50 protein-coding genes and 1 pseudogene (1 of these 51 cut by a window edge) are annotated in these 56,404 nt (G+C 62.3%); 18 read left to right on the forward strand and 33 right to left on the reverse strand.

What is annotated here, in order from left to right; genetic code table 11:
* From RHEC894_RS06460 to RHEC894_RS06475, 4 genes are all read left to right on the forward strand, one after another.
* Positions 1 to 1,303, forward strand: the 3' portion of a protein-coding gene (locus RHEC894_RS06460) for a Do family serine endopeptidase (RefSeq protein WP_085736668.1). It extends 299 nt beyond the left edge of the window; the window shows 1,303 of its 1,602 coding nt (coding positions 300-1,602); its start codon lies off the left edge, out of view; it ends in the stop codon at positions 1,301 to 1,303.
* Positions 1,304 to 1,378: 75 nt separating this feature from the next.
* Positions 1,379 to 2,125, forward strand: coding sequence for a response regulator transcription factor (locus tag RHEC894_RS06465; RefSeq protein ID WP_037077550.1), 747 nt, complete (start codon positions 1,379 to 1,381; stop codon positions 2,123 to 2,125).
* On the forward strand, positions 2,122 to 3,531 hold the full coding sequence (locus tag RHEC894_RS06470) for a HAMP domain-containing sensor histidine kinase (protein ID WP_085736669.1): 1,410 nt from the start codon (positions 2,122 to 2,124) through the stop codon (positions 3,529 to 3,531). The genes RHEC894_RS06465 and RHEC894_RS06470 overlap by 4 nt, the downstream gene beginning before the upstream one ends.
* A 112-nt stretch (positions 3,532 to 3,643) precedes the next feature.
* On the forward strand, positions 3,644 to 6,601 hold the full coding sequence (locus RHEC894_RS06475; RefSeq protein ID WP_085736670.1) for a bifunctional [glutamine synthetase] adenylyltransferase/[glutamine synthetase]-adenylyl-L-tyrosine phosphorylase: 2,958 nt from the start codon (positions 3,644 to 3,646) through the stop codon (positions 6,599 to 6,601).
* Positions 6,602 to 6,624: 23 nt separating this feature from the next.
* On the opposite strand, the gene RHEC894_RS06480 is transcribed toward RHEC894_RS06475, so the two are convergent.
* The 3 genes from RHEC894_RS06480 to RHEC894_RS33750 all read right to left on the reverse strand — a co-directional run bounded on the left by RHEC894_RS06480 (position 6,625) and on the right by RHEC894_RS33750 (position 13,067).
* Positions 6,625 to 8,934 carry an ATP-binding protein gene (locus RHEC894_RS06480; RefSeq protein ID WP_085736671.1) on the reverse strand — a complete coding sequence of 770 codons (2,310 nt, stop codon included), beginning with the start codon at positions 8,932 to 8,934 and terminating at the stop codon, positions 6,625 to 6,627.
* A 191-nt stretch (positions 8,935 to 9,125) separates the two neighbouring features.
* On the reverse strand, positions 9,126 to 11,774 hold the full coding sequence (gene pepN, locus RHEC894_RS06485) for an aminopeptidase N (RefSeq protein WP_085736672.1): 2,649 nt from the start codon (positions 11,772 to 11,774) through the stop codon (positions 9,126 to 9,128).
* 186 nt (positions 11,775 to 11,960) lie between these two features.
* Entirely contained in the window at positions 11,961 to 13,067 is a 1,107-nt protein-coding gene (locus RHEC894_RS33750; RefSeq protein ID WP_085738883.1) for a methyl-accepting chemotaxis protein, read from the reverse strand.
* 342 nt (positions 13,068 to 13,409) lie between these two features.
* On the opposite strand from RHEC894_RS33750, the gene RHEC894_RS06500 reads away from it, so the two are divergent.
* On the forward strand, positions 13,410 to 14,348 hold the full coding sequence (locus RHEC894_RS06500) for a DMT family transporter (protein WP_085736673.1): 939 nt from the start codon (positions 13,410 to 13,412) through the stop codon (positions 14,346 to 14,348).
* A 199-nt stretch (positions 14,349 to 14,547) separates the two neighbouring features.
* Complete coding sequence (locus RHEC894_RS06505) at positions 14,548 to 15,420, forward strand: hypothetical protein (protein ID WP_010069251.1); 873 nt, start codon at positions 14,548 to 14,550, stop codon at positions 15,418 to 15,420.
* Between the two features lie 30 nt (positions 15,421 to 15,450).
* On the opposite strand, the gene RHEC894_RS32880 is transcribed toward RHEC894_RS06505, so the two are convergent.
* From RHEC894_RS32880 to RHEC894_RS06530, 6 genes are all read right to left on the reverse strand, one after another.
* Positions 15,451 to 15,588 carry a hypothetical protein gene (locus tag RHEC894_RS32880; RefSeq protein WP_010069252.1) on the reverse strand — a complete coding sequence of 46 codons (138 nt, stop codon included), beginning with the start codon at positions 15,586 to 15,588 and terminating at the stop codon, positions 15,451 to 15,453.
* A gap of 44 nt (positions 15,589 to 15,632) precedes the next feature.
* On the reverse strand, positions 15,633 to 15,824 hold the full coding sequence (locus RHEC894_RS06510; RefSeq protein WP_010069253.1) for a hypothetical protein: 192 nt from the start codon (positions 15,822 to 15,824) through the stop codon (positions 15,633 to 15,635).
* Between the two features lie 131 nt (positions 15,825 to 15,955).
* A complete protein-coding gene (locus tag RHEC894_RS06515) occupies positions 15,956 to 16,855 on the reverse strand; it encodes a uracil-DNA glycosylase (protein WP_010069254.1) in 900 nt (299 codons plus the stop codon).
* A 68-nt stretch (positions 16,856 to 16,923) separates the two neighbouring features.
* Complete coding sequence (locus RHEC894_RS06520; protein ID WP_085736674.1) at positions 16,924 to 18,216, reverse strand: Hsp70 family protein; 1,293 nt, start codon at positions 18,214 to 18,216, stop codon at positions 16,924 to 16,926.
* A gap of 264 nt (positions 18,217 to 18,480) precedes the next feature.
* Positions 18,481 to 21,609, reverse strand: coding sequence for an efflux RND transporter permease subunit (locus tag RHEC894_RS06525; protein ID WP_085736675.1), 3,129 nt, complete (start codon positions 21,607 to 21,609; stop codon positions 18,481 to 18,483).
* A complete protein-coding gene (locus tag RHEC894_RS06530) occupies positions 21,606 to 22,895 on the reverse strand; it encodes an efflux RND transporter periplasmic adaptor subunit (RefSeq protein ID WP_085736676.1) in 1,290 nt (429 codons plus the stop codon). Before RHEC894_RS06530 ends, RHEC894_RS06525 begins: the two co-directional genes overlap by 4 nt.
* 291 nt (positions 22,896 to 23,186) lie before the next feature.
* Between RHEC894_RS06530 and RHEC894_RS06535 the strand changes: the two genes are divergently transcribed.
* Positions 23,187 to 24,068, forward strand: coding sequence for an aminoglycoside phosphotransferase family protein (locus tag RHEC894_RS06535; protein ID WP_085736677.1), 882 nt, complete (start codon positions 23,187 to 23,189; stop codon positions 24,066 to 24,068).
* A 66-nt stretch (positions 24,069 to 24,134) separates the two neighbouring features.
* Here the strand turns inward: RHEC894_RS06535 and RHEC894_RS06540 are convergent, their stop codons facing one another.
* Entirely contained in the window at positions 24,135 to 24,923 is a 789-nt protein-coding gene (locus RHEC894_RS06540; protein WP_010067450.1) for an SDR family oxidoreductase, read from the reverse strand.
* Positions 24,924 to 25,278: 355 nt separating this feature from the next.
* On the opposite strand from RHEC894_RS06540, the gene RHEC894_RS06545 reads away from it, so the two are divergent.
* Positions 25,279 to 26,943 carry an electron transfer flavoprotein-ubiquinone oxidoreductase gene (locus RHEC894_RS06545; protein ID WP_085736678.1) on the forward strand — a complete coding sequence of 555 codons (1,665 nt, stop codon included), beginning with the start codon at positions 25,279 to 25,281 and terminating at the stop codon, positions 26,941 to 26,943.
* A gap of 136 nt (positions 26,944 to 27,079) precedes the next feature.
* A complete protein-coding gene (locus RHEC894_RS06550; protein ID WP_085736679.1) occupies positions 27,080 to 27,694 on the forward strand; it encodes a L,D-transpeptidase in 615 nt (204 codons plus the stop codon).
* Positions 27,695 to 27,775: 81 nt separating this feature from the next.
* Here RHEC894_RS06550 and RHEC894_RS06555 read toward each other — a convergent pair whose 3' ends face one another.
* Positions 27,776 to 28,681, reverse strand: coding sequence for a DMT family transporter (locus RHEC894_RS06555; protein WP_085736680.1), 906 nt, complete (start codon positions 28,679 to 28,681; stop codon positions 27,776 to 27,778).
* A 144-nt stretch (positions 28,682 to 28,825) separates the two neighbouring features.
* Between RHEC894_RS06555 and RHEC894_RS06560 the strand changes: the two genes are divergently transcribed.
* Positions 28,826 to 29,299, forward strand: coding sequence for an Lrp/AsnC family transcriptional regulator (locus RHEC894_RS06560; RefSeq protein WP_041678850.1), 474 nt, complete (start codon positions 28,826 to 28,828; stop codon positions 29,297 to 29,299).
* Between the two features lie 83 nt (positions 29,300 to 29,382).
* On the opposite strand, the gene mgtE is transcribed toward RHEC894_RS06560, so the two are convergent.
* Together mgtE and RHEC894_RS06570 are read right to left on the reverse strand one after the other, a co-directional pair.
* The gene (gene mgtE / locus RHEC894_RS06565) at positions 29,383 to 30,756 is read right to left on the reverse strand and encodes a magnesium transporter (RefSeq protein WP_085736681.1); all 1,374 of its coding nucleotides are present in this window, start codon (positions 30,754 to 30,756) and stop codon (positions 29,383 to 29,385) included.
* Positions 30,757 to 31,020: 264 nt separating this feature from the next.
* Positions 31,021 to 32,247 carry an MFS transporter gene (locus tag RHEC894_RS06570; RefSeq protein WP_085736682.1) on the reverse strand — a complete coding sequence of 409 codons (1,227 nt, stop codon included), beginning with the start codon at positions 32,245 to 32,247 and terminating at the stop codon, positions 31,021 to 31,023.
* A 303-nt stretch (positions 32,248 to 32,550) separates the two neighbouring features.
* On the opposite strand from RHEC894_RS06570, the gene RHEC894_RS06575 reads away from it, so the two are divergent.
* Entirely contained in the window at positions 32,551 to 33,495 is a 945-nt protein-coding gene (locus RHEC894_RS06575) for a diacylglycerol kinase family protein (RefSeq protein ID WP_085736683.1), read from the forward strand.
* A 17-nt stretch (positions 33,496 to 33,512) separates the two neighbouring features.
* Here RHEC894_RS06575 and RHEC894_RS06580 read toward each other — a convergent pair whose 3' ends face one another.
* Positions 33,513 to 34,865 (reverse strand): glutamine synthetase family protein, encoded by a 1,353-nt coding sequence (locus RHEC894_RS06580; protein WP_085736684.1) that lies wholly within the window; start codon positions 34,863 to 34,865, stop codon positions 33,513 to 33,515.
* 83 nt (positions 34,866 to 34,948) lie between these two features.
* On the opposite strand from RHEC894_RS06580, the gene RHEC894_RS06585 reads away from it, so the two are divergent.
* Positions 34,949 to 36,316, forward strand: coding sequence for an aspartate aminotransferase family protein (locus tag RHEC894_RS06585; RefSeq protein ID WP_085736685.1), 1,368 nt, complete (start codon positions 34,949 to 34,951; stop codon positions 36,314 to 36,316).
* Between the two features lie 97 nt (positions 36,317 to 36,413).
* On the opposite strand, the gene RHEC894_RS33245 is transcribed toward RHEC894_RS06585, so the two are convergent.
* From RHEC894_RS33245 to RHEC894_RS06615, 6 genes are all read right to left on the reverse strand, one after another.
* Positions 36,414 to 36,686 carry a type II toxin-antitoxin system RelE/ParE family toxin gene (locus RHEC894_RS33245; RefSeq protein ID WP_085736686.1) on the reverse strand — a complete coding sequence of 91 codons (273 nt, stop codon included), beginning with the start codon at positions 36,684 to 36,686 and terminating at the stop codon, positions 36,414 to 36,416.
* Positions 36,687 to 36,719: 33 nt separating this feature from the next.
* Positions 36,720 to 36,971, reverse strand: a complete 252-nt coding sequence (locus RHEC894_RS06595) for a type II toxin-antitoxin system ParD family antitoxin (protein ID WP_010068142.1) — start codon at positions 36,969 to 36,971, stop codon at positions 36,720 to 36,722.
* Between the two features lie 99 nt (positions 36,972 to 37,070).
* Positions 37,071 to 38,555, reverse strand: a complete 1,485-nt coding sequence (locus RHEC894_RS06600) for a glycosyltransferase family 39 protein (protein ID WP_085736687.1) — start codon at positions 38,553 to 38,555, stop codon at positions 37,071 to 37,073.
* Positions 38,556 to 40,055, reverse strand: coding sequence for a glycosyltransferase family 39 protein (locus RHEC894_RS06605; protein WP_085736688.1), 1,500 nt, complete (start codon positions 40,053 to 40,055; stop codon positions 38,556 to 38,558).
* Positions 40,056 to 40,067: 12 nt separating this feature from the next.
* Positions 40,068 to 41,084, reverse strand: a complete 1,017-nt coding sequence (locus RHEC894_RS06610) for a glycosyltransferase family 2 protein (RefSeq protein WP_085736689.1) — start codon at positions 41,082 to 41,084, stop codon at positions 40,068 to 40,070.
* A 136-nt stretch (positions 41,085 to 41,220) separates the two neighbouring features.
* Positions 41,221 to 42,714: a glycosyltransferase family 39 protein gene (locus RHEC894_RS06615; RefSeq protein WP_085736690.1), complete on the reverse strand. Its 1,494-nt coding sequence runs from the start codon at positions 42,712 to 42,714 to the stop codon at positions 41,221 to 41,223.
* 184 nt (positions 42,715 to 42,898) lie between these two features.
* On the opposite strand from RHEC894_RS06615, the gene RHEC894_RS06620 reads away from it, so the two are divergent.
* A complete protein-coding gene (locus RHEC894_RS06620) occupies positions 42,899 to 43,861 on the forward strand; it encodes a lysylphosphatidylglycerol synthase domain-containing protein (protein ID WP_085736691.1) in 963 nt (320 codons plus the stop codon).
* Here RHEC894_RS06620 and RHEC894_RS06625 read toward each other — a convergent pair.
* From RHEC894_RS06625 to RHEC894_RS06640, 4 genes are read right to left on the reverse strand one after another with little or no spacing between them, the layout of a single operon-like run.
* A complete protein-coding gene (locus RHEC894_RS06625; protein WP_085736692.1) occupies positions 43,829 to 45,070 on the reverse strand; it encodes an RNA polymerase sigma factor in 1,242 nt (413 codons plus the stop codon). The two genes, RHEC894_RS06620 and RHEC894_RS06625, sit on opposite strands and share 33 nt — an antisense overlap.
* A gap of 9 nt (positions 45,071 to 45,079) precedes the next feature.
* Positions 45,080 to 45,439 (reverse strand): YciI family protein, encoded by a 360-nt coding sequence (locus tag RHEC894_RS06630; protein ID WP_085736693.1) that lies wholly within the window; start codon positions 45,437 to 45,439, stop codon positions 45,080 to 45,082.
* Between the two features lie 2 nt (positions 45,440 to 45,441).
* Positions 45,442 to 45,801 (reverse strand): YciI family protein, encoded by a 360-nt coding sequence (locus RHEC894_RS06635; protein WP_085736694.1) that lies wholly within the window; start codon positions 45,799 to 45,801, stop codon positions 45,442 to 45,444.
* 10 nt (positions 45,802 to 45,811) lie between these two features.
* Positions 45,812 to 46,168 (reverse strand): YciI family protein, encoded by a 357-nt coding sequence (locus RHEC894_RS06640; protein ID WP_085736695.1) that lies wholly within the window; start codon positions 46,166 to 46,168, stop codon positions 45,812 to 45,814.
* Between the two features lie 154 nt (positions 46,169 to 46,322).
* Here RHEC894_RS06640 and RHEC894_RS06645 point away from each other — a divergent pair, with 154 nt between their 5' ends.
* The gene (locus tag RHEC894_RS06645) at positions 46,323 to 46,538 is read left to right on the forward strand and encodes a hypothetical protein (protein WP_010067465.1); all 216 of its coding nucleotides are present in this window, start codon (positions 46,323 to 46,325) and stop codon (positions 46,536 to 46,538) included.
* Positions 46,539 to 46,547: 9 nt separating this feature from the next.
* Here RHEC894_RS06645 and RHEC894_RS06650 read toward each other — a convergent pair whose 3' ends face one another.
* The 3 genes from RHEC894_RS06650 to RHEC894_RS06660 form a co-directional block, all read right to left on the reverse strand.
* Positions 46,548 to 48,050 carry an AMP nucleosidase gene (locus tag RHEC894_RS06650; RefSeq protein ID WP_085736697.1) on the reverse strand — a complete coding sequence of 501 codons (1,503 nt, stop codon included), beginning with the start codon at positions 48,048 to 48,050 and terminating at the stop codon, positions 46,548 to 46,550.
* 85 nt (positions 48,051 to 48,135) lie between these two features.
* Entirely contained in the window at positions 48,136 to 48,315 is a 180-nt protein-coding gene (locus tag RHEC894_RS06655; RefSeq protein WP_085736698.1) for a hypothetical protein, read from the reverse strand.
* A 271-nt stretch (positions 48,316 to 48,586) separates the two neighbouring features.
* A complete protein-coding gene (locus RHEC894_RS06660) occupies positions 48,587 to 48,925 on the reverse strand; it encodes a DUF2147 domain-containing protein (protein ID WP_085736699.1) in 339 nt (112 codons plus the stop codon).
* A 442-nt stretch (positions 48,926 to 49,367) separates the two neighbouring features.
* Between RHEC894_RS06660 and RHEC894_RS06665 the strand changes: the two genes are divergently transcribed.
* Positions 49,368 to 49,634 carry a sel1 repeat family protein gene (locus tag RHEC894_RS06665; RefSeq protein WP_085736700.1) on the forward strand — a complete coding sequence of 89 codons (267 nt, stop codon included), beginning with the start codon at positions 49,368 to 49,370 and terminating at the stop codon, positions 49,632 to 49,634.
* Positions 49,635 to 49,835: 201 nt separating this feature from the next.
* Here RHEC894_RS06665 and RHEC894_RS06670 read toward each other — a convergent pair whose 3' ends face one another.
* From RHEC894_RS06670 to RHEC894_RS33885, 3 genes and pseudogenes are all read right to left on the reverse strand, one after another.
* Entirely contained in the window at positions 49,836 to 50,948 is a 1,113-nt protein-coding gene (locus RHEC894_RS06670; protein WP_085736701.1) for a pyridoxal phosphate-dependent aminotransferase, read from the reverse strand.
* Positions 50,949 to 51,113: 165 nt separating this feature from the next.
* A complete protein-coding gene (locus RHEC894_RS06675) occupies positions 51,114 to 51,515 on the reverse strand; it encodes a pilus assembly protein PilZ (RefSeq protein WP_085736702.1) in 402 nt (133 codons plus the stop codon).
* Between the two features lie 234 nt (positions 51,516 to 51,749).
* A pseudogene (locus RHEC894_RS33885) lies at positions 51,750 to 51,977 on the reverse strand (DUF2177 family protein); the annotation flags it as partial.
* Positions 51,978 to 52,102: 125 nt separating this feature from the next.
* Between RHEC894_RS33885 and RHEC894_RS06690 the strand changes: the two are divergent.
* Positions 52,103 to 52,549 (forward strand): host attachment family protein, encoded by a 447-nt coding sequence (locus RHEC894_RS06690; RefSeq protein WP_085736704.1) that lies wholly within the window; start codon positions 52,103 to 52,105, stop codon positions 52,547 to 52,549.
* Positions 52,550 to 52,642: 93 nt separating this feature from the next.
* On the opposite strand, the gene RHEC894_RS06695 is transcribed toward RHEC894_RS06690, so the two are convergent.
* Positions 52,643 to 52,975 carry a hypothetical protein gene (locus RHEC894_RS06695; protein WP_010067041.1) on the reverse strand — a complete coding sequence of 111 codons (333 nt, stop codon included), beginning with the start codon at positions 52,973 to 52,975 and terminating at the stop codon, positions 52,643 to 52,645.
* 355 nt (positions 52,976 to 53,330) lie between these two features.
* Here RHEC894_RS06695 and RHEC894_RS06705 point away from each other — a divergent pair, with 355 nt between their 5' ends.
* On the forward strand, positions 53,331 to 53,771 hold the full coding sequence (locus tag RHEC894_RS06705; RefSeq protein WP_085736706.1) for a glyoxalase superfamily protein: 441 nt from the start codon (positions 53,331 to 53,333) through the stop codon (positions 53,769 to 53,771).
* Positions 53,772 to 53,853: 82 nt separating this feature from the next.
* Positions 53,854 to 55,221: an MATE family efflux transporter gene (locus RHEC894_RS06710; RefSeq protein WP_085736707.1), complete on the forward strand. Its 1,368-nt coding sequence runs from the start codon at positions 53,854 to 53,856 to the stop codon at positions 55,219 to 55,221.
* Positions 55,222 to 55,303: 82 nt separating this feature from the next.
* Here the strand turns inward: RHEC894_RS06710 and RHEC894_RS32885 are convergent, their stop codons facing one another.
* Positions 55,304 to 55,465 carry a hypothetical protein gene (locus tag RHEC894_RS32885; protein ID WP_164517670.1) on the reverse strand — a complete coding sequence of 54 codons (162 nt, stop codon included), beginning with the start codon at positions 55,463 to 55,465 and terminating at the stop codon, positions 55,304 to 55,306.
* Positions 55,466 to 55,560: 95 nt separating this feature from the next.
* Positions 55,561 to 56,397 carry a helix-turn-helix domain-containing protein gene (locus tag RHEC894_RS06720; RefSeq protein ID WP_085736709.1) on the reverse strand — a complete coding sequence of 279 codons (837 nt, stop codon included), beginning with the start codon at positions 56,395 to 56,397 and terminating at the stop codon, positions 55,561 to 55,563.
* Positions 56,398 to 56,404: the final 7 nt, after the last annotated feature.

Raw genomic sequence — 56,404 nt, forward strand, 5'->3', positions numbered from 1 at the left:
TCCGCTGAAGCGCTTCTTCAAGCAGTTCGGCCAGGATCCGAATGACCAGCAGGGCCATCAGCGGCGCTTCGGCCAGAACGGCCCCGGTAGTCCGGGCGGCCCGAATGGCCCTGGCGGCAAGGGCCGTCTGCGCCCGGTCGCCCAAGGCTCCGGCTTTTTCATCTCCGAAGACGGTTACATCGTCACCAACAACCACGTCGTTTCCGATGGTCAGGCCTTCGTCGCTGTCATGAATGACGGCACCGAGCTCGATGCCAAACTGATCGGCAAGGATCCGCGCACCGATCTGGCTGTCCTGAAGGTCGACGGCAAGGGCAAGAAGTTCACCTACGTCAACTGGGCCGATGACAACAATGTCCGCGTCGGCGACTGGGTCGTCGCCGTCGGCAACCCCTTCGGTCTCGGCGGCACGGTCACCGCTGGCATCGTTTCGGCCCGCGGCCGTGACATCGGCTCCGGTCCCTATGACGATTACCTGCAGGTGGATGCCGCCGTGAACCGCGGCAACTCCGGTGGCCCCACCTTCAACCTCAACGGCGAAGTCGTCGGTATCAACACCGCGATCTTCTCGCCGTCCGGCGGCAGCGTCGGCATCGCCTTCGCCATTCCCGCCTCCACCGCCAAGGATGTCGTCGCCGATCTGATGAAGGACGGCCAGGTTTCCCGCGGCTGGCTGGGTGTCCAGATCCAGCCGGTGACCAAGGATATCGCCGAATCCATCGGCCTTTCCGAGCCGAGCGGCGCCCTCGTCGTCGCCCCGCAGGCGGGATCGCCCGGCGACAAGGCCGGCATGAAGGCCGGCGATGTCGTCACGGCGCTGAACGGCGAAACGATCAAGGATGCCCGTGATCTCAGCCGCCGCATCGGCGCGATGCAGCCGGGCAGCAAGGCCGAGCTCTCGGTCTGGCGCGCCGGCAAGGCCCAGTCGCTCACCGTCGAACTCGGCACGCTGCCGGCCGACCAGAAGGATGCGAATGCCGACGACAACAACAACCAGCCGCAGCAGCCCGAGACGCCGGCGTCCGAAAAGGCGCTTGCCGATCTCGGCCTGACGGTCGGTCCCTCCGACGACGGCAAGGGCCTGGCGATCACCGGCATCGACCCGGACTCCGACGCTGCCGACAAGGGCATCAAGGAAGGCGAGAAGATCACCTCGGTCAACAACCAGGAAGTCTCCACCGCCGCCGATATCGTCAAGGTGCTGAACCAGGCCAAGAAGGATGGCCGCACCCGCGCGCTGTTCCAGATCCAGTCCAGCGAAGGAAGCCGCTTCGTCGCACTTCCGATCAACAGCCAGGGCTGACCTTCGAGAAAACGGGAGCCGTGCGGAGGAAACTCCGCGCGGCTCGATTCTTCTGACCTTTCAAGGATGATCGCGATGAGCGCCGCCCCGCAGGAAGATGCTTTGAGCCTTGCCGAAACGCAGCCGGTGGGTAATGTCGGCCGCATGAAGATTCTCATCATCGAAGATGATCTCGAAGCCGCCGTCTACCTCACGAAAGCCTTTCGCGAGGCGGGCATCGTCGCCGATCACGCCAGCGACGGCGAGGCCGGCCTGTTCATGGGGTCGGAAAACACCTACGACGTCATCGTCATCGACCGCATGCTGCCGCGCCGGGACGGGCTCTCCGTCATCAGCGAACTGCGCCGCAAGGCCATCCATACCCCCGTTCTCATCCTCTCCGCCCTCGGTCAGGTCGATGACCGCGTCACCGGCCTGCGTGCAGGCGGCGACGACTACCTGCCGAAGCCTTATGCCTTCAGCGAGCTGCTGGCGCGCGTCGAGGTGCTCGGCCGCCGCAAGGGGACGCCGGATCAGGACGTCGTCTATCGTGTCGCCGATCTCGAACTCGACCGGCTCTCGCATGAGGTACGCCGTGGCGGCAAGGAAATCCTGCTGCAGCCGCGCGAATTCCGCCTGCTCGAATATCTGATGAAGAATGCCGGCCAGGTGGTGACCCGCACCATGCTGCTCGAAAACGTCTGGGATTATCACTTCGACCCGCAGACCAACGTCATCGACGTCCACGTCTCGCGGCTGCGCTCGAAGATCGAAAAAGACTACAGCCAGCCGCTTCTGAAGACCATTCGGGGCGCGGGGTACATGATCAAGGATGAGGGATGAGCCGCTTCAGGGTTCTCTTCAAGTCCACCGCAGTCCGCCTTTCGGCACTCTATATCCTGCTTTTCGCCATCTGCGCCGCGACCCTCGTCTTCTATGTGACGGCGATGTCGGAACGGCTGCTCACCGGCCAGATCCGCGACGCCGTCAAGCAGGAGGTGGAGCAGGTGCAGCGCGCTTATGACACCGGCGGCATGAACCTTCTGCTGCGCACGATGGAGCGGCGCGCCCGCCAGCCGGGTGCCAATCTCTATGTCATCGCCGGTCCCTCGGGCGATATCCTCGCCGGCAACGTCGCTTCGGTGCAGCCTGGCGTGTTCGAGGAAATCGGCTGGACCTCCGCGCCCTTTATCTATCAGCGTTATACCGACAGCGGCGTCGAGCGCCGCCACAAGGCGATCGCCAATATCTTCGTGCTCGACAACGGCTTGCGGATCCTGATCGGCCGCGACCTCGGCGATCCCGAGCGTTTCCGCCTGCTGGTGCGCCAGGCGCTGATGGTGGCCTTGGCGATCATGGGGCTCGGCGCCATCATCATCTGGTTCGCCATCGGCCGCAATGCGCTGAAACGCATCGACCGCATGTCGGATGCGAGCAAGAAGATCATGGCCGGCGATCTGTCGCAGCGCCTGCCGGTCGGTGGCTCCGGCGATGAATTCGACCGGCTGTCGATGTCGCTGAATACCATGCTGGAGCGCATCGAGAAACTCAACGAGGGCCTGCGGCAGGTCTCCGACAATATCGCTCACGATCTCAAGACGCCGCTGACGCGGCTACGCAACAAGGCGGCCGATGCGCTCGATCTCGGCGATGGCGAGACGCGGCGCACGGCGCTCGAAGGCATCATTTCCGAATCCGACCAGCTGATCCGCACCTTCAACGCGCTGCTGATGATTTCCCGCGTCGAGGCCGGATCGGTCGCCGCCGAGATGTCGCCGGTCGAGCTTTCGGCGATCGTCTCCGACAGCGCCGAGCTTTACGAGCCGGCGGCCGAGGACGCCGGGCTTGGCCTGAGCGCCAGCGTCGAACCCGGTGTCGAGGTGCAGGGCAATCGCGAGCTGATCGGCCAGGCGATCTTCAACCTGCTCGACAATGCCATCAAATATTCCTCCGATACGGAAGGGGCGGGCATCGTGTCGCTGAAGCTCGCCCGCCGCCCGGACGGTATCTGCCTGTCGGTGGCCGACCACGGGCCGGGTGTGCCGGCCGACCGGCGCGACGACGTGGTGAAGCGCTTCGTCCGCCTTGACGAAAGCCGTTCGAAGCCCGGCACGGGGCTCGGTCTTTCCCTGGTCGAGGCCGTCATGGAGCTGCATAACGGCCGGCTGGAACTCTCCGATACCGATCCCGACAAGCCCGAACAGCGCGGTTTGACGGTCAGCATGATTTTTCCGGCCAAGGCCGCCTGATCGCCTTCCGCGTATTGGCGGTTTTGCGCCAAGATCCTAGTTTAATGTCGATCGAGGACGCGAACTGCGATTCGACGTGGTTGCTCCTTCCGCCGAAAGCCAGGGAGAGCGCATGCTGACGAAATCGACGCATGGCCTGAAGGATGTGGCCGAAGGGCTGCTGCGGCCGCTGAGCCAGACGGAACTGAAGCTGGCGCTGACCGACCTTCAGGAGGCCGGCAAAAGCGAGCCGTCGGTGGCTGCGATGCTGAAGACGGAAGGCCCGCTGCGCGATTTCATCGCGGCGGCGCTGACGCTGTCGCCCTATCTGCGCGAAATCGTCAATCTCGACCCGGCCGTCCTCGCCGGCGCCATCGCGCAGCCGCTGGAACCGCAGATCGAGGCGCTGGTCGCCGAGGCGCGGGGCTGCTGGCGCCCGGATGGCGAGGGCGCCGCACCGGCGGAATCGGCTGTCATGACCAGGCTGCGCATCATCAAGCGCAAGGTCGCCTTCCTCGTTGCCGTCGCCGATCTCGCGCGCATCTTCGACGGGCGGGCGACGACGGCCTGGCTGAGCGAGCTTGCCGAAGCTTCGGTTGCAGCTGCGATCGATCATCTGCTGCTGTCGGCGCATGAGGGAGGAAAGCTCAAGCTGCGGGATCCGGCAGTTCCCAGCGACGGCTCGGGGCTGATCGTGCTCGGCATGGGCAAACTCGGCGCCTGCGAACTCAACTATTCCTCCGATATCGATCTCGTCGTGTTCTTCGACGAAGAGGCGGGCATTGTGCCCGATCCCGATGACGCGATCGAAATCTTCCCACGGATGATGCGCCGGCTGGTGCGCATCCTGCAGGAGCGCACCGCCGACGGCTACGTCTTCCGCACCGATCTCAGACTGCGCCCCGATCCCGGCTCGACGCCGCTGGCGATCCCGGTCGATGCGGCGATGATCTATTATGAGGGCAGGGGCCAGAATTGGGAGCGGGCCGCCTTCATCAAGGCGCGCGCCGTTGCCGGCGACTTGGCAGCGGGCGGCGCTTTCCTGCGCGGGCTTTCCCCTTTCGTCTTCCGCAAATATCTCGATTATGCGGCAATATCAGATATTCATTCGATCAAGCGGCAGATCCATGCGCATAAGGGCCATGGCGCCATTGCGGTCAAAGGCCATAACGTCAAGCTCGGCCGCGGCGGCATCCGCGAGATCGAATTCTTCGTCCAGACGCAGCAACTGATCGCCGGCGGCCGCATGCCGGCCCTGCGCGGCCGGGCGACGGAAGAAACGCTCGGTGAACTCACCAAGGCGAAATGGATCGACGCCGAGACCCGTGACGAACTGACGGAGTCCTACTGGTTCCTGCGCGATGTTGAGCATCGCATCCAGATGGTGCGCGACGAGCAGACCCACCTGCTGCCGGAGACGGATGCCGACCTGAAGCGCATCGCCTTCATGATGGGCTTTACCGATACGCCAAGCTTCGCCGAGCGGCTGGTCGGCGTGCTGAAGACGGTGGAGCGGCGTTATGCGCATCTCTTCGAACAGGAAAGCAAACTTTCCACCGATACCGGAAACCTCGTCTTCACCGGCCAGGGCGACGATCCGGATACGCTGGAGACGCTGAAGAGACTGGGTTTCACCCGGCCGTCCGACATTTCCCGCATCATCCGCACCTGGCATTATGGCCGCTACCGCGCAACGCAATCGGTCGAGGCGCGCGAAAGGCTGACGGAGCTGGCGCCGGAGCTTTTGCGGGTCTTCGGGGAAAGCAAACGCGCCGACGAGGCGCTGCTGCGTTTCGACAGTTTCATCTCGGGCCTTCCCGCCGGCATCCAGCTCTTTTCGCTGCTTGGCAGCAATCCGGCATTGCTGTCGCTGATCGTCAACATCATGTCCTCGGCACCCCGGCTTGCCGAGGTGATCGCCGCCCGGCCGCATGTCTTCGACGGCATGCTCGACCCCGGCCTGATGGCCGAGCTGCCGACCCGCGATTATCTCGGCGAACGGCTGAAAGGCTCGCTCGTCCAGGCGCGCCATTATGAGGAGGTGCTCGACCGGCTGCGCATCTTCGCCGCCGAGCAGCGTTTCCTGATCGGCATCCGCTTGCTGACCGGCGCAATCAACGGCCAGATGGCCGCACGCGCCTTCACCCATCTCGCCGATCTTATCATCGCAGCCGCGCTCGATGCAGTGGTGAGCGAGATGCGGGCTGCCCACGGCGACTATCCAGGCGGACGCATCGCGGTTGCCGGCATGGGCAAGCTCGGCAGCTTCGAGCTGACGGCGGGGTCCGACATCGACCTGATCCTGCTCTATGATTATGACGACGCAGCCTCCGAATCCGATGGGGCAAAACCGCTCGATGCGACGCGTTATTTCACCCGCATCACCCAGAGGCTGATTGCCGCTCTTTCGGCGCCGACCGCCGAAGGTGTGCTCTATGAGGTCGACATGCGGCTGCGCCCCTCCGGCAACAAGGGGCCGGTCGCCACCCGCATCAACGCTTTCGGCAAATATCAGCGCCAGGAGGCCTGGACCTGGGAGCATATGGCGCTGAGCCGCGCCCGACTGATTTCTGGTGATGACAGCCTGATCGCCGAGGCGGAGCATATCGTCCGGGAGGTGCTATCGGCCGATCGCGATATCGCCAAGGTGGCGCATGACGTCGCCGAAATGCGCGAACTGATCCACACCGAAAAGCCGCCCTCCGGCCCATGGGACCTGAAGCTGATCCCCGGCGGCGTCATCGACCTCGAATTCATCGCCCAGTACCTGGCGCTGATCGCCCCCACCCGGGGCGTCGGTATTGCCGTCAACGGGCTGAGCACCGGCGAAGCTCTGAAGGTGCTTGGCGACCGGCTGATGGTGGCGGCCGATCTCGACATATGCCTCGAGGCTTTCGCGCTTTATACCAGCCTGTCGCAACTAATCCGTCTCTCCATCGACGGCCTGTTCGATCCGAATGACGCGCCGGCTGGTCTCGCCGATCTCGTCTGCCGTGCCGGCGACTGCCCTGACATCAAGACGCTGGAAGCGGAGGTGAAGCGGCTTTCGAAAGCGGTCAGGAAGATCTTCCTGAAGGTCGTAACGGCCTGAGGCAGGATGAACGGCGACGTGTTTTAGACATCATCCGGAATGCGCAGCGAGATCACCGTGCCCACAGCTTCGCGCGAGCGGATCTTCATGCGGCCGCCATGCAGCGCGGTCAGTGAACGGGAGATGGCAAGCCCGAGGCCGGAGCCGCCCTTGCTCTTGGCATACTGGCTCTGCACCTGCTCGAAGGGCTGGCCGATCTTCGACAGCGCCGAGCGTGGAATGCCGATGCCGGTGTCGGCGATGGTGACGAGCACGGCGCCGTCGATGCGGCGGGTGCGCACCGCGATGCGGCCGCCATTGTCGGTGAACTTCACCGCATTGGAGAGCAGGTTCAAAAGCACCTGTTTCATCGCCCGGCGGTCGGCGGTCAGCGTCAGGCCGGATGAGATGCGCTGATCGATGACGATGTTCTTCTCGGCGGCCGGAATGGCGGTGAAGCGCAGGCTTTCCTCGATCAGCGGCACGAGATCGATGCGCTCGCAATGCAGCCTGAGATGGCCGGCCTCGATCTTCGACATGTCGAGAATGTCGTTGATGACGTTGAGCAGATGTTTGCCGCTGTCATGGATATCGCGGGCATATTCGTCGTATTTCAGCGAGCCGAGCGGCCCGAACATCTGGTTCTGCAGGATTTCCGAGAAGCCGAGGATGGCGTTGAGCGGCGTGCGCAGCTCATGCGACATGTTGGCGAGGAATTCCGATTTCGCCTTGTTGGCGGCCTCGGCGCGTTCCTTTTCCGCCTGGTAATTGGCGTTCGCCGTCGAAAGTTCGGATTTCTGAATCTCCAGCGTCTGGCGCGAGGCGGAGAGATCGCCGATCGTCGCCATCAGCCGGCGCTCGGATTCGCGCAGCCGCTCCTGATGGCGTTTCATCAGGGTGATGTCGGTTCCCACAGAGACCCTGCCGCCGTCGCGGGTGCGCCGCTCGTTGATCTGCAGCCAGCGCTCGTCGGCAAGCTGCACCTCGGTCGTGCGCGAATAGCCGGGGCCGTCGGCATCGGCGATCCGCCGCTCGATGACCGGGCGGGCAGCGGCGGCATGGACGATCGAGCGCTCGGTGCCGGGCACCAGCACGCTGTCCGGCAGACCGTAGGCCTGCTGGAAATGCGTGTTGCACATGACGAGCCGATCGTTCTTGTCCCAGAGCACAAAGGCTTCCGAGGTGCATTCGATGGCGTCGGCGAGCCGCTGGTCGGCTTCCGCATAGCGCTGAGCCAGCCGATGCTGTTCGGTCACGTCCATCGCGATGCCGATCAGATGCATGCGGCCGGAATTGCTGCGGATCACCTGGGCGCGGGCGCGCATCCAGACATAGTGGCCGCCGGCGTGACGCATCCGGAAGATCTGATCGACCTGGCCGGAATGGCCCTTGGCGATAGCGCGCGCGATCTCGTAAAGCCCGCCGTCATCGGGATGCATCAGCCGCGCGGCTTCGCCGAAGCCCATCGCCTTGTCGGAGCCCGGCAGGCCGAGCATGTCGTACATCGAGCGCGACCAGAAGAATTCGCGGTTGTCGAAATCGAAGTCCCAAAGGCCGCAGCGGCCGCGCGACAGCGCCGTCTCCACCCGCAGGTTCGATTCAAGGAAGATGTCGTCGGCATCGCGGGCGCGTTTGACCTGCGTGTAATAGGCATAGAGGATGACCAGCAGGATCGACGAGATGCCGGCAAACAGCGTGACGTTGAGCGCCATCTGCTCGCGCCAGAGCTGGCTGATCTCGTCGAGCGAGGTGGCGGCGATGATATAACCGCCGGCATTGCCCATCAGCGTGATTTCGGCGTAATGCGGCACACCGCCGATCGTCGTTTCGATGACGTCGGCGCGATCGCCGAAACGCCGGATCGCCGAGACCTCGGGGAAGAAGTCGCCGACATTGCTGCCGACATGCGAAAGCCCTGCGGTCGTCGCGGCAAAGACCTTGCCGTTTGCCTGCACGAGCATCACGAAGGCGCCGTTCTCCAGCCGGTCCTGCGGCAGGAACCGGGCGAGCCGGGCCTGCGCTTCGGCGGCATCGCCGCTGTCGAAGATCTCGGACGCATCGGCAAACACGGCTGAGGCGGTCGCTGCCGAAAGCGCGGTGGCATGGCGGGCCGAGGCTTCCAGGCGGGAATATTCGCTGACCATGCCGAAGAAATGCGACGCGGCGACGACGAAGAGGAAGGCGACGATCAGCGCCGGAATGGCGCGCTTCAAGAGCAGTTCGGCCTTCGGCAAATGACGGAGAATTGGTTCCGATGTCGCATGACCGGAAAGGCTGTCTCGCCAGGCTTTCAACCCGTCAAAATCGACACGCAGCCGTCCACCGGCCACGGTTGCCCGCCGCACGTCCATCATCTCTTCGCCTTGTCCCTCGTGTGATTCGCGCGCCGCTCGCTCGAACCTGACCTAGAGAATCACGGGTGATTCGCCTTGTCCAGAGGCAAAGGTAAAAATCCATTAACTATTTATAATTTCGCGCTTTTCGGGCGATTCGATCTGCTCGGCAACCGGCCGCCGAATTTTTCACGACGGCCGGCCGAAGCAAACTACCCTTTAAGCGTGCGCTCAACGATGTCGCGCACGTCGGTCGAAAGGCCGGAGGCCTGTTCGATCTCGGTCAGCGCCGAACGGGCGTGATCGGCCCGCACCGGTTCCAGCGAGCGCCAGGAGCGCATCGAGGTGAGTATGCGGGCGGCAAGCTGCGGGTTGCGCCCGTCGATATCGAGGATCTGATCGGCAAGGAAGCGATAGCCTTCGCCGTCGGCGCGGCCAAAGCCGGTCGGATTGGCAAAGGCGAAGGTCCCGACCAGCGACCGCATCCGGTTCGGATTGGTCCGCTTGAAAAGCGGATTCTGCATCAGCGCGCGGACCCGCTCCAGGGTTTTGCCGCCGGGAATGCCGGCCTGGATCGCAAACCACTTGTCGATGACGAGCGCATTTTCGGCGAAGCGGTCGCGGAAGGCGTCGAGCGCTTCGCTGGTCTCCGTGCTGTCCGGAAACCGATGGGCGAGGATCGTCAGTGCATGGCTGAGATCGGTCATGTTGTTGGCCGCATCGAAGGCGGCCTTGGCGCGGGCCGGCGTCTGCTCGGCATGCGAGAGGTAGGTCAGCGCCGTATTTCTCAGCGCCCTGAGGCCGGCGCTTTTCGCGTCCGGGCTGAAATCGCCCGGTGTCGTCATCGCGGCGTAAAGGCCGGCAAAGACATCCTTTCCCGCCTCGGCGATCTGTTTCAGGATCGCCTGCCGGCCGGCATGGATGGCATCGGGATCGTTGTTGCCGCCGAGTTCGCGGGCGATGTCGGATTCGCTCGGTAGCGCCAGCGCCTGAGCGCGGAAGGCCGGTTCGAGGCTCTCGTCGGCGGCCGCCGCAAGCAGCGTCTCGACGAACGTCGCTTCGCAGACGACAGGCTTGCCCTCGCGGGCGTCGCGGGCGGCTTTCAGCAGGTTCGGCAGCGCCAGATCGGTCAGCGCCTGCCAGCGGGCGAAATGATCGGTTTCATGGCGGGCAAGATGGGCGAGATCGGCCGGGCTCTGATCGAAATGCAGGTTGATCGGCGCCGAGAAGCTGCGGTTGATCGAAACGACCGGACGCGAGCCGATGCCATGGAACACCGCCGTCTGCGTGCGGCCGGTCAGATGCAGCACCTCGCCGGCATATTCCGCGCCCTCGACCGAGCTCGGCTCGAGTTTGCCGCCGTTTTCGCCGAAAAGCGCCAGGCTGAGCGGAATATGCATCGGCTCCTTGGTCGGCTGGCCGGGCGTTGCCGGGATCATCTGTTCGAGCGACAGGATAAAGCTGCCGGCGGCCGCATCATAGCTGCCCGATGCGGTGACCAGCGGCGTGCCGGCCTGATGGTACCAGAGCGAGAATTGCGTGAGGTCGCGCCCGCTCGCATCCTTGAAGCATGTGACGAAATCCTCGATCGTCACGGCCTGGCCGTCATGGCGATCGAAATAGAGATCCATGCCCTTCTTGAAGTCGTCCTTGCCGAGCAGCGTCGCGATCATGCGCGTGACTTCGCTGCCCTTCTCGTAGACAGTGCGCGTGTAGAAATTGTTGATCTCGCGATATGTCGTCGGCCGCACCGGATGGGCGAGCGGGCCGCCATCCTCCGGGAATTGCTCGGACTTCAGATGGCGCACATCGGCGATGCGCTTGACCGGGCGCGAGCGCTGATCGGAGGAAAATTCCTGGTCGCGATAGACCGTCAGGCCTTCCTTGAGGCACAACTGGAACCAGTCGCGGCAGGTGATGCGGTTGCCGGTCCAATTGTGAAAATATTCATGCGCGATGACCGCTTCGATATTGGCATAGTCGGCATCGGTCGCGAACTCGGGATCGGCAAGGACGTATCTGTCGTTGAAGACGTTGAGCCCTTTGTTCTCCATCGCCCCCATGTTGAAGTCGGAGACGGCGACGATCATGAAGATGTCGAGATCGTATTCGCGTCCGAACCGCTCTTCGTCCCACTTCATCGAGCGCTTCAGCGCGTCCATGGCATAGGCGGCGCGCGGCTCTTTGCCGTGCTCGACATAGATCTTCAGCACCACTTCGCGGTCGGACATGGTGGTGAACGTGTCTTCGACGACGCCGAGATCGCCGGCGACCAGCGCGAAGAGATAGCTCGGCTTCGGATGCGGGTCGAACCAGGCGGCGAAATGCTTGCCGGGGCCGTAGCCGGCGCCGCCGAGGAAGTTGCCGTTCGACAAAAGCAGCGGATTGGCGTCCTTGTCGGCGATGATGTTGACCGTGAACGGCGCAAGCACGTCGGGCCGGTCGGGGAAATAGGTGATGCGGCGGAAGCCCTCGGCCTCGCATTGCGTGCAGTAGATGCCGCCGGTGCGGTAAAGGCCCATCAGCTGGGTATTGGCCTCGGGATTGATGATCGTGGTGATCGTCAGCTCGAAGGGCGCGCTTTCCGGCAGGTCGCGCACCGTCAGGCTTTCCGGTGTCGCGTCATAACGCGAAGGATCCATTTCCACCTGATCGAACAGCAGGCCCGACAGCGTCAGCTCGTCGCCGTCGAGCACGATCGGTGCGGCGGGATCGGCGCCCGGGCGGCGATGAAAGATCAGCCGGGCCTCGACCTTTGTTTCCGTCGGGTCGAGTTCGAAGGTCAGGTCCACGCGTTCCAGCACGAAGTCGGTGGGACGGTAATCTGCCAGATGAATGACCTGGCCGGTATCTGTTCGCATGGTGTTTCCTGAAGACCGTTATTTGACAACCGCGGAATACAGAGGCGGGCGCACTCTGCCATAATTTGCCGGGCATGATTACATTAAAGTCTGAACTAAACTTAAAGCAAATTGCCCGCGGACACCAAGTTCGCGGGCAAAATATCGTATTGGAAGCAGATGAATGCGGCTGTCGCACGAAAGACGCTATTTCAGATTGAGCGTCGCCTTGATTGTCGCGTCGTTTTCCGTCTGCTGCACGACGACGCCGTACCAGCCGAGCCCGTCGTAATCCTCGTAGCCGAGGGTGCGTGCGAAGGCGACGATCGAGCCGTTATTGTCGTAGTAGCTGCCTTTCGCCCGGCCGGACGGGTTGGCAAGCGCGAAATGGGAAAACAGCAGGGCGGGGTTGGTGGTGGCGATCACCCGGCTCTTGCCGTCGAGCAGCATGACCGTCGTTTTTTCCGCCAGCTGCGGCGGCAGGTTCGCCTCTTTTTCGACGATCGCCTGGCCCTGGTTCTGCCAGTCGAAATAGACGCCGAGCGTGCCGATCAGCCGGCCGTCGAGCTTGCCTTGTTCGCGGACGCCTGTGGCATAGACGAGCGCCTGCCTGTTGTCATGGGTCGGGCTCGCCTTGACCTCGTCGACAATATAGGCGTCGCCGGAGGAGCAGGCGGACGCTGCGCGGAACCACGGATCGCCGGCAAGGCTTGTCCCCATGATCTTGCGCTGGAACTTGGGATTGGCGGAGGCGATCACCTTGCCCGTGAGATCGGTCATGACGAGATCGAGATAGACGGTGTAGAAACGGTTGATGGCGCCGAGACGCTCCGCCGCAAAGGCGACGCTTTCCCGATCCGGATTCTCAAGCGCCTGCCAGAGTGCCGGGTCCGTCGCCCACCAGCGCACATCGGCGGTGCGCTCGAAAAGATTGCGGACGATGAGCTGCACCAGCGTTTGCGCGAGATCCGTGAGGCGAACGCCCTCCATCTCCTCGACCAGGCAATCCGCCATGGCGCGGCTGAGGCCGATGCGGCCGAGCACGTTGCTTTCGAACCTGCCGGTGATGTCGGTCGCGATCTGCGCCAGCCGCTGTACCTCGTTGGCAACGACCGCAAAGCCCTTTCCGGTCTCGCCGGCTCTTGCCGCCTCGATCAGCGCATTGATCGCCAGCAGCTTGATCTGCTTGACGATATGGGTGTTGTCGGCGCTGAAGCGCTCGAGGTCGGTGCTGATGCCGTCGGTGACGACGCGCATCGAGCGCGGTGTCGCATTCTGCGACTGGGCAATGGTTTCTGCGCTAAGCGGCTTCATCAAATGATCCTGGGAGGGGGACGGCGGGCAATCGTTTGTCGGCGAAGAAAATTTCGAGATCAGCAAAAACGATGCGTGCCTATGGTTTTCAATTGGTTAACGCCACGCGCTCAGAGGTAAACATTTTAGGGCGAATGGCGAAAGAGAGGAAAAAATCGACGCGGCGGCGCCCATGCGGCACGATTGAGCCCGCTGCTGAAAGCGATTTTGCGATTCTTCCGCGCTGTGCGCGATTTTTCGCCAATCGGGATTTTCTTTCGCTACGATAGAGGCATCATCCTCTGCGTTCCCGAGTCGAACGCGTCTCCCCGTTGCTGGTAAGTCGATAGAAGAGCCAGGATCATGCACGCGGTTCTCAAAAACCCGATGAGGGGCATTGCGCTGAAAGTTTCGTCGGTCGTGGTCTTCCTGGCCATGCAGACCTTCATCAAGCTGGCCGGCTCGGACATCCCGCCGGGTCAGGTTACCTTCTGCAGGTCCTTCTTCGCGCTCTTTCCGATCATGGCCTATCTCGCCTATATCGGTCAGCTGCGCGCCGCCTTCTACACCGCCAATCCGGTCGGTCACCTCAAGCGCGGCACGATCGGCATCATGTCGATGGCTTTCGGTTTCTACGGCCTCCTGCATCTGCCGCTGCCGGAGGCGATCGCGCTCGGCTACGCCTTGCCGCTTGTCGCCGTCATCTTTGCCGCCGTCTTTCTCGGCGAGACCGTGCGCATCTATCGCTGGAGCGCCGTCCTGGTCGGCATTGCAGGCGTCGCCATCGTCTCCTGGCCGAAACTCACCCTGTTTCGCGATGGCGGCATGGAGGCCGAACAGGCCGTCGGGGCGCTCTCAGTGCTGCTCTCGGCCGTTCTCGGCGGCATGGCGATGATCCAGGTGCGCCGTCTCGTCGAGGAGGAGAAGACGGCGACGATCGTGCTTTACTTCTCACTCACCGCCTCGGTCTTCTCGCTGGCCTCCCTGCCTTTCGGCTGGCTCATCCTGCCATGGCCATCGGCCCTTTATCTGATCGCGGCCGGTTGTTGCGGCGGTGTCGCGCAGATCCTGCTGACGGAAAGTTATCGTCATGCCGACGTCTCCACCATCGCGCCGTTCGAATATACCTCGATCCTGCTCGGCAGCATCGTCGCCTATTTCGTCTTCGGCGACGTGCCGAGCGTCACCATGCTGATCGGCACGCTCATCGTCATTTCCGCCGGCATCTTCATCATCTATCGCGAGCATCAGCTGGGCATCGAGCAGAGAGAGGCGCGCAAGGCCACGACGCCGCAAGCCTGATGCCTGCAAGCTCATGAAACAAAAAGCGAAAATAATGGTCAATTCTTGGGATAGCGTCATTTCGCCGAATATGTTTGTTGAAGGTGAGAGAGTATCATTTATTCGAAGCTGTGCATGTCTGAATGGCCGCTGATACCGGGAGGGCTTCGGTATTGCTGCTCCGAACGCCGGCCTTTGAGCGGGGGTGAAGAAAAGCACAATGGCATTCACGGCGGAGCAATTGGCGGGGAACTGCTCCTTTCTGGTGAGCATCCGCTTTTTGGCTGGGCAGATGCGCGGTATGTTCGATGCCGGCCCGCGTCTGGCACGATTGCTTGCTTCGCATCAGCGCTGGCTTCTGACCCAGACCGCCTATGCCCTCAATCTGGAATATGATCCGCGCGACCCGACATCGGGTTTCACCGCCGTTCGGCTGACGGGCCGCATCACCGCCCACAAGGTGGCCAGCCGCAACACTGTGCTTGCCTTCATCGAAGAACTCTTTACCTACCGCTTCATTGTTCACACGCCGGGCGACGAGCGGCGGCGGCCACGGCATTTCGAGCCGGCCGATGTCAGCCATCAGGCGATGTTTGCCTGGATTCTCGCCAATCTCGGCGCGCTCGATCTGCTTGATGGTGGTCAAAGGGCCGCATTTTTCCAGGCGAATCCGACATTGATGCGGCTCGTTCAGCCGCGCATTGCGCGCCATTGCCTGGAAGATGCCGCCTGGCGGGAGCCGCCGGAACAGGTGGCGCTGTTCCTTTGGACGGAAGCCGGCGGCCTCGTCGTCGACAACTTCATCGCCCGGATGGATATAGAAAACCCCGAGCAGAAGAGGTATTCCGTCGGCCGCGTCGAAACCCGTGCGCTCGCGGCCGATTTCATGATGTCGCGCACCCACCTGCAGCGGCTCCTGGCAAAGGCGGCGCAACGCGGCTGCGTCGGCTGGGATGACGAACCGCGCAAAGCGCATCTCTGGATATCGCGGAACTTTGTCGAGGAATACTGCGCCTGGCAGGCAGTCAAATTCGCATATGTCGACGAAGCTTTCGAATGGGCGAAAGCTCAGATCGAGGAAATGCCCGGCTGATCTGATAGGGGCTGATCTGACGACTGCCGATCAGAGAACGCTTGCCGCAACGCCGGCATCCGCCGGCCCGAGCCGCTCGCGCTCATAGTCCCGCGCGGCGCAGATTGCGGAGCGGATATGCTCGAACGTGTCGACATTGCGCAGAAGCGATATCAGAATTGCAGTCATTTCAAGGGTACTCTTGACGCGAAGGGGCAGGCAAAACCTGCCGCTCAATATTGCTGGAAGTCCGAAAAAATCGCGTCGGGGCGCGCTGTGCGGCTGTTGATGCCGGTGCCGCGGGCGATCATTTGTTCGTTCGCGGCAAAGCCGAAACGGCTGTAGCCGTGGGTGGAACGAACCTGGTCGCCGGCGAGGCGAAGGGTTTCAAACCCGCTATGGATAGGACGAAAACGCTTGTTCATGGCCTTGGTTCCTGTGGTTCCTCCCAAGACACAGCTCATATTGCGATGCAGCATTGATTCCGCAATGCGTCATGGCGGGATGCAGTTATGCGTATAGCGCATAGATAATTTCATAAATTATTCAATTTTGGCTAATTTCTAAGCAAAGAGAGGGACTTAAGCTTCGCTTGAAAGGCGAGCAGGTCATTCCAGGCCAGCCGTTTGTTGACTGGTGCGGTCAATAGATCCTGCGGATGCAGACTGGCTATGGCAGGAATGACACAGTCCGCAACGGCAATCTCCTTCCAGCGGCCGCGCAGGCCGTGGATCGTGTCGTTTTCGCCGAAGAAGAAGCGGGCCGAAAAATTGCCGAGCAGCAGGATCGCCTTGGGTTCTGCCAGCGCGATCTGCCGTTCGATGAAGGGCCGGCAGATGTCCATTTCCGCGGCCGAGGGCGGGCGATTGCCAGGCGGCCGCCAGGGGATGACCTGCGTCAGCAGCACGCTCGAGCGTGTCAGCCCGATCGCCGCCAGCATCTTGTCGAACAACTGGCCGGATTTTCCCGAGAAGGGCACGCCTTCGCGATCGTCTTCGGCGCCTGGCGCCGAGCCGATCACCATGATCCCGCTGTCGGCATCGCCGCTGGCAAAGATGGTCGAGCGGGCGCTGTGCTTGAGATTGCAGCCGTTGAAGGCCTCGATCGCGGTCTTGAGCTCTGCCAGGGATCGCGCAGTTTCGGCGACGAAACGCGCCTGCTGTACCGCCTCGCCATCCGGGATTGCCGGTTGCGGGCCGGAAGCAGCGATCGCGGCCGGCGCCGGGCGCGCCGCTGCATTCGGGCGTGGCGTTGTCCGGCCTTGTCCGGAGCCGGTACCTTCCCCGGCGACGGAAGGCTGCGCCTGTGTCGGCGGGCGCCGGGCGGCCTTCATCGCCTCGAATTCGGCGAAGCGGTCGACCGCCTCTTCCTCCAGCAGCCATTCCACGCCGGCATCCGCATGGAAATGCAGAAGCGCTGCGAGTTCGGCGGGGGAAAGGTCGTTGGCGGAGATCATCCGACAGGTTTAGCGGAGAGACTGTGGCATGGAAAGGGCAGGCGACGGATTGCCCACCCTTGCCAGTGCTATTGCACAGTCCATTGCGCGATGTCGTCGCGTTCGCCGATCAGCGCCAAGCCGTGGGCGATCGACAGCAATTCGCCGCCGCTCTCGATCTTGTCGCTGTCGAAGCGTTCGGTGAAAATGCGCCGCACCGCCGGCACGAAGGAGGTGCCGCCGGTCAGGAACACCTTGTCGATGCCGGATGCATCGGTGTTGGTCTTTTCCAGCACGTCGTCGAGCGCGCCTTCGATACGGGCGAGATCATCGACGATCCAGCTTTCGAAATCGCTGCGCTTGATCGTGCGATGGCCGGCGCGGCCGAGCGGGGCGAAATCGAACGGAGCCTCTTCGGCGGAGGAAAGCGCCATCTTCGTCGCCGAGACCGCCTGGTAGAGCGGATAGCCCTCGTCATGGTCGATCAGGTCGACGAAGATTTCCAGCTTCTCCGGTTCCAGCGCCGTGCGCACCAGCTTCTTCAGATCCTCGAATTCCCGCGAGGTCTTGAAGATCGACAGCTGATTCCAGCGGCTGAAGCTCGCATAGTAGTTCGACGGCACCTCGAGGATCTTGTCGAAGCTCTTGAAATGGCTGCCCTTGCCGATCTGCGGCGCGACGATGTTGTCGATCATGCGCGCATCGAAATGGTCGCCGGCCACACCGACGCCCGAATGGCCGATCGGCGTTGCCGTCAGTTTGCCGGCCCTGGTCTCGAAGCGGATCAGCGAATAGTCCGTCGTACCGCCGCCGAAGTCGGCGACGAGCACGGTCGCATCGGACTTCAGATTCTGCGCGAAGTAGAAGGCGGCGGCAACCGGCTCGTAGACATAGTGAATTTCCGGAAAACCGAAGCGCGTCAGCGCCTCGTTGTAGCGCTGCACCGCCAGCACCGGGTCCGGACTGGCGCCGGCGAAATGCACCGGGCGGCCGGTGATGATGCGGCTGGTATCATCGGGCCAGCTCTCGCCTGCGTAATGGCGAAGGCGCCGGATGAAGATTTCCATCAGGTCTTCGAAGCTCTGCCGCTTGCCGAAGATGATCGTGCCCTGGAAAAGCGCGCTTGCGGCAAAGGTCTTGATCGATTGCAGGAAACGACAGTCGCCGGGATTGTCGATGAACTGCCGGATCGCCGCATGGCCCGCCTCCACCTTCAGCGCCGAAGCGCCGAGTTGCGCGTCCTTCATGAAGGAAAGCGCCGTGCGCATGCTGTCGGCCGTGCCTGCCGTACTCGTAAACGCCATCGAACGCGTGGCCCGCCCATCCGCCGTGGCGAGAACCGTATTTGTCGTGCCGAAGTCCAAACCCAGCGCCTGAGCCATGCCCGCACCTCTTCATGCCGATTGTTGTTGGAAACGGAGCGCTGCTCCGCAAGGGCGTGCGAACGCCCGGATCAAGGAGGGCGGGTGATGCCACAGAGGCGTGACACATTCAAGAGGAGCGAAAGTCGATGTGATTAGATGTGGAGCCTCACCGAGGACAACCTATTGAGGCTCCACATCTAGGCGCACTTCTTCTCCCTGGATGGAAGAAGAAGTGCGCCGCAAGAAGGGTCAATCGGCTGTGCCGAATTCAGAGGGCCGACATCATTCGGCAGCCATTGCCCTTGCTTCCTGCACCTGCACTTCCGGCTCCTCCTCGACCTTCTTTGTGCCGATCAGGCGGCCGAGGAAGTTTCCGAAACGGTCCATCTCGACGAAGATGACGGGGGTGATGAACAGCGTCAGCATCTGCGAGACGATCAGGCCGCCGACGACGGCGATGCCGAGCGGCTGGCGCAGTTCCGAGCTCGCTCCCGTGCCGAGGGCGATCGGCAGGGCACCGAGCAGGGCGCAGAAGGTCGTCATCATGATCGGCCGGAAGCGCCGCACGCAGGCCTCGTGGATCGCTGCCGTCGCCTTTTCGCCCGTCGTGCGCATGGTCTCCACCGCCACATCGATCATCATGATCGCGTTCTTCTTGACGATGCCGATCAGCATCAGCAGGCCGATAAGGGCGATGATCGACAGATCGAAGCCCATGATCTTTAGCGCCAGCAACGCACCGAAGGCCGCCGCCGGAAGGCCGGAGAGGATGGTGAGCGGGTGGATGAAGCTTTCATAGAGCACGCCGAGCACAACATAGATGGTCAGAATGGCCGCCAGGATCAGATAGGGCGTATTGCCCTGCGACTGCTGGAAGATCTCCGCCGTGCCGCCATAGGAGGTGAAGACGTCTGCCGGAACGCTGATGTCGTTCTTGATCTGATCGATCGCCGCCGTCGCATTGCTGAGCGAGACGCCTTCCGGCAGGTTGAAGGAAACCGTGGTCGACACCAGCTGACCGGTCTGGTTGATGGTCACCGGGCCGGTGGTGCGTTGCACATGCGCGAAGTTCGACAGCGGCACCAGGCTGCCATTGGAGGAGGCGACGCGAATCTCCGACAGTTTCTGGTCGTCCCAGGGTTTGCTGGTGTCGTATTCGACGATGACGTCGTAGCTGTCGCCGGTCGACTGGATTTCCGCCGCCGCATATCCGCTGAAGGATTCCTGCAGCGTCGTGCGCAGCGTATCGTTGTCGATGCCGTAAGCGGCTGCCCGCTCGGTATCGATGACGATATTGGCCTGCAGGGCGTTGTTCTGGGCATCCGAGGTCACATCGGTGAACAGATCGCGGTCGCCACGCATCGCCGCCTGGATCTTGCCGGCCCAGAGATTGGTCTGATCGGCGCTCAGCGCCTGCACCACCAGCTGATATTGGCTGGCGGTCTGGCGGCCGCCGAAGCGCAGGCTCTGGTTCGGCGTCACGAAGGCCTGCAATCCGGGGATCTTGTTGATTGCCGTGCGCAGCTCGCGCAGCGTCTGGTCAAGCGGCGGGCGCTCGTTCTTGTCCTTGAGTTCGACGAACATCGAGCCGTTGTTCTGCGGTTTGTTCGGGTTGCCGCCGATCGTCGACATCACGTGATTGACGGCCGGGTTGGCCTTGACGGCGGCTGCCGCCTGCTTCTGCAGCGCCCCCATGGCGGAATAGGAAATGTCCTGCCGCGCCTGGGTGCTGATCGTCAGGCGGCCGATATCCTCCTGCGGGAAGAAACTCGTCGGCAGCGTCATGAAGAAATAGACCGTCAGTGCCACCGAGCCGAGGAAAACCCCGAGGATCGTGACGCGATGGCGAAGGCACCAGCCGACCGACCTGTCATAGCCGTTGAGCGTCCTCTCGAAACCGGCATCGAAGAGGCGGATGAGAAGCGGCGGGCGGCTGTGGTTGTTTGACAGGCGCGAGCCGAGCATCGGCGTCACCGTCAGCGAGACGACGGCCGACGAGATGATGGCGATGGCGACCACCATGCCGAACTCGTTGAACACCCGGCCGACGACGCCGCCCATCAGAAGGATCGGGATGAACACCGCGATCAGCGAAACCGACATGGAAATGATGGTGTAGCTGACTTCGCCGGCACCCTTGATCGCCGCCTCCCGCACCGGCATGCCTTCCTCGACATGGCGCAGGATGTTCTCGAGCATGACGATCGCGTCGTCGACCACCAGCCCCACCGCGAGCGTCAGCCCGAGCAGCGAGATATTGTCGATGCTGTAGCCGAGCACATACATCATGCCGAAGGTCGAAATCAGCGACAGCGGAACGGCAAGCCCCGGAATGATCGTTGCCGTCGCATGGCCGGTGAAGAGGTAGATGACGAGAACGACGAGGCCGATCGTCAGAAACAGCGTGAACTTGACGTCGGCGATGGCGGCGCGAATCGGCTTTGCGGCATCGTTCATGACGACGGTGTTGACCGAGGGCGGAATTTCCGCGTGCAGCTGCGGCAGCTTGGCGTTGATCGCATCGACGACATCGACCGTGTTGGCATCCGGCTGACGCTGGATGGCAAGGATGATGCCGCGCTGGCCGTCATACCAACTGCCGGTATACTGGTTCTCGACGCTGTCCTGCACATCGGCGACGTCGCCAAGGTGGATCGGCGCGCCGTTCGGATTGGCAATAACAAGCGAGCGGAACTGTTCGGCGTTGGTGCGCTGCGTGTTCGCCGTGATGGTCATGCTCTGCGAATTGTTCTGCAGTGTTCCCACAGGCTGCTGGCTGTTGGCGGCAGAAAGCGCCTTGTTGACGGTATCGATGCCGATACCGCGGGTCAAAAGCTTGTTGGGATCGACCTCGACGCGCACGGCATAGGTCTGCGCACCATAGACACTGACCTGGGCAACGCCGGGAAGCGTCGACAGCGACGGCGAGATGATATCCTCGGCAATCTCGTCGAGCTTGCTGCGCGGCATGGTGTTGCTCTGCACGGAGAGCAGCATGACAGGCGCGTCGGCCGGGTTGGTCTTGCGGTAGCTCGGCGGCGTCGTCAGGTTGTCGGGCAATTGCCGGGTCGCATGCGAGATCGCCGCCTGGACGTCGGCTGCGGCCGCGTCGATATCGCGGTTGAGATCGAACTGCAGCACGATGCTGCTGCTGCCGAGCGAGCTCGATGCGCTGATTTCGCTGATCCCGGGAATGGTCTCGAACTGCTTGATCAGCGGTGTCGCGACCGAGGTCGCCATCGTCTGCGGCGAGGCGCCGCTCAGCTGCGCCGAAACGTTGATTGTCGGAAAATCGACCTGCGGCAGGGCTGCCACCGGCACGAGCCGGTAACCGGCGAGGCCGGCCAGAATGACGCCGATGGCAAGCAGCGTCGTCGCGACGGGGCGCTGGATACAGAAATTGGGGATCATTGCTGAGCTCCCACCGCGATCGTCTCGGATTGCTGCTGCCGAGGCTCTTCGGCGGAGGCGACATCAAGCGTCTTTTCGTCGAACTGCTCGTTGATCGCCTGCTGGTCGCTGAGCTGACCCTGGCCCTCGATGACGACATGGTCGCCGGCCTGGAGGCCCGATTCGATGGCGGTGAAGCCGCCATTGGCGCGGGCAACGGTGACCGACGTCAGATGCGATTTGCCGTCCTTGGCGACGAAGGCGAAGAAACCGTCCGGGCCGGGGCTGACGGCAACCGTCGGCACGACCACCTGCTGCTCGTCATTGTCGAAATGCACGACGATGTTGACCGACTGGCCGGGCCAGAGCGCGCCGGAGGCGTTTTCGAATTTCGCCTTGGCGAGGATGGTGCCCGAGGCCGTGTCGACCGTATTGTCGTAGAAGCTGATCTCGCCCTTGCGGACCTGCCCCTTGGTGGAAGCCGGCACCGTGCTGACTTCGACCGGGCCGGCTGCGAGCGCGATCTTCAGCTCACGCAGATAGCGTTCCTGCAGATGGAATTTCACATAGATCGGATCGTATTTGGCGATGGTGACGATCGCCGAGCCGGCATTGAGAAAGGCGCCCTTGCTGATCCCGATATCACCGAGCCTGCCATCGAAAGGTGCACGGATATCGGTGTTTTCGAGGATGATCTGATCGGAGGCAAGCGACGCCTTGTCGGCATCGACCGTGGCGGCGGCGGTATCGCGGGCGGCGACGGCCTGGTCGAGGCTCTGCTGAGTCCCGGCCTTCTGATCGAAGAGGTCCTGCGCGCGCGTCAATGCGGTCTCGGCTTCCGAAAGGGTTGCCGTGTCGCGCACGATCATCGCATTGTCCTTGTCGACGGCGGCCTTGGCCGTCCGGTCGTCGAGCTTGGCGATCAGGTCGCCGGCTTTGACGCTTGCCCCGTCCTTGGCACTGATGCTGACGATCAGCCCCTGTTCCTGCGCAGCAATGGTCGTATTTTCATCCGCATCCGCCCAGCCGGAAGCGGTCACATCCATCGGCAGCGTCGTTTTGACAGCCGCGACTGTTTTGACGACGGTCGGGCCGCCGCCGCCACGTTTGCGCCCGCCGCCCTGTTGCCCACCGCTCTGCGCTTGATCGGCCTGCGCTTGTTGCCTGCCGCCATTGCTGCCGGCCGGCTGCTTGATGAACTGCGAGAGGTACGGAATGCGGGAGGCATAGGGGATCAGATTCCCGAATTGCCAGACTCCGACGGCGGCAACGGCGATAATGCCGACGGTGATCCAAAATTTCTTCATGGGCGAGACCGGTTTTTGGGCAAGGTTGCGGGGGCAAGGTTACGAAATTTTATGCCCCGATAGAGCCGCTTATATTGCGGCGCAAAAAAGACATAATTCCGGAGTCGCGATCACTAAGTGGTTATAACGGCTTAAATTTTTGTAATGAATATTCCGTAATATTCAAACTATACTAATATAGACCCAGTGTAACCCGATGCCGCCTGACGGCGGAGGGGCAGGCGGCTCGCGACAGGCCGATATCCATCCGCAAGCCGCCGGGAAAACAGGGAAAAAGAGAGGCAGGTCGTCATGACCGAGTTGAACGCCAGCGAATTTCGCTCTCTCATCACAAGCGTGTTTCCGGAACTCACCGCCTCCGTCTTCAAGCTGGCGGCGAAAAGCTGGGATTCCCTTGCCGTCGACGTCGATGACACGCTGATCTTCAAGTTCCCCCGCCATCCAGCCGCGGAACGAGCGCTTGTCAAGGAAGCCGCCTTGCTCGACATCATTCGGCCGTCGCTGTCGATGTCGGTTCCCGACATGCACATTCACGACGGGCCGCCGATCTTCTCCAGCCATGCCAAGCTCGATGGCGAACATTTGATCGCCGAAGATTACCAGGCGCTTGGCGAAGGCGATCGTCAGCACCTTGCAGATGATCTGGCGCGTTTTTACGCCGAGCTGCATGTGCTGGATGCCGATCGTTTACGGTCGGCCGGCGCCGGGCCGATCCAGCCCTGGCAATCGCCGGAGGCGGTGCGAACAAAGGCTTTACCGCTGCTGCCGCCCGAGATCCGCCGCTTTGCCGAGGCCGTCATTGCCGATTTCGAGGCCTTGCCACCCGATCCCCACGGCAAGACATACGGCTTCTTCGACGGCCATGGCTGGAACATGGCCTTCGACCAAGCGCAGAGGAGGCTCAACGGCATTTACGATTTCGCCGATTCAGGTTTTGGCCCGTTGCACCAGGAATTCATCTACTCGAATTTCATCTCGCCGGATCTGACCGCCCGCATCGTATCGGCCTATGAAATGCTGACCGGACGCAAGCTCGACCGGCGGCGCATTGCGATCATGACGGGCTACCATCGTCTGTCCGAGCTCGCCGAAATCGCGGACGATCCGGCCCATGTCGGATCGATGGTTCAAAGTGCCGCGAGTTGGGCGGCTGTCGCGGCTCATGCCGGCTGACGCATCGGCCCGAAAAGCGGATCGATTTCCGGGCCGATGCGAGGATTGAAAAGTGTTGGAGCGCCGTCAGACGGATCGCGCCGCGCCGCCGTCGCAGCGGATTAGGGAGCCGGTGATATAGCTGGCCGGCTGGCTGCAGAGGAAAGCAGCCGTTGCGGCAAATTCTTCCACCCTGCCGTAGCGGCCGACGGGAATGCGCGCTTCCTTGTCCGTCCGGATCTCTTCGAGGCTCTTGCCCGTCCGCTTGGCCGCCGCCCCGTCGAGATCGTCGAGCCGTCCGGTTAGGATGCTGCCGGGCAAGAGCAGGTTGGTGGTAACGCCGAAGCCCGCCACTTCGGAGGCCAGCGTCTTGCTCCAGCCGGCAAGCGCCGGGCGCAGCGTATTCGACAGCGCCAGATTGGCGATCGGTTCGATGACGCCTGAGGAGGCGACCGTCAGGATGCGGCCCCAGCCCTGTGCCTTCATGCCGGGCAGCAGCGCATTGGTCAGCGTAATCACGCGGGCGACCATGGAGAGGAAATAGGTCTCTAGTTTTTCAGCCGTCATGTCCTCGGTCGTGCCGGGCGTCGGCCCGCCGGTATTGTTGACGAGGATATCGAGCCCGCCGAATTTCTCCTTGACCGCCGCCGTCGCCGTCTCGACGAAACGTTCATCCCCGAGATCGGCCCAGATCCAGTCAGCCCGGCCTTTGCCTTCGTTGTTGATCGCCTTGCAATTGGCCTCCAGCTGCTCGCCACTGCGCCCGCAGAGCAGCACGTTTACGCCTTCGCGTGCCAGTGCCACGGCGATGCCGAGACCAAGCCCCCGCGAGGAGGCGAGGACGAGCGCCCGTTTGCCGTCGATGCCGAGATCCATGATTGTCCTCCAATATCTCCAAAGCATGTCGCGCAAAAGTGTGCAGCGGTTTTGCGCTGAAGACATGCGGAAAACCAAAGACCTAAAGCGTGGCCAAGCGAATCCGAAAGATCGCGACGCGCTTTAAGCGCTGTATAAGGCGCAAGCGGCGGAAAAGGAAAGGGAGCGGCACCGGTTCGGCGATCTTTGCGAATTGATGTTGACGTAAACGTCATATAATTCTGCCTCCAGAGGCATATCATTGTGCGAATTGAGGATTGGCTGTCGTATCCCGGCTCGACAATGCTTTCTCGTTTTGACAAGAAAGTGCCTACGAGGAGATGACGGCCGCGTGCCGCCGAGCGGAGACGAGTGAATGACCGAGACGACTGAGCTGCCCGAACGCGAGAGCATGGAATTCGACGTGGTGATCGTCGGCGCCGGTCCGGCCGGTCTTTCGGCGGCGATCCGGCTGAAGCAGGTCAATCCGGAGCTTTCGGTCGTCGTGCTGGAGAAGGGCTCGGAAGTGGGCGCGCATATCCTCTCCGGCGCCGTCGTCGATCCGATCGGCATCGATCGGCTGCTGCCCGGTTGGCGCGAGGATGGCGATCATCCCTTCAAGACCGAGGTGACGGCAGACCACTTCCTGGTGCTCGGCCCGGCCGGCTCCATCCGCCTGCCGAATGTGCTGATGCCGCCTTTGATGAACAATCACGGCAATTACATCGTCTCGCTTGGGAACGTCTGTCGCTGGCTGGCCGGCAAGGCGGAAGAACTCGGCGTCGAAATCTATCCAGGTTTTGCCGCCACCGAAGTGCTCTACAATGATGCGGGTGCCGTCATCGGCGTCGCCACCGGCGACATGGGCATCGAGAGGAATGGCGAGCCCGGCCCGAACTATACCCGCGGCATGGAACTGCTCGGCAAATATGTACTGATCGGCGAAGGCGTGCGCGGCTCGCTCGCCAAGCAGCTGATCGCCAAATTCGATCTGCAGAAGGATCGCGAGCCGCAGAAATTCGGCATCGGCATCAAGGAACTCTGGCAGGTCAAGCCGGAGAACCACAAGCCGGGCCTGGTGCAGCACTCCTTCGGCTGGCCGCTCGGCATGAAGACCGGCGGCGGCTCCTTCCTCTATCACCTCGAAGACAATCTGGTGGCGGTCGGCTTCGTCGTCCACCTGAACTACAAGAACCCCTATCTCTATCCCTTCGAAGAGTTCCAGCGCTTCAAGACGCATCCGGCGATCCGCGGCACCTTCGAGGGCGGCAAGCGGCTCTCTTATGGGGCGCGCGCCATCACCGAGGGTGGCTACCAGTCGGTGCCGAAGCTTTCCTTCCCCGGCGGGGCGCTGATCGGCTGTTCGGCCGGTCTCGTCAACGTGCCGCGCATCAAGGGCAGCCACAATGCGGTGCTGTCGGGCATGCTGGCCGCCGAGAAACTCGCGGTGGCGATTGCAGCCGGCCGCAGCCATGACGAGGTGGCCGAGATCGAAACCGAATGGCGCAAGGGTGACATCGGCAAGGATCTGAAGCGAGTGCGCAACGTCAAGCCGCTGTGGTCAAAGTTCGGCACGGCGATCGGCGTGGCGCTCGGCGGTCTCGACATGTGGACCAACACGCTGTTCGGCTTTTCTTTCTTCGGCACGCTTGGTCACGGCAAGACCGATGCGCAGTCGCTGGAGCCGGCTGCCAACCACAAGCCGATTGCCTATCCGAAGCCGGACGGCGTGCTGACCTTCGACCGCCTGTCCTCGGTGTTCCTGTCGAACACCAATCACGAGGAGGATCAGCCGGTGCATCTCAAGGTCAAGGACATGGGCCTGCAGAAGCGTTCGGAACACGACATCTATGCCGGCCCGTCGACCCGTTACTGTCCGGCCGGCGTCTATGAATGGGTGGAGAAGGACGGACAGGATACCTTCGTCATCAACGCCCAGAACTGCGTCCACTGCAAGACCTGCGACATCAAGGACCCCAACCAGAACATCAACTGGGTGCCGCCGCAGGGCGGCGAGGGGCCGGTCTATCCGAATATGTGAGGCGGATTATCTCCGCCGCCGACAATTTCCACGTGCTGACGCCTGCGTGATCGCTTATTGCGGGCCGCCGTTAGGCGTTCATTAACCATAATCTCCTTAGCTTGCGACATCTTGTTGACGCACTAAGGACACATTCATGACGATCTCCCGCCGGGGCTTCCTGATCGCTCTGCCGCTGTTTGTCGCCGGCTGCTCTTCGACCGGTCTCAACAGCCAGACGAACTACGCCGCACTTCCGGATGAGAAATTTCCGCTGAAGCAGGTGCCGATCGACAAGATCAAGCCGGAGCTCCGCCGCCAGGAAGTGGCCTATGAAACCACCCATGCAGCCGGCACGGTGATCGTCGATACACCGGCGCGCCGCGCCTACTATATCCTCGGCGACGGCAGGGCGGTGCGTTACGGCGTCGGCGTCGGTCGCGAGGGCCTGGCCTTTGCCGGTGATGCCTATATCGGCCGCAAGGCGGAGTGGCCGAGCTGGACGCCCACCGAAAATATGCAAGCCCGCGAAGAGCGCTATCGCAAGCTTGCCGGCGGCATGCCAGGCGGCCCGAACAACCCGCTCGGCGCGCGCGCCATGTATCTCTATCGCGGCGGCGGCGATACGCATTTCCGTATTCACGGCACCAACCAGCCGCAATCGATCGGTCTTGCCATGTCGAGCGGCTGTATCCGCATGATGAACCACGACGTGATCGACCTCTATAGCCGCGTCGAGGTCGGCGCCAGGGTCGTCGTTATCCAGGCTTGAGCGACTGATCGGCTTCATTGAAAAAGCCGCCGCAGCGATCGCTGCCGGCGGCTTTTGAATGTCTGTCGGTCGTGCGAACCGTCAGCGACGTTGTGCGGCGATCCCCGTGGACAGCGCGACGCCGATGCCGGTGATTACGGCGGCGCTGATTTCGGTCATGCCGATCGGTTCGCCCAGCAGGAAGCCGCCGCCAAGCGTTGCCAGCACCGGCGTCAGCGCCGTGAAGGCCGCGGCCTGTGTCCCGCCGAGTCTTCTGACCGCGGTGCCGTAAGCCACCATGGCGACGAGGCCGGAAAGAACGCCCTGACTCAGCGCCTGCAGACCGATTTCCTGGAGAGGAGCCTGCGGCAGCGAGATGCCGAAGATCAGTGCAAGCGCGGCCATGATCAGGAAGGACCAGACGGCGATCAGCGCACTTGCCTGCACGGCCGTCAGGCCGGATCGGCGAAAGGCATGCGTATAGCTCGCCCATAAGACGGCGCCGGCCGGCAGCAGCACGAAACTCGTCCATGGCAGCGAGGCGTCCGTAAGGCTGTGTGTGAGCAGGATCAAAACGCCGGCGACGATGGCGACGAGCCCGGCAATGCGGGTGCCGTCAGGTCTTTCGCCAAACAGCGTAATGCCGATCAGCGCCGCGGCGAGCGGCATCGAGCCGCCGAGCAGAATGCCGGAAGAGGCAGCCGGCGTCGAATGAATGGCCAGCGTGGTCAGCAGGAAGAACACGGCGCCTGAGCCGGACACCATGATCGCCAGCAGATGCACCGGCAGGGACTTCGGCAGCAATCCGGTCTTCAGCCAGACCGGCGCAAGCACCAGCGCCGGAATTCCGAAACGGATGAGCCCGATGTCGATCGAGCCGAGCGGCGTTGCGGCGCTGTGGCGGGTCACAAGAAACCACGTCGCCCAGATCAGTACGGTAACAGTGCCGCCGGCATAGCCCAGTGCCTGCGATGGCGACTTGTCGTTCGTCAATGCAATGGTGGTCATCGTCCCGTCCCTTCCTTCATCCGGAACTCTTCCGGTCGAGGAAAAGATTAGATCAGGAGGGCGGGGCATGTCCTTGCTATCTCTGGCTCAAAAATCGTGCTAAGCGCAATCTTCTGCCAATTGATGCCAGCGGGGATCGCGAAAATGCCAAACCTCGATAAATTCGATATCGCCATCCTGAAGTGCCTGCAGGAGGATGCCCGGGCTACCAATGTCGAGATTGCCGAGAAGGTGAACCTGTCGCCGTCACCCTGCCTGCGCCGCATCCGCAATCTCGAACGCTCCGGTATCATCCGTGGCTACACGGCCGATATCGACCGCAAGGAGGTCGGGCTCGGCCTGACCGTCTTCGTCGAATTCAAGGTCGTCCATCACAGCCGCGAGAATTCCGAGGCGCAGCAGAAGGCGCTGCTCGCCATCCCCGAGATCGTTTCCTGCTTCCTGATTTCGGGTACGGCCGATTTCCTCGCCGAAGTGGTGGTGGAGGATCTCGCCGCCTACGAGCGGCTTCTGACGGAAACGCTGCTGACCCTGCCGAATGTCAGCGACATCCGCTCCAACTTCGCCATCCGCAGCATCAAGACGCACGGGCCGTTGAAGCTGCCTGAGGGACGATGATTTCCCAATAGTTTTTCTCGCTAATAAAAACCCTCCCCAACCCCTCCCCCTTGTGGGGAGGGGTTGGGGAGGGGTCTTGGGTGCTACAGCAGCGTCCCGCTAAGGATGAGCAGCGCCACCGAGAAGTAGATGACGAGCCCGGTGACGTCGACCAGCGTGGCGACGAAGGGGGCGGAAGCGCTGGCCGGATCGAGCCGGAGCTTCTGTAGCAGGAAGGGCAGCATCGAGCCGCAGATCGAGCCGAAGGTGACGATCCCGATCAGGGCGGCGAACACCGTGATGGCGACCATCTGCCAATGCGGGCCGTAATCATAGAGCCCGGCCGACTGCCAGAAGACGATGCGGACGAAGCCGACGAGGCCGAGGATCGCGCCGAGCACGATGCCGGTCGGCAATTCGCGCAACAGCACCTTCCACCAGTCCGACAGCTTCAGCTCGCCGAGCGCCAGGGCCCGGATGATCAGCGAGGTCGCCTGCGAACCGGAATTGCCGCCCGAGCTCATGATCAGCGGGATGAACAGCGTCAGCACCACAGCCTTTTCCAGCTCGCCCTCGAAATGCTGCATGGCGCTTGCCGTCAGCATCTCGCCGAGGAAGAGGGCGGCGAGCCAGCCGGCGCGCTTGCGGATCATGCCGCCAAAGCCGATCTTCATGTAGGGCTGGCCGAGCGCTTCCATGCCGCCGAACCTCTGGGCCGCTTCTGTCGTGTCCGATATCATCGTATCGATCACGTCGTCGACGGTGACGATGCCGAGCACCCGCCCATGTTCGTCGGTGACCGGCAAAGCGAGCAGGTCGTGCTTGCGGATCAGCCGGGCGACGTCCTCCTGCTTCATCAGCGGGTCGGCAGAGACCGGCGTGCCCTTCTGCGCCACCGAGAGGATGGAAGCATCAGGCTCGCCGGTGATCAGGCGGCGCAGCGTCACCACATGCATCAGCGCATGGCTCACCTCGTCGAGCACGTAGATTGCATAGACGGTCTCGCGCGAGCGTTCGACCTGGCGCACATGGTCGAGCGTCTGGGCGACGGTCCAGCTGTCGGGCACGCTGACGAACTCCGTCGTCATGATGCCGCCGGCCGTGCGTGGCGGATAACCCATCAGGTGCTGGATCGCGATGCGCACCGGCTCGTCGAGGCTGGAAAACAGCCGAGCCCGGGTCTCGCCGTCGAGTTCGAGCAGCACGTCGGCGACACGGTCGTTGGACATGCCGTGCAACAGCCGTGCGGCATCCTCGGCACTGATCAGCGCCAGGATCTGTGCGGCGTTGCGAAGCTCCGGCCGGTCGAGAATATTGACGGCATAGTCGAGCGGCATGCCTGACAGCACGCGGCCGGCGTCCTGGGTGGTCAGCGCATTCAACGCGTCGACGCGTTCGGCGATCGTTGCGCCGCGGCTGTTGTTGATGAAGGCACGGGCGGCATGGCCTGCCCGGAGTGGGAAGCGATTGATGTTCATATGAGGCTCGCCTTTCCGTCGATCCGCCGTAGCGTCCCGAACGGGCGAGCCGACAGGAGTCGGTCAGCGCACGAGGGCCGCGTACGGCAAAGGCAATCGACTGCTACTGTCGCTTGGCATCGTTAAGATGGCTCCGTTGAAATCCGCGGAAGACAAGTGCCGTCCGCGTAAGATGCTACGTGGTCCCGAACGCGAAAAAAGTCAAGCGGGGTAAATGCTCAACGCCAGAATGTCGCACCCCCCACGCGATGCCGATGAAGAGGCTTAGGCCGCCTGCGCGCTCCGGCTTCGGCGCTCCAGGCGCACCGAGGCCGCAAAGACGAAGAGGCCGAGGAAGGAGAGGCCCGCGCCGACATAACCGGTTGCCGCAAAACCAAAACCCCAGGCGATGACGAGGCCGCCGAGCCAGGCGCCGATCGCATTGGCGATGTTGAAAGCGGAATGGTTTGAGGCGGCGGCCAGCGTCTGCGCATCGGCGGCGACATCCATCAGCCGCGTCTGCAGCGCCGGGCCGGCGGCAAAACCGCAGCCGACGAGGAAGACCGAGAGGCCGAGCATATAGGGATTGGCAGCGGTCAGCGAAAAGGTGGTCAGCACGACGATATTATAGACGAGCGAGCCGCCGATCGTGCCGAGCAGCGATTTGTCGGCGAGCCACGAACCGATGAAATTGCCGGCATTCATGCCGACGCCGAAGAGCACCAGCATGATCGGAACGGCTGTTTCCGGCAGCATCGCCACTTGTGTTGTCGTCGAGGCGATATAGCTGAACATCGCAAACATGCCGCCGTAACCGACGGCGGCAATGCCGAGCGTCAGCCACACTTGCGGGCGGCGGAAGGCGCCGAGTTCGCGTGAGAAGCTCGCCTCTTCGGAAACCCGGTCCTTGGGAACGTAGAACCAGATCAGCGCCACCGTCAGCAGGCCGAGCACGCCGACCGAGAAAAACGCCACCTGCCAGTCGAGCGACTGGCCGAAGAATGTCGTCAAGGGCGTGCCGAGAAGTGTGGCAAGCGTCAGGCCGAGCATGACGCGGCCGACCGCTCGCGCGCGGCGATGCACCGGCACCATCGAGGCGGCGACAAGCGCCGCGACGCCGAAATAGGCGCCATGCGGCAGGCCGCTGACGAAACGCAGCAGCGTGAAACTTTCGAAGGTCGGCGCCATGGCGCTTAATATATTGCCGGCGGCAAAAATCAGCATCAGCGTCAGCAGCAGCGTCCGACGCGCCATTTTCGCCGCGAGCACGGCGATGACGGGCGCGCCGATGACGACGCCGAGCGCATAGGCGCTGATGACGTAGCCGGCTTGCGGTGTCGTCACCGAGAAAGTGTCTGCGACATTGGGCAAGAGCCCCATGATCGCGAATTCACCGGTGCCGATGCCGAAGCCGCCGCAGGCGAGCGCCAGCTGCACCAGCGTCACGGTTGTTGCCGACGGCAGCCCTTCATCCTCGCTGTCGATGGAATCATTGACGGTAATCTCACTCACGAGAGTTCCTCGATGCGGTTTTGGCTTGGCGATGACCGCTGGCGCGAGCGCGGCTGCGGGCCGATCATTCGAATGGCGGGAGGCGGAGGTACGTATCTCCGATATCGCTTATCTATCCCGGATGCATGGGCTGGCGTCGAGTGCGTTTTCTGCAGTGCAGCGTCCTGCTATGTGCATATGTCAGTTGCAATATTTGCATTTCAGCTGCTTCTTGCGAAAAGCGGCCGCGCTTGAAATCGCTGATACCGCAACCATCTCAGCAGCAAAGGCAGGATTGTTTCCGCGCCAGGGACGGGAGCTCTTATGAAGCTTGTAGGCTTTTTCAATCGCGACGGCGGCACCTTCCGGACCACCGACATGCTGGCCTACGAAAAGAGGGCGGAAGAAGCATTCCGCGATGCCGGGCACGATTTCGACGCCATCGTCTTCTCCGGCAAGGAGATCATTCCCGCCATGGAGCGGGCGGCCAGACGCGACGATATCGACGGCATCGTCGCCGGCGGCGGCGACGGCACGATCTCGGCGGCCGCATCGATCGCCTGGAAAAACGGCATTGCGCTTGGCGTCGTGCCCGCCGGCACGATGAACCTCTTTGCCCGCTCGCTGCGTGTGCCGCTCGATATCTGGCAGGCGCTTGATGTGCTTGCATCAGGCGAGATCGACAATGTCGATATTGCCAGCGCCAACGGACGGCCCTTCATCCACCAGTTTTCTGCCGGTCTGCATGCCCGCATGGTGCGCTATCGCAACGCCTACAGCTATCGCTCCCGATTGGGCAAGATCCGGGCGAGCACGAAAGCCGCCTTGGGCGTGATCTTCAATCCGCCGGAATTCGAGGTCGAGTTCCAGGCGGCCGGCATGCGCGAGCGCCGCAGGGTGTCGGCGATTTCGGTCTCCAACAATCCCTTCGGTGAGAACGCGCTGCTCTACGCCGACAATCTGAGAAGCGGCGAACTCGGCTTCTACACTGCAAATCCGCTGAAACCCCTCGGTGTCGCCCGCCTTGCCGTCGACATGCTGCGCGGCAAGGTGCGCGAGAATGCCGATGTCATGGTGATGCATCCGGCCGAGGTGCAACTGCATTTCCCGAAACTGCGATCCAAGGCCAATTGCGTCATGGACGGCGAGTTGCTGCCGCTCGAACGCGACGTTTCGATCCGGCTGCATCCGGGCGAGTTGAAGGTTCTCGTCAAACAGGGTCTCGCCGCGCAGGTGGATGCAGCCGAACGCCGCGAGCCTGCTGCGTAAATCGGGTGCTGAAGATTTCAGAGCCGCGGCAGATAGGTGCGATAGTCGAAATCTGAGACGCTGCGCAGATGCGCAAGCGCTTCCTTGCGCTTTGTGTCGCCATAGAGCGCCTGATAACGCGCGCCGAACATATCGGCGATGAAGGGAGAGGTACGGAAGGCCTCGACGGCGTTCAGGAAATCATGTGTCAGCCGCGTGGTGTTCGCAGGCGTATGCGAGGGCGTCGTCTCCTCGCCGGGGTCGAGTTCGTGGTCGAGACCGGCGAGCATGCCGCCGAGGATTGCCGTGAGCAGCAGATAGGGATTGGCGTCGGCGCCGGCCACGCGATGCTCGATGCGGGCGGCCGGTCCGTCCTTGTCGGGTATGCGGATCGCGGTGCCGCGGTGGCCGCTGCCCCAGGTGAGGTCGACGGGCGCAAACGAGCCCGGTTGGAAGCGGCGGTAGGAATTGGCGAAGGGGGCGAAGATCAGCTGCGCCTCGCGCATGCTGTTGAGCAGCCCGGCAGCAACCGATTTGAGCCGCTTCGGCTCGCCGCCCTTGGCATCGAGGATGTTGCGGCCTTGCCTGTCGATGACGCTCGCATGCACATGCAGGCCGGAGCCGGCATGCTCGGAATAGGGTTTGGCCATGCAGGTCGATTTCAGCCCGTGCCGGCGCGCCGCCTGGTCGGCGATACGCTTGAGGTAGAGGCAATCGTCGGCGGCCGCCAGCGCATCGGGGCGGTGCAGCAGGTTGACCTCGAACTGGCCGGGACCGAACTCCGCCGTCGTCGCTTCCGCCGGCAGTCCCTGCGCTTTCGCATAGGCCCTCAGCGTCCCGAGATAGCCGTCGAGCGCGTCGACGGCGCTCATGTCGTAAAGCTGGAAACCGTTTGGCTCGCCGCGATAGGTGAGGCTTTCGGGCGGGGAGGGGCGTCCGGTCTCACGCCAGTCTCCCGACATCACGTAGAATTCCAGCTCGGTCGCCACCACAGGCGTCAGGCCGCGCGAGGCATAACGTTCCAGTATCGAGGCGAGGATGGCGCGCGGGTCCATGAAGCTGGGGCTGCCGTCGAATTCATGCATGGTGGCGAGCACCTGCATCGAGCCCTCGGGCGCCCAGGGCATCGGCGCCAGGCTGCGCCGGTCGGGAATTACCTTGCCATCGGGATCGCCGATCGTCAGCGACAGGCCGGTGATATCGTCATTGTCGTCGCCCCAGATGTCGAGCGATTGCGTCGAGGTCGGCAGGCGGATGTCTCCGGCCCAGACCTTGTCCTCTGCGCCCGGCGGCAGCTGCTTGCCGCGCAGATCGCCGTTCATACCGACGATCAGGATTTCGAAACGCGGGTCGCCACCCCAGGCCTTGCCGTCCATCCTGTCGCTCGCCATGGCCTTGAAAATCCTCCGGGACAAGGCCAAGCTCCTATCTCATCGACAGCAGCCTTTCAATCCGCGAGGATCTTTCACCAGCCATGCCCGATACTTACCCACCCTCGAACCTTGCGGCGATCGACGCCGCGCATCACCTGCATCCCTTCGCCGACATGAAGAAGCTGAATGCCGAAGGCACGCGCATCATCCAGCGCGGCGACGGCTGCCACATCTTCGACGATCGCGGCAGGAAATATCTCGATGGCTTCGCCGGCCTCTGGTGCGTCAATATCGGCTATGGCCGCCGGGAGATCGCAGACGCCGTCGCCAGGCAGATGAACGAACTGCCCTATTACAACACCTTCTTCGGTACGAGTTCGACGCCGGCGACGCTGCTGGCTGAGAAGGTGACCTCGCGTGCCGGGGAACGTTTCAACCATATCTTCTTCACCGGTTCCGGTTCGGAGGCGAACGACACCTGGTTCCGCATGGCGCGTGTCTACTGGAGCGCCGTCGGCAAGCCGTCGAAGAAGATCGTGATATCGAGGAAGAACGGCTATCACGGGTCGACCGTCGCCGGCGCCAGCCTCGGCGGCATGAAATACATGCATGAACAGGGCGATCTGCCGATATCAGGCATCGTCCATATCGGCCAGCCCTACTGGTATGGCGAGGGCGGCGATCTCTCACCTGCCGAATTCGGTCTCAAGGTCGCCGGCGAGCTGGAAGCGAAGATCGACGAACTGGGCGAGGAGAATGTCGCCGCCTTCGTCGCCGAGCCCGTGCAGGGCGCTGCCGGCGTCATCATTCCGCCTGAAACCTACTGGCCGGAGATCGACCGCATCTGCAAGGCGCGCAATATCCTGCTGGTGACCGATGAGGTGATCTGCGGTTTCGGCCGGCTGGGCGCCTGGTTCGGCCATCAGCATTTCGGCGTCGAGCCGGATCTCGCGCCGATCGCCAAGGGGCTGTCCTCCGGCTACCTGCCGATCGGCGGCGTGCTCGTCAGCGACCGCATCGCCGATGTGCTGATCAATGAGGTCGGTGAGTTCAATCACGGCTTCACCTATTCCGGCCATCCGGTCTGCGCCGCCGCCGCCCTCGAAAACCTGCGCATCATCGAGGAGGAAAGGTTGATCGAACGGGTGCGCGACGACATCGGCCCCTATTTCGGCAAGGCCTGGGCAGCCCTTGCCGACCACGATCTGGTCGGCGAGGCCGTCAGCATCGGCCTGATGGGCGGCCTGCAGCTTGCTGCCGAAAAGAGCAGGCGCACGCGTTATGAGAAGCCCGACCAGGTCGGGGCGCTGGTGCGCAACCATGCGCTGGCCAACGGCCTCGTCCTGCGCGCCACTGGCGACCGGATGCTCGCCTCGCCACCGCTCGTCATCAGCCATGCGGAGGTGGACGAGATGGCACGGATTACCAAGTTGGCGCTGGACTTGGCCTGGAAGGAGCTGAAATCCTGATTTCGCTTGGAGCGACCGGTCGACCTGGGCATATGCAGAGCCGGTTCCGACGACGGAAATGATCGTAGCGGCTTGTTGCCCAGGGAATTCCTCGGGCCTAGAAATCGAAATCCTGTGGCTTGATATCCTCCGCGCCGTGTTTCACGCGTAGGATCACGATGCGGTCGTGATAGGAGCGATAGTAGATACAGCGGTTCCGGTATGGCAGGCCACGCAGGCCTTCCGCGATGTGGTCGCGAGGAGATCCGGTGAAGTCCACTTCGGCGATCCACGCGATCTTTGCGGTCAGGTCGTCCAGAAACTCCCGCGCGTAACAGGGCTGCTCTCGGCGATATAGCGCCGGATATTGCGTAGATCCTTGATGGCGGATGGCGCGATAATCAGGCGCTTAGGTTTAAGGGCCTTAGCTTTCGTTCATGACGTCTTCGAGGATATCCGCGCTGGTTGCGTATTCCTTGCCGAGGCCGGCTTCAATCTCGGAGTCGGCCGCCTGAATGTCCCTGCGTAGCGCCTCTATTTTCAGTTCGTGGTCGGCGAGCATACGGATGCCAGCCCGCACGGCTTCAGTTTCCGTACCGAACCGGCCATTCCGGACAAGATCCGATAGAATCCCGTCATAGGTATCGCCAAGGGAAAAAGTCTTTGCGCGTGCCATGTGATGACTCCTTACCCTTTAATATGTGGCAAAATGCAATACTTTTGCAATACCGACTGCATCGGGGGAGGCTATCCTGCCGGCAATGTGATGTTGAGCTCAAGGCTGGTTGATCCAAGCATAGCCGAATCGGTAGCGGTCATCGCCGCGCTGATAGAAATAGGGCACGTCGATCACCAATGCCTCGGGTGCGGATGCGCCGAGATTGGTCTGCAGCCATTCAGCCATGTCGGGCGGCAGCGCTTCGCTTCCGCCCTTCGGCGGTATCAGCCACGCGAGGAGAAGCGGTCGTCGGTCGGCGATATTGGGGTGGAAGCCGGGATAATCCACGGAGAGGACCGGCACGCCGGGAATATCCTGCCTGAGGTTGCCGGCAAGCAGGCTGTCGCCGGCAAGGATCGCCGCCGGCTCGGCCTGTTTGCGCAAGGTCTCCAGCATCGTGGCATAGGGCCTGTTCAGTCGTTCATAATGACCGGTGAAACGTGCGGCCGCGACGCTGCCGTAAAGGGCGGCCGGCACGCCGATCATGATGATGGCGACGGCGACCATGAAACGCCGGAACGCCTTGCCTGTCGCGACATCGGCGGCTTCGATCTTCAGGCAGAAATAGAGCGGCAGGATAAAGAGCATCGGCACCAGCCAGCGGTCCTTTATGCCGGCCGCGCCGCCGAAGACGATCAGAAACAGAACGCCGGCGAGGAAGACGAGCATCATCCGTTCGATCAACCGCGTCCATTGCGAGCCTGAAGTGAGCGCCGGGCGAAGGCCCTTGCCGAAGACGACGGCGAAGACCGCCACCGTCAATCCGGCAAAGCTGATGGTGGCGAGCGCGAGCGAGCTGACACCCATGGCCACCTGCGCGGGATAGCTCGCGTGGCCGCTCGCGGTCATCTTTTCCAGCGTGCGGGCGGTGGCGAAATCCAGATTGTCCTTCAACCAGAAGAGATGTGGCAGGGTAATGACGAATGCCAGCGCCGCCGTCAGCACCAGCCGCCAATCGAAGATCCGCGGCCGCAGGCGCGCATCCGAAAGCGCGGCAATCAGAGCTGCTGCCGGCAGGATCGCGAAATTATATTTGGCCAGCAGGCCGAAACCGACGCCAATACCGGCGATGAGATAGGAGGCAAGGCTCGGCTGCTTCAGGCTGCGGATGAAGCCGTAGAAGAAGATGCTGGCCGAGAAGAACACGGCGACCGTGTGCGTCAAGTCGCGCTGCATCTCGAAAGCCATCTGCGGGATCGTCAGCAGCCCCAGCGTTGATATCGCCACCAGCGCCTTGTCACGCAGGATGAGGCGCGCGGTCAGGCCGTAGAGCAGGTAGGAACCGAACAACAGAAGGTTCTTCACGAGAGAAAGCGCAGCAAGCGAGACGCCGGCAAACTGAAAGACGGTATATTGCAGCCAATTGTAGAAGGGTGGCTGCGGGCCGTAGCCGGCGGCAAGCCATTGCGAGCGGAAGGCCTGTTCGGCTTCATCGAGATCGAGCGAATGGGAGGTTGCGAGCCGCACGCCGACCTGAAGCAGGAAATAGGCGGCGAGCAGGGCAAAGATCCACCTGATGTCGCGATTGTTGGTCTCGCTCATCTATCTCGGCCCCGGCTGAACCCAGGCGTAACCGAGCGCGAAATTGTCGCCTTGGCGGCCGAAGTAATAGGGAAGCGACAACGAACCGATCTCCTGCAGCGCGATATCGGCCGCCGTCAGTGCCGATGAAAACCGCTCCGGCATCACCGCATCCGCCGCCGCGGCCGTCTTCTTGCCGCGCCAGACGATCAGCACCGGCCCCTTGGCCTCGGCGAAGGCCGGAATGCCTGGCGCCGGAAAATCCGGGGTCACCACTGGCACATCAGGAAATTGCAGCCGCATGTTGCCGGCGACATAGGTGTCGGAGGCGATCACCAGCGCCGGTTGCCCCTGTCGCGTCATCTCGCGGAAAAGCGCCGCCATCGGCACGTTCGGCCTGGCATAGACGCCGATCAGCCCGGCGCCGACGACACGCAGGCCGAGTGCGATCAGCACGCAGGCCATCAGCACCGGCAACACCGGCCGCAGGCGGCGCAGCCCGGCGGAAAGGTCGATGCCGGCAGCCTGCATTTTCGCCAGGAAATAGATCGGCAGCACCAGCAGGAACGGGTCGAGCCAGCGCTCACGCACCGTGGTCGAGCCGGTGAAGAGGACGATGAGGGCGATGCCGGCGAGGCTTGCGAGCATCATCCGCTCCATCATCCCGGTCCAGCGGTTTCCGGCCGAAAGAGCCCGGATGAAATGCCGGCGGAAGGTGGCCGCGAAGATTGCGACCGGCAGCGCCGCAAAGGCGATGATGGCGACGACAAAAGCAAGAAGGCCTTTGCCGATCCGCACGATGCCGGCAGGTTCGTTGCCGGCGGCCATCTTGACCAGAGTATCGGAGGAGGCGAAGGCGAGATTGTTCTGAAGCCAGATCGCGTGCGGCAGGATGATGACGAGCGCGACGGCGATTGCCACCAGGATGCGCCAGTCGAGCGCCCTGCGCCGCCATTCGGTATCGGGCAGGATGGCGATCAAGGCAGCGACAGGCATCAGCGCGAAATTATACTTCGAGATCAGCCCGAAGCCGGTCGCAAGCCCGAGAAGCAGGTAACTCGCCATATCGGGCCGGTCGAGTGTGCGGAAGAAGCCGTAGAGAAACAGCGCGCTGGCAAAGAGCAGCGCCGTCGTGTGGGTCAGGTCCTGCTGGGCCATAAAGGAGACCTGGGGCAGGGTGATCAGCGACAGCATGGTGATGGCGGCCAGTGCCTCATCCTTCAGTGCACGCCGCCCGGCAAGGCCATAGAAGAGATAGGACAGGAACAGCAGGATGTTCTTGGGCACGATCAGCGCGCCGATCGACATGCCCGTCAGCGAAACGACGGCATATTGCATCCAGTTGTAGAAGGGCGGCTGCGGGCCGTAGCCCGCCAGCAGATATTGCGAGAAGAAGGATTGCTCGGCCTCGTCGAGCTCCAGCGAATGCGGAAGCGCGATGCGCAGCACGATGTTGAGCACGAAATAGGCCGCAAGCAGCAGGCCCGCGGTTTTGATCGTCCTCGTCGCGCGCTCCAGCATCGTGCCGCCGGCTTAGGCTTGGCTTTGATCGTCGAAGATCTGCCGCACGATATAATTCGGAGAGGCGTCGTCGCGGTAATAGGTGCGCGCGATCATCTCCGCCAGGATGCCGGTGGTGATCATCTGCACCGAGGAAAGCAGCAGTACGACGCCGACCATCAGCATCGGGCGGGTGCCGATATCGTTGCCCATGATGAACTTGTCGAAGCCGAGGTAGAGGAGGATCAGCATGGCGATAGCACCGAGGCCAAGACCGAGCGAGCCGAAGAAATGCCCGGGCCGCGCCTTGTAGCGCATGAAGAACATCACCGACAGCAGGTCGAGGATGACGCGGAAGGTGCGCGAAATGCCGTATTTCGAAACCCCGTGCTCGCGAGCATGGTGGGTGACGGCCATCTCGCCGATGCGCGAGCTCGGGACGACACCGGCGACCCAGGCCGGGATGAAGCGGTGCATTTCGCCCATCAGCTTCACCTGCTTGATGATCGAGGCACGGTAGATCTTCAGGCTGCAGCCGTAATCATGCAGCTTGACGCCGGTGATGCGGCCGATCAGGTAGTTGGCGCACCAGGAAGGGATCTTGCGCAGGAACAGGCCGTCCTTGCGGTTCTTGCGCCATCCCACAAGGAGATCGAGTTCACGCCGTTCCAGTTCGGCGACCATCGAAGGAATGTCCTTCGGATCGTTCTGCAGGTCGCCATCCATCGTCGCGATCAGCCGGCCGCGGGCCGTGTCGATACCCGCCTGCATGGCGGCGGTCTGGCCGAAATTGCGCTGCAGCTCGACGATCCTGAGCGTCAGCCCCTCGCGCCCGACGAATTTGCGGGCGTTGACGAGTGTCGCATCCGTGCTGCCGTCGTCGACGAGGATCAGCTCCCACTGATCGGGATAGGCGGACATCGCAGCCACGACACGCTCGACGAGCGGACCGACGCTTTCCTCTTCGTTGAAAATGGGCACGACCAGCGACAGCTCGAGCGATTGTACCGGATCATTCGTACCGCGAATGGGCTCTACCGTTGTCTGCAATTTCATCTCCAAAAGGCCGGGCGGCCGAGCAGTCTTACTGCCGCCGCCGCGCTTGCGGAACGCTAGTACATGAAGTGTCCGCCCGTTGCCAGCGGGCAATGCCGGTTTCCCCGCAATCGGTTGAGCTGCGTGAACGCTATTTTGCGCCTCCCTCCACCCAGGAGTAACCGATGGAGAAGCTCTTTTTGCCGTTGCTGAAGAGATAGGGCAACGTCAGCGTGTTCAACTCCTGGAGATGGATGCCAGATCTCACGAGATCACTCGCGAAGCTCGGGGAAATTGTCGGGTCGTCGGCGGTTTCGCCACGCCAGATAACGAGCACCGGCCCCTTGGCAGTCGCATATTCGGGAACCCCGGAACCGGGGAAGAACGGGATGACGACGGGAACGTCGGGGAATTCCAGCTTCATGTTGCCGGCTACGAACTTGGTGCCGGCCACGATGAGAACCGGCTTGCGGGTCGCGGTCAGTTCGGCCGCGTAGCCGGAGAAGGGAACGTTCGTTCGCGTATAGGTGCCGATATACTGAATGGCAACGATCCGCAGCAGAAGGATTGCCAGGATGACGACCATGAAGGCCGGCACCACGAGCCGGAAGCGCGCAAGGCCGGCGGAAAGATCGAAGCCTGCGGCCTCCAGCTTCAGGAACAGATAGATCAGCAGGACGAGCAGGCAGGGATCGAGCCAGCGTTCGTGGATATCGCTCGCGCCGGCGAAGACGACGATACCGGCGAAGGCGATCAGGCTGACGATCATCATCCGCTCGATTACCCGGATCATCGGGCTGGTCGCGGCAAGTGCACGGAAGAAATCCCGTCGGAAGGCTGCCGCGATAATAACGATCGGCAATGCGACGAAGCCGAGTACGGCGATGGCGAGAGACAACAGTCCCTGTCCGATACGGGGGAGGCCGGCGGCGGCCTCGTGCTCGGCGGTCATCCGCTCCAGCGTCGGGCCCGAAGCGCTGGCGAGATTGTCGGGCAGCCAGAGCGCGTGCGGCAAAACGATCAGAATGGCGATCGCGATCGCCGGCAGCAGACGCCAGTCGAACAGGCGGCTGCGCCACTTCCAGTCGGGCAGGACGGCGATGAAGGCGGCAAATGGCAGGATGGCGAAATTATATTTGGAGATCAGGCCGATGCCGGTGGCGATGCCGATGACGAGATAGCTCCCGACTGTCGGCTGGCGAAGTGTGCGGAAAAAGCCGAAGAGGAAGAGCGAGGTTGCAAATAGCAGGGCAACGGTATGGGTCAGCTCGCGCTGCGCCATCAGCCCCACCTGCGGCAAGGTAATCAGGCTCAGCATGGCGATGGGGGCGAGCAGACGGTTCTTCAATACCTCGCGGGCAGCCAGCCCATAGAACAGATAGCAGCCGAAGAGAATGATGTTCTTCGGAACCGAGAGCGCCCACATCGTGATCCCGGTCACCGAGACGATGGCGTATTGGATCCAGTTGTAGAAGGGCGGCTGTGGGCCGTAGCCGGCAAGCAGGTATTGCGAATAGAAGGATTGCTCCGCCTCATCGAGATCGAGCGTATGCGGCAGCGCAATCCGGAGCACGATGTTCAGCAGGAAATAGACTGCCAGAAAAAGGCTCGCGCTCGTAATGCTTCTGGTAATGCGCTCCAACATCGATCTCCAAGTCAGGCCGGCGAGGCGCCGCGATCTATCGGTCCGCCGCGGGGTTCGATGGCCTTAAAGCGATCTCGCCGCCATCGCCGTCAACTCCGCCGTTGTGCGCAACCCTCATTTCTCCTAAAACGCCTGGCGACGGAAACGAGGCCTGTGCCGACGCCAAGTAAGGAATGCCTACTACATGAAGAGTTCGATCGTTGAAAGCCAGCAGTCCTGGTTTATGCGCAACCGCATGACGGTGCTGACGGTCGTAATTGTCGCAGCCTATGCGCTCTTCATACAGTGGTTCTGGGGTTGGCCCGTCATCATCAGCCAATGGGCCGATGTCGGCGCAGGCCCGGTGATCGGCGCGCTCGTGGCGCTGACGAGCACCTATTTCCTGCGCACCTGGCGCATCTACGATTATTTTCCGCAGGAAACCGCGGGCCGGTTCGCCACCCTTTTCCGCGTCACGCAGATCCACAATCTCCTGAATATCATGCTGCCCTTCCGCACCGGCGAGACCAGCTTTCCCCTGCTGATGCGCACCGAATTCGGCATTCCGCTGACGCGCGGAACCTCGGCGCTGTTCGTCATGCGGCTGCTCGACCTGCACGCCCTGCTGGCGGCCGCCGGCATCGGCTTTGCGCTCGCCGCGGCCGATGGGCTCGTCGCATGGTCGCTTTGGGCTGTTTTCCTGCTGCTGCCGGTCGCAGTTTTCGCCGCGCGCAAGCCACTGCTGCGTGTCGCTGCCAGGCTGTTGCCTGCGAAGGTGCAGAAATTCGTTGCCGAGATCGAAAACGGTCTGCCGCTTGATGCCGTTGCCTTTGCGCGTGCTTGGGCGATGACCGTCGTCAACTGGCTGGTGAAGGTGATCGTGCTCGCATGGGCGCTCGGCCTGATGGGGGTGCTGCCGATGGCAGCGAGCTTCGGTGGCGCGCTCGGCGGCGAACTTTCCTCGGTGCTGCCGATGCACGCGCCGGGCGGCGTCGGCACCTATCCGGCCGGCATCACCGCCGGCGCCATTGCGCTCGGAGCCTCGAGCGAGCGGGTAGCACTTGCCGCACTGGCGCAGGCGAGCGTCAATGCCCATCTGCTGATCATCGTCTCGGCACTGACCGGCACGGCGATCTCACTGCCGCTCGGGCGTCGCGGCAAACTCTGAAATCCGCTTTCTGAGAAAGGCCTGCTCCGGCTCCTGCCGGCAGAGCGACAGCGCTTTCTCATAGGCCGCGATCGCTTCCTCGCTCCGGCCGAGACGGCGCAGGAAATCGGCCCGCGCCGAATGGGCGAGGTGATAGGCCAGCAGCTCCCCGCGGCCGAAAATGGCATCGACCAGATCCAGCCCCTTGGCCGGCCCGTCCGCCATCGCGACCGCCACGGCGCGATTGAGCTCGACGATCGGCGAGGGTTGTGCCGCCTGAAGCAGCTCATAGTAAAAGGCGATCCGCCGCCAATCGGTTTCTTCGGCCGTCGGCGCCCTGGCATGCTCGGCGGCAATCGCTGCCTGCAGCGTATAGCTGCCGATCTCTCCCGGGCGCATCGCTTGGGAAAGCAGGGCCAGGCCTTCCGCAATCTTCGCATGATCCCAGAGCGAGCGGTCCTGATCGGCAAGCAGCACCAGCGATCCCTGTTCACTGCTGCGGGCGGAGCGGCGGGAATCCTGCAGCAGCATCAGCGCCAGGAGGCCACAGACGTCGGGGTGCGGCAGCAGCTTGAGAAGCAGCCGTGCCAGCCGGATCGCCTCCGCGGTCAGGTCGGCGCGGACCACATCTTCACCCGAAGAGGCGGAATAACCTTCGTTGAAGACGAGATAGATGACGTGCAGCACCTGGTCGAGCCGTTGAGGCAGTGCCTCGCGGGCAGGCACCTCGTAAGGGACCTTCGCCGCCCGGATCCTGCCCTTGGCGCGCACGATCCGCTGCGCCACGGTCGGCGCCGGAATGAGGAAGGCATGGGCGATCTCTTCGGTGGTCAAACCGCAGATCTCCCGCAGCGCCATCGCCATCTGCGCATCGGCCGGAATGACCGGATGGCAGCAGGTGAAGATCAACCGCAGCATGTCGTCCTCGATCGCTTCCATCTCGCCGATCTCTGTTGCATCGGGCGTGTAGAGGCTGTCCTCGATGTGGTGCTGCGAGGCATCGAAGCGCGCCCGCCGCCGGATCGAATCGATCGCCTTGAAACGCCCGGTGGAAACAAGCCAGGCAAAGGGGTTGCCGGGGATGCCGTCGGCCGGCCATGTCCGGGCGGCGGCGGCAAAGGCATCGTGGAGCGCTTCCTCAGCCCGGTCGAAATCCCCGAGCAGGCGGATCAATGTCGCCAGCACCCGGCGCGACTGCGTTCGGTAGATTTCTTCGATGACGCGTTCCAAAGGCACACCTCAATCCGGCAAGGTCAGCATCCTGACCGGCCTGAGTTCGACCGCGCCGAAACGCACCGAAGGGATCCGCGCGGCGATCTCCTTTGCCTTGGTCATGTCGGGCGCCTCGATGACGTAGAAGCCGGCCAGATGCTCCTTCGTCTCGACATAGGGACCATCGGTGGCGGAGAGCGTGTTGTTGCGAACGCGCAGCACCGTCGCCTGGTCTGGCATCTCCAGCGCATCGGCATGGATCATGATGCCTTGGCGGCGCAGTTCCTCATCGAAGGCGAAATGCGCCTTGATGAGTTCGTTGGTTTCGTCAGGCGCCAGCGTCCCGTCCGTGTCGGCGCTGTTATAAATCAGGCAGATGTAGCGCATGGCTATTTCCCATCCTGGATCGCGTAAGTCGGGCGCACTTCGATCGAGGAATATTTGAGGATCGGAAAACTCGACACGATCGTCTTCGCCGCCTCGATAGTCTCGGCTTCTACAAGCACAAAACCGCCGAGATGCTCTTTGATTTCGGCAAAGGGGCCATCGGTCGCAGAGGTTTCGCCATTGCGCAGGCGGACGGTGATCGCCGTTGACGGATCATGCAGAGCGAGCGCCACCAGCAGGTGACCGCTCTCGCGCCAGCGATTGTCGCTAATGATGCACTCCTGTGTGAGCGCATCCCATTCGCTCTGAGGGACCAGCTTGCTCTTCTCCGTGTCGAACCAGATCTGGCATAGAAATTTCATCGGTCTCTCCTCATTTGGCGCCGAATTCGTGGACGGGCCGCACCTCGATCGCGCCGAGTTTGGCAAGCGGGATGCCGGCGGCAACGCGGATCGCCTCATTGAGGTCCTTGGCCTTGATCAGGATAAATCCGCCGAGCGCCTCCTTCGTCTCAGCAAAGGGGCCGTCCGTTACCGACAACTCGCCGCTCCGCACCCGGACCGTGACTGCCGATTTCGGCGGCTGCAGCGCCTGGGCGACGATCATATGCCCGCTGTCGACGAGGTCCTTGTCGTAATTGAGGGAATTTGCGTCGAGCTCGGCCTTCTCCTCTTGCGTCATGGCCTCGAGCATCGCGCCGTCGAACCAAACCTGACAGAGATATTTCATCGCAGGCAGCCTCCTTGCAGGGTTTCATACCTCTGGACGAACGGGTTGCGGGCATTTCGACAGCAACGAGAAAAAATCTTTTGTGCCCGTCCGTGTCGAAATCGCAAGGCAGCACTCGACAAGGCTTCGTCGAAACCTGTCGAGGAGAATAGCAATGAGTATTCTTGAAATCGCGCTGGCAAGCCAGATCTGGGCCCGCCGTCATGAGAAGCGTCAGCCGGATTTCGAAGAAAGCGACGGATGGAAGGTTTTGCTGCGCACCGCCTTCGTCTTCGTCGCCTTCACCCTGCTGATTGCAGGGCTGAACATCGCCGCCGGCAGGCCACAGATGCTCGCGCAGAGCGCGGCACCTGTCGTGACCGGCCGGTAAGGAAACGGCCTATTGGAAGGCCGTCTCGAAGAAGCTGCGCAGCTTGCGCGAATGCAGTGCTTCCTTCGGCATGGCGGCGAGCTTCTGCACGGCGCGGATGCCGATCTGCAGATGCTGGTTGACCTGCGTGCGATAAAAGGCCGTCGCCATGCCCGGCAGCTTCAACTCGCCGTGCAGCGGCTTGTCGGAGACGCAGAGCAGCGTGCCGTAGGGCACGCGGAAGCGGAAGCCGTTGGCGGCGATCGTTGCCGATTCCATGTCGAGCGCGATCGCACGCGCCTGGGAAAGCCGCTTTACCGGCCCGCGCTGGTCGCGCAGTTCCCAGTTGCGATTGTCGATCGTGCCGACGGTGCCGGTGCGCATGATGCGCTTCAGCTCGAAACCCTCGTAACCGGTGATTTCGGCGACGGCCGCTTCCAGCGCCACCTGCACTTCGGCGAGCGCGGGAATCGGCACCCAGACCGGCAGGTCGTCGTCGAGAACATGGTCCTCGCGCATATAGGCATGGGCGAGAACATAATCGCCGAGCCGCTGGCTGTTGCGCAGACCGGCGCAATGGCCGAGCATCAGCCAGGCATGCGGGCGCAGCACGGCGACGTGGTCGGTGATCGTCTTGGCATTGGAAGGGCCGACGCCGATATTGATCATGGTGATCCCGGCATGGCCCTTCTTCTTCAGGTGATAGGCCGGCATCTGCGGCAGGCGGGCAAGTGTCGCATCCGTTTCCGGCGCGCTCGATCCGGGCAGGGTGACGATGTTGCCGGGCTCGACGAAGGCGGTGTAACCGTCGCCGCCCTCCGCCATCAGCTTGCGCGCCCAGCTGCAGAATTCATCGATATAGAACTGGTAGTTGGTGAACAGCACGAAATTCTGGAAATGCTCGGCATGCGTCGCCGTATAATGCGACAGGCGGGCGAGCGAATAATCGATGCGCTGAGCGGTGAACGGCGCCAGCGGCGAGGGCTCTCCCGGCGGCGGGATATATTCGCCGTTGGCGATCTCATCGTCGGTGGTGTTGAGATCGGGCGTATCGAAGATATCGCGCATCGGAATGTCGATGAAGGCGTTGGTGGACGCTTCCACATGCGCACCCTCGCCGAAGGCGAAGTGCAGGGGGATCGGCGTCGTCGATTCCGAGACGATGACCGGAACATTGTGGCTCTTCACCAGGAGCGCCAGCTGCTCTTTCAAGTAATGCTTGAAGAGCTTCGGCCGGGTGACTGTCGTCGTATAGATGCCCGGTGCCGTGACATGGCCGTAGGAAAGGCGCGAATCGACGTGGCCGAAGCTTGTCGTCTCGATGCTGACCTGCGGATAGAAAGCACGGTAGCGCGAGGAGATCGGAGCGCCTTGCGCAAGCTCGGTGAAGCTCTTGATCAGGAAAGCCGTATTGCGCTCATAAAGCGCCGTCAGCGCTTCCACGGCCTTGGCCGGATCATCAAAGCTCTGCGGCTGAAAAGGGGGGGGCGAGGATATATCGAGGGGCGGTAAAGGGGAGATTCGTTTGTTCATGACGCATTATAGAGAGTTGTTTTTGACAAGCAAACGACGCGCGCCGGCAGAATCCGATTATTTTCCTCTTCGGTGTCGGATGCACTCACTGCACCGATGGCGTGCAGAATGTGCCGTTTCTCTCCAGGCAGGTATAGCTCGCCCCGAAATGCGACTGCGCGCCGCCGCCGCCATTGTGCACCACGACCGCCGAAAACGTGAAGGCGAAGATCGCCGCAAACAGCGTGATGATGCTGAAGCGTCTTGCCAGAATATACATGTCCATTGCCTTGCCCCCGATACGCAACTCTATCGTGAGAAGAGTTTTGCCATGGGCCGGCTGAATGAGTGCTGAGATACCGGTTCATCCACCGTTCATGGAAGTCAGCCGGCTAAGGGCTCGGGAACGGGCGGCATCTGTGTTTCGATGGGCTATTCCAGCCCGTGCGCGACCATTTGGATTGTTTCCACGAGCAGGGCCGCAAAGAAGTTCGAGACATGCCGGCCTCGGCATGCCTTTGCGCTGCCACGGTAATTGCGGAGGCGTGTTTTTGGCCTCAGAGCCGCGTCCAGGTCTGGGACTTGCAGAGGATCTTCATCACGCAGCCCTGCATCCGCAGCGAATTGCCGGAAATCTTGCCGGAGCCGCTATAGGTTTTCTCGGCGGCCGGATCGGTGATCTCACCGGCATAGCTGCCGCCGGTTCCAGCAAGCGTGCCGATCTTCCGGCCGGCGTATTTGCCGGTCTTCAGCGTCACGCAATAACTGCCGCCGCAGGATGCGATCACCGCCGTATCGCCGGCAGCCGTCTTCCAGTTGCCGACGATCGGCTCCTCGGCATGCACGATACCGGCGATCACTGTAATGGCTGCGGCGAGAACGAAGCTGCGGATCATCTTTTCCTCCATGATGCCCCTGATGGTCGGCGAAAATAGCTGACGCGAACGTAAAGGTAAATATGTGCGGTGGCTTCTCTAAACCCGGGAAAAACGGTAGAAAAAAGCCGTCTGGCGAGCGTGCGGCCATATCGCCTGCTGATTTCATGATGAACGATCCCTTTATTTTCAAATCTGAATCTTTCGTAAAATTCGCGCGAAAGTCCTTAATTCGCAAGGCATCTGATGTTTAACAAAAATCCAAATTTACCAAGCATTTGCACTTTGTTTGTCTAGAATTAATCATGCATTTTAGGCGTTTTTTGAAAGCCGTTTGGCATAGTGAACCCATCAAACGAGCGGGGCAAACCCGCCGGACCGCAAGGGCCGCAAGCCGCGATAGACGGCAAGGCCCGGAGGTAAAACAGGGTAAGTCATAAACAGGCTAACAGGGATAAAACCGATGGCACGCTTTGAAATGCACAATGCTGAAACGGCCACCATGGGTGGCGACAACAGCGCCGATGTCTTCTGTGAAATGGGTCTGATGTATGCAACCGGCCGCGGCTGCGACGTCGATCTGGTCGCAGCTCACAAATGGCTCAACATCGCCGCAATCAAGGGCAACGACCGCGCCGCCGAGCTTCGCGCCGACGTGGCCGCCGCCATGGACAAGATGCAGATCGTCGCGGCGCTGCGCGCCGCCCGCGAATGGATGACGGTTCACTGAGACCGTTTCCAACTGAGAATATCGATAGAATAACAACCTCGAAAAGAGGGGGACTGGCGGGACGCTTTGGACGCGGCCGGCGCCGGGAGAAGAGAACCGCGACCGGATCCTCCACCGGCCGCGGCTCTTGCTGTTTTACTTTAAAGAGTGAGAGCATGACGTCGCCCGAAAACCGCTGACACTTTTCGGCATCCTGCTCCATCAGCCGATCTGTTTCAGCACCTGCGGCAGCGCGTCTTCGAGAAGCGCCATATCCGCTTCCGGCCCGACGCTGACGCGGATGCAGCGGTTGAGCGGCGCCACGCCAGGCATGCGGATGAAGACGCCGCGTTCCATCAGCCCGTCGACGATCGCACGTGCGTAAGCGCCGTCATGGCCGGCATCGATTGCCACGAAATTCGTCGCCGAGGCCAGGGGCTGAAGACCGTTCGCCCGGGCGATACCGCCGATCCGTTCCCGCGCCGCGTGGATCTTCCCGACCACCTCGACGAGATAGGCCTGGTCCTTGAGGGCGGCGAGCGCTGCCGCCGTCGCCAGCCGGTTCATGCCGAAATGATTGCGGATCTTGTCGAAGGCCTGCGCCGTGCCTGCTGTCGAGATCACGTAGCCGATGCGTGCGCCGGCAAGTCCGTAGGCCTTGGAGAAGGTGCGGGTGCGGACGACGTTCGGCAGCTCGATCAGCGAGGCGATCGACGGCAGCGACCCTGCCGGCCCGGTTTCGCTATAGGCCTCGTCGAGCACCAGCAGCGTTGTCTCGGGCAGCGCCCGGGCGAAAGCGACGATCCTCTCGGCATCCCACCAGCTTCCCATCGGATTGTCGGGATTGGCGAAATAGACGAGCGGCGCCTTCTCTCGCTTGACCGCATCGAGCAGGCCGTCGAGATCCTCGCGGTTGTTGACGTAGGGAACGCTCACCAGGCGGCCGCCGAAACCGGCGACATGGAAGTTGAAGGTCGGATAGGCGCCGAGCGAGGTGACGACGAGCGCTCCAGGCTCGATCACCAGCCGGACGATCTGGCCGAGCAGTTCGTCGATACCGCCGCCGATGGCAATATTGGCGGCGGCCACGCCGAGATGAGCGCCAAGTGCTTGCCTCAGCGCGAAATTCTCCGGGTCATTGTATTTCCAGATATTGCCGGCCTCTTCGCGCATCGCCGCAAAGACCGAAGGGGCGGGACCGAAGCCGTTCTCATTGGCGCCGATGCGCGCCGAAACGGCAAGTCCGCGCTGGCGCTCGATGGCCTCGGGACCGACGAAGGGGACTGTGGAGGGCAGGGCGCTGGCAAGCGGGGTGAAGCGCGAAAATGCGGACATGCGACGGCGGTTTCCCGGATATCGTGACAATTGGCGAAACAATAGGCCCGGGCACGACCAACGCAAGCAAGATTATTTCCGCAGCGACGGCGCCGCGCGTCCTTTCAGACGCAAAGACGCCGGCTCCGATTTAAGGAACGGTGCGGCAGCCTATTGCCGCGCTGTTCACGCGCGGAAGATCGGCGCGCGCCGGGCGGCGATCGCTTCCATATTGCCGACGAGGAAGTCGGTGCGGACGACGCGGCGCAGAACCTCAGGGTCCATGATGTTGATGAACCGCACGCCGATGCGTTCTTTGTGGCGGTAGACCTCGGCGCAGCCGATCCGATAGGCGAGGCCGAGAATGTTGAGATAATAATGTTTCGGCAGACCGGCGGTGGTGGACACGATGAACGTGGCGCCGCCCTGCGAAATATCGATGATCTCGGCGCTTCGCATGGAGACGCCGGTGAGGCACGGCCGGACGGCGACGATGCGGGCTGGCCGCTTGACGCTGAACTCTTCCCAGCGCATGTCGTAGACAGCGGACTTGACCGTGGCAAGGTGTGTGGCGCGGAGCATAGACATTCACATTCTCCGTCAGTCAGGACGCATTTGGGGTTTAATCATAGCAAGCAGGTCTTGATGATGAGCGGCGGTCGATCACGATCAAGCGGATATCGATCCCAATCAAGGTCACATGAATGTTTTGCACATTCGTCAACGATAAAATTACAATTTTAACGAGTTCAAACTTTGTTCCCAAGCGGGACGCCCCGATGTTCATTATCGGGACGCGGTCCTTCATTCCGAAGTCTCGGTTCAGCCGAAATTTCTGGCGGCGAGACATCCGCCGCCGGCGGTCAGCGCCGTCAGCAAGGTGCCGCAGATCATCTCGACAAGGCCCATGAAAGTGGCCAGCGGCTAGGTTGGTGACGTCGTACGTGCCATAGGCCGCCAGTCCCGGAATGGCACCATGGAGAAAGGCGGTGGCGACAGGGCCTGCAACGCGGCAAGCACAATTACCGCGGCGGCAAAGAACAAATAGAAAGTGCCGGCTTGGTCGCTGGCCGATCGATTTTGCCGCAATTTTCCCGAACTCTTTCAATGGCCGGGCGTTGTGCCTTCATCGATGAAGCAGGGCGCGCTTCAAACGACGACAGCGAGGAGTTGATATGACCGACGTCAAGATCCCTTGGAAATCATGGGTGGTGGTCTGCAATGGAGCCAAGGCTCTGATCATGAGGAATGCCGGCGATGCCACGCTGATGAACCTGAAGGTGCTGGAAACCCTGACGCAGCCGAATGAGCCCGATCGCGAACTCGGCGCCGACAAACCCGGCCGCAGCCATACCGCCGACGGCTTCAGCCGCAGCGCCGTCGAAGAGACTGATTGGCACGATCAGGCCGAAGTCCAATTTCTGCAACACGTGGCGGAAAGGCTGGACGAACTGGCGCAAGAAAAGGACGCCCCCGGTATTATCCTCGTTGCGCCGCCGAAGGCGCTAGGCGCAATACGTCCGGTACTCAGCGCCGACACGCAGGCGGCGATATCAGCGGAATTGGCGAAGGACTACACCAATATGCCGGTCGATGAGATCGAGCGGCATCTCGCGGCCTGAGGCCGTTTGCGCAACCGGGGAACGCGGATTGACGGCCCGCGTTTTTCGTGTCGGGTGCGCTGCACGCTGACAGCTCACGGATGGAAAAGAGCCTCAGGTTTCGAAGCTCAGTCGCAGAACGTGGTGCAGGAATTCCGGATTGAGCAGCATGTTGAAGCCGATCGTCACCAATTCGCCTTCGCGCTTGACCATGGTTGCGCCGATCTCGTCATGGATGCCGAGGATTTCAAGGAAGAAATGGCTCGGCATATCCAGGTTCGGGCTGACTTCAAGCAGTGCGCCGGCGAGTGTGATCGTGCGGATCAGGCAGCGCACCTGCGTTCCGGTGCTGAGATGGTGGCCGACGAAGATGATGTTGCCCGGCCTGTCGAGATTGAATTCCCTGTAAGCACGTTCCGGCTTGGGGTGTTCTGTGTCGAGGTGCATCTGAAAGGCCCTTTTAGCCTCCGCTTATTCCACGACAGGACATTAGCTGAAGAATGCTGATGGCAGCTTAACAACATCGATAAGATTGACCGCTTCTGTCAGACTTGCAGGAAAATCGCACCGATTTCGTGCAGATTTGCCCCAAATTTGTTCATTCCCCGCGCACTTGCGCCATTCTTGACACGGCGGCGACGTTCGCGCATACAAAGGCCGGTTCGAGGCACCGGCCGCTCGCGGATGAAAATCCATGGTGAAGCCCTCGCGATCATGGTCACGGCCTCTTGTGCATGCTGACTGACGGCAATGCGGGCCCCCATCCACAGTCGAAGAGCATGCCTTGCGAAGGCTTTACTCCATGACGACGACTTATCCTGCCATTGACGAATTGAAGGCCCAGGCCAAGCGCCTGCGCCAGGCGATGAACGACCGCGGCACCGCGCTGACGCACAGTGGGGCCCTGGAACTGATTGCCCGCCAGCACGGCGCGCGCGACTGGAACACGCTTGCGGCCCTTGCGGCAAAGCCGAATACCGGTCCGAAGACGCAGCTCTTCGTCGGCGCCCATATTCGCGGCCGTTATCTCAATCAGCCGTTCACCGGCGAAATTCTCACGCTTTCGGCCCTGCCGGGTGGCGATCTCCAGCGGATCACCATCCATTTCGACGAGCCGGTGGATGTCGTCACCTTCGACAGCTTTTCGGCCTTTCGCCGGCGTGTGAGCGCGCAGATCGATGCTGATGGCGTGTCGCCGCGGAAGACCTCGAACGGCGTGCCGCATCTGGTGCTCGATCTCTAATTTCTTCCATTTCTTCGCGACGATCCGTATCCGCATGATTTCCAGCCGGATCGGACGTCGCTCGACATCGCACGGACTTTCCATGACCGATCTTTCCAAAGGCAACGTCTTTCTTACCGGCTGGCTGCCGGGCGTCTTCATCAAAACGGCGGCGCCGATCATCGCGATCACCACCGTCAACGGCCTCTTCACCGTCGTCGACGCCTATTTCCTCGGCGCCTATGTCGGCCCCGATGCGCTTTCGGCCGTCAGCCTGATTTTCCCCGGGCTGATGCTGTTGATCGCCCTGCAGTCGCTCGTTTCGAACGGCATGGCGAGCATCCTCGCCCGCCGGCTCGGGGCAGGCGATTGCCAGGGCGCGGCCAGGCTATTTGCCGGCGCCCACACGCTGGCGCTGGCCGTCACCCTGATCCTCAACATGCTCTATTGGAGCGCTGGCCGGCAGATTATCGATGCCGGTGCTGCGGGCAACGCCGCGGTAGCCGATGGCGCGATGCTGTTCATGGGCGCGATGATCGCCTTTGCACCGGTCTGCTTCTTCCTGTCGCTGCATCTCGACGGGTTGCGCTGCGAAGGCAAGATCGGGTTCATGACGCTGGTGACGCTGTCGGCCTCGCTGCTGAACATCCTCGCCAACTGGCTGTTCATGGCGGTGATGCATTGGGGTGTGCTCGGCTCGGCGGCCGGCTCCATCGCATCGCAATTCGTCTGCCTTGCAGCGGTGCTGGTCTACCGTTGGCGCCGGCCGGCGGCACTCAGGCCTTCCCGGGGAGCCGCCCTTGCCGAGTGGCGCGGCATCTTCGTTTTCGGCGCGCCGATGAGCCTCGGCTTCATCGGCATATCGCTGGCATCGGCCGCCATTCTGATCAACGTCTCGCTCTGGAGCACGCATGATCATACCGCGACGGTGGCCGCCTACGGCATCATCACCCGGATCATGACCTTCACCTATCTGCCGCTGCTCGGCCTCAGCATCGCCCTGCAGACGATCGCCGGCAACAATCACGGCGCCGGCTTCAAGCTTCGCGTCGGTCGCAGCCTGCAGATCGCCATGCTTGCAGCGCTTGTCTATTGCACGCTGGTGGAGATCGCCGTCGAGCTCACGGCCGGCCGCCTCGGCGCCGTCTTCGTCGCCGACCCCGCCGTAACGGCCGAGGTCAGGCGAATTCTGCCCTGGACGATCGGCGCCTATTTCCTCTTCGGGCAGATGCTGATTCTGTCGTCCTATTTCCAGTCGATCGGCGATGCGCCGCGCGCGGCGATCTTCGGCCTGTCACGGCCCTATCTGCTCACCCTGCCGCTCACCTTCCTGCTGCCTTTTGTGTTCGGTGAGCAGGGGATCTGGATGGTGCCGGTCTTCGCCGAGGCAGGCATGGTCGTCCTTGCCTTGCTGGTGCTGTCGCAGAACGCCAGACGCCGCGGCTGGCGCTACGGGCTTCTTCCGGTCTGAAAGGCCGTGCTCTCCAAGAACCGACCCCGAAAGTTGGACACCAACCTCGGGGTCGGTTCATCTGTGGCTTTGCAGATACCGTCTATTCCCTGCCTGTCGCAGCGGCCGACGTCGCGGCTTCCGCTTCGTTCAGCGCCTCGGCGCATTCCTGGCAGCAGACTTCGACGGTCTTGCCGCCGAGTTTGACGGTGATGGTTTCCGCGCCGAGTTCGCAGTCGCAGGCAGCGCACGTCGTCTTCTTCATTGGATGATCCTCCGATTGACCGTCCCCGGATCGGGACAGGCTCATAAAATCATCGAAGACCGCATTGCCGCTGTCGAAATCTTTAGCGATCGACCTCACCGGCGTCGCAATTGCGCCGCGCGCTGGAATTCGCCAGGGCTCTGTCCGAAGGCCTGTTTGAACGAAGCGCTGAAATGGCTGTGGCTGGAAAAGCCGAGATCGAGGCCGAGCGCGGTCAGATCCTCGTACTGGCCGAGCAGGTCGAGGGCGCGGGCAAGCCGCAGCCGCAACTGATAGCGGTAAAGCGGTGTGGCCTCGACCTGTTGGAAAACCTGGGTGAGATAAACCGGCGAGACGCCCACTTCGGCGGCGATCTCTCCGAGCGTCCAGCGCCGGGCGAGATCGGAGGCAAGCACCAGCTTTGCCCGGTCGACGAGTTTCTGCCGGCCGGCGCTGGCGCCTGCAGCATGCGATGTGCGCTCGCCGAGCGAGCGGCGCACCAGCGTCAGCGCCAATGTTTCCGCCTCCAGCGTTTCGGCGACATTGCGGCTCAGACCGTGCCGCAGCAGCGCGACCAGCGCCTGTGCGCGCGGATCGATTCGCCGGCGCTGGCGACGGAAGGAAAAGGCCGGGCCCGGCTGCACCTGTTCTTTCGGCGCGAGCTCTTCGAGCATGGCCTCATCGATTGCCAGATCGATGCAGGCGTCGCCGCCCTCGATCGGATGACTGATGCGATATCCCTGGCCGGCATTGAAGAACAGCACCTGATTGGCTTCGGCCACCGTGTCATTGCGGCCGACATGCCGCATGAAGACGCCGCGATAAGGGTAGACGAGGCTTGTCCTATGGGCGCATTCCTCGTCGCTCTTATGGCGGCACTCGCCGTTGCAGACGATATCGCGAATGGTGACCATCTTCGTTTTCAGGAGCGGTGCAGTTGAAAGCTGCGACATGGTATGT

Source organism: Rhizobium sp. CIAT894 (genome assembly GCF_000172795.2).
Lineage (GTDB): Bacteria > Pseudomonadota > Alphaproteobacteria > Rhizobiales > Rhizobiaceae > Rhizobium.

Coding starts and splice junctions, on each gene's coding strand:
- RHEC894_RS06615 (WP_085736690.1), bottom strand. CDS start 42,714: ATGTTGGAGCGCATTACCAGAAGCATTACGAGCGCGAGCCTTTTTCTG.
- RHEC894_RS06600 (WP_085736687.1), bottom strand. CDS start 38,555: ATGAGCGAGACCAACAATCGCGACATCAGGTGGATCTTTGCCCTGCTC.
- RHEC894_RS06675 (WP_085736702.1), bottom strand. CDS start 51,515: ATGTCTATGCTCCGCGCCACACACCTTGCCACGGTCAAGTCCGCTGTC.
- RHEC894_RS06515 (WP_010069254.1), bottom strand. CDS start 16,855: ATGATCTCCGCCAACGACCTTTCCCCCGCCGAACTCGCAGCGCTTCTG.
- RHEC894_RS06545 (WP_085736678.1), top strand. CDS start 25,279: ATGACCGAGACGACTGAGCTGCCCGAACGCGAGAGCATGGAATTCGAC.
- RHEC894_RS06480 (WP_085736671.1), bottom strand. CDS start 8,934: ATGATGGACGTGCGGCGGGCAACCGTGGCCGGTGGACGGCTGCGTGTC.
- RHEC894_RS06655 (WP_085736698.1), bottom strand. CDS start 48,315: ATGGACATGTATATTCTGGCAAGACGCTTCAGCATCATCACGCTGTTT.
- RHEC894_RS06500 (WP_085736673.1), top strand. CDS start 13,410: ATGCACGCGGTTCTCAAAAACCCGATGAGGGGCATTGCGCTGAAAGTT.
- RHEC894_RS32885 (WP_164517670.1), bottom strand. CDS start 55,465: ATGAAGAAGACGACGTGCGCTGCCTGCGACTGCGAACTCGGCGCGGAA.
- RHEC894_RS06645 (WP_010067465.1), top strand. CDS start 46,323: ATGAGTATTCTTGAAATCGCGCTGGCAAGCCAGATCTGGGCCCGCCGT.
- RHEC894_RS06580 (WP_085736684.1), bottom strand. CDS start 34,865: ATGGCGAGCGACAGGATGGACGGCAAGGCCTGGGGTGGCGACCCGCGT.
- RHEC894_RS06560 (WP_041678850.1), top strand. CDS start 28,826: ATGCCAAACCTCGATAAATTCGATATCGCCATCCTGAAGTGCCTGCAG.
- RHEC894_RS06605 (WP_085736688.1), bottom strand. CDS start 40,055: ATGCTGGAGCGCGCGACGAGGACGATCAAAACCGCGGGCCTGCTGCTT.
- RHEC894_RS06650 (WP_085736697.1), bottom strand. CDS start 48,050: ATGAACAAACGAATCTCCCCTTTACCGCCCCTCGATATATCCTCGCCC.
- RHEC894_RS06540 (WP_010067450.1), bottom strand. CDS start 24,923: ATGGATCTCGGCATCGACGGCAAACGGGCGCTCGTCCTCGCCTCCTCG.
- pepN (WP_085736672.1), bottom strand. CDS start 11,774: ATGCGAACAGATACCGGCCAGGTCATTCATCTGGCAGATTACCGTCCC.
- RHEC894_RS33750 (WP_085738883.1), bottom strand. CDS start 13,067: ATGAAGCCGCTTAGCGCAGAAACCATTGCCCAGTCGCAGAATGCGACA.
- RHEC894_RS06705 (WP_085736706.1), top strand. CDS start 53,331: ATGACGACGACTTATCCTGCCATTGACGAATTGAAGGCCCAGGCCAAG.
- RHEC894_RS06520 (WP_085736674.1), bottom strand. CDS start 18,216: ATGGCTCAGGCGCTGGGTTTGGACTTCGGCACGACAAATACGGTTCTC.
- RHEC894_RS06550 (WP_085736679.1), top strand. CDS start 27,080: ATGACGATCTCCCGCCGGGGCTTCCTGATCGCTCTGCCGCTGTTTGTC.
- RHEC894_RS06525 (WP_085736675.1), bottom strand. CDS start 21,609: ATGATCCCCAATTTCTGTATCCAGCGCCCCGTCGCGACGACGCTGCTT.
- RHEC894_RS06510 (WP_010069253.1), bottom strand. CDS start 15,824: ATGAACAAGCGTTTTCGTCCTATCCATAGCGGGTTTGAAACCCTTCGC.
- RHEC894_RS06635 (WP_085736694.1), bottom strand. CDS start 45,801: ATGAAATTTCTATGCCAGATCTGGTTCGACACGGAGAAGAGCAAGCTG.
- RHEC894_RS06630 (WP_085736693.1), bottom strand. CDS start 45,439: ATGCGCTACATCTGCCTGATTTATAACAGCGCCGACACGGACGGGACG.
- RHEC894_RS06620 (WP_085736691.1), top strand. CDS start 42,899: ATGAAGAGTTCGATCGTTGAAAGCCAGCAGTCCTGGTTTATGCGCAAC.
- RHEC894_RS06640 (WP_085736695.1), bottom strand. CDS start 46,168: ATGAAATATCTCTGTCAGGTTTGGTTCGACGGCGCGATGCTCGAGGCC.
- RHEC894_RS06505 (WP_010069251.1), top strand. CDS start 14,548: ATGGCATTCACGGCGGAGCAATTGGCGGGGAACTGCTCCTTTCTGGTG.
- RHEC894_RS06710 (WP_085736707.1), top strand. CDS start 53,854: ATGACCGATCTTTCCAAAGGCAACGTCTTTCTTACCGGCTGGCTGCCG.
- RHEC894_RS06720 (WP_085736709.1), bottom strand. CDS start 56,397: ATGTCGCAGCTTTCAACTGCACCGCTCCTGAAAACGAAGATGGTCACC.
- RHEC894_RS06475 (WP_085736670.1), top strand. CDS start 3,644: ATGCTGACGAAATCGACGCATGGCCTGAAGGATGTGGCCGAAGGGCTG.
- mgtE (WP_085736681.1), bottom strand. CDS start 30,756: ATGAACATCAATCGCTTCCCACTCCGGGCAGGCCATGCCGCCCGTGCC.
- RHEC894_RS06665 (WP_085736700.1), top strand. CDS start 49,368: ATGGCACGCTTTGAAATGCACAATGCTGAAACGGCCACCATGGGTGGC.
- RHEC894_RS06575 (WP_085736683.1), top strand. CDS start 32,551: ATGAAGCTTGTAGGCTTTTTCAATCGCGACGGCGGCACCTTCCGGACC.
- RHEC894_RS06470 (WP_085736669.1), top strand. CDS start 2,122: ATGAGCCGCTTCAGGGTTCTCTTCAAGTCCACCGCAGTCCGCCTTTCG.
- RHEC894_RS06595 (WP_010068142.1), bottom strand. CDS start 36,971: ATGGCACGCGCAAAGACTTTTTCCCTTGGCGATACCTATGACGGGATT.
- RHEC894_RS06660 (WP_085736699.1), bottom strand. CDS start 48,925: ATGATCCGCAGCTTCGTTCTCGCCGCAGCCATTACAGTGATCGCCGGT.
- RHEC894_RS06555 (WP_085736680.1), bottom strand. CDS start 28,681: ATGACCACCATTGCATTGACGAACGACAAGTCGCCATCGCAGGCACTG.
- RHEC894_RS06670 (WP_085736701.1), bottom strand. CDS start 50,948: ATGTCCGCATTTTCGCGCTTCACCCCGCTTGCCAGCGCCCTGCCCTCC.
- RHEC894_RS06530 (WP_085736676.1), bottom strand. CDS start 22,895: ATGAAGAAATTTTGGATCACCGTCGGCATTATCGCCGTTGCCGCCGTC.
- RHEC894_RS06585 (WP_085736685.1), top strand. CDS start 34,949: ATGCCCGATACTTACCCACCCTCGAACCTTGCGGCGATCGACGCCGCG.
- RHEC894_RS32880 (WP_010069252.1), bottom strand. CDS start 15,588: ATGACTGCAATTCTGATATCGCTTCTGCGCAATGTCGACACGTTCGAG.
- RHEC894_RS06690 (WP_085736704.1), top strand. CDS start 52,103: ATGACCGACGTCAAGATCCCTTGGAAATCATGGGTGGTGGTCTGCAAT.
- RHEC894_RS06465 (WP_037077550.1), top strand. CDS start 1,379: ATGAGCGCCGCCCCGCAGGAAGATGCTTTGAGCCTTGCCGAAACGCAG.
- RHEC894_RS06695 (WP_010067041.1), bottom strand. CDS start 52,975: ATGCACCTCGACACAGAACACCCCAAGCCGGAACGTGCTTACAGGGAA.
- RHEC894_RS06535 (WP_085736677.1), top strand. CDS start 23,187: ATGACCGAGTTGAACGCCAGCGAATTTCGCTCTCTCATCACAAGCGTG.